This is a genomic window from Ferrovibrio sp., from assembly GCF_035304305.1.
In the GTDB taxonomy this organism is placed as follows: Bacteria; Pseudomonadota; Alphaproteobacteria; order Ferrovibrionales; family Ferrovibrionaceae; genus Ferrovibrio.
Genome location: NZ_DATGQG010000123.1, coordinates 1 through 41576, shown reverse-complemented (window position 1 = coordinate 41576; position 41576 = coordinate 1). Strand labels below are relative to the sequence as shown.

Annotated in this window: 33 protein-coding genes; 25 read left to right on the top strand and 8 right to left on the bottom strand. The window is 66.6% G+C overall.

What is annotated here, in order from left to right; all coding sequences use genetic code 11:
* The 13 genes from VKZ87_RS13850 to lpxC all read left to right on the top strand — a co-directional run.
* Positions 1–1498, top strand: a 1498-nt coding sequence (locus tag VKZ87_RS13850) for a UDP-N-acetylmuramoyl-L-alanyl-D-glutamate--2,6-diaminopimelate ligase (protein WP_324221848.1), incomplete at its 5' end; no start/stop codon positions are given.
* On the top strand, positions 1498–2925 hold the full coding sequence (locus tag VKZ87_RS13845; RefSeq protein WP_324221847.1) for a UDP-N-acetylmuramoylalanyl-D-glutamyl-2,6-diaminopimelate--D-alanyl-D-alanine ligase: 1428 nt from the start codon (positions 1498–1500) through the stop codon (positions 2923–2925). The genes VKZ87_RS13850 and VKZ87_RS13845, both read left to right, overlap by 1 nt.
* A gap of 16 nt (positions 2926–2941) precedes the next feature.
* A complete protein-coding gene (gene mraY / locus VKZ87_RS13840; protein WP_324221846.1) occupies positions 2942–4030 on the top strand; it encodes a phospho-N-acetylmuramoyl-pentapeptide-transferase in 1089 nt (362 codons plus the stop codon).
* A gap of 4 nt (positions 4031–4034) precedes the next feature.
* On the top strand, positions 4035–5432 hold the full coding sequence (gene murD, locus VKZ87_RS13835; protein ID WP_324221845.1) for a UDP-N-acetylmuramoyl-L-alanine--D-glutamate ligase: 1398 nt from the start codon (positions 4035–4037) through the stop codon (positions 5430–5432).
* Positions 5429–6553, top strand: a complete 1125-nt coding sequence (ftsW, locus tag VKZ87_RS13830) for a putative lipid II flippase FtsW (RefSeq protein WP_324221844.1) — start codon at positions 5429–5431, stop codon at positions 6551–6553. Before murD ends, ftsW begins: the two co-directional genes overlap by 4 nt.
* Positions 6550–7710, top strand: a complete 1161-nt coding sequence (gene murG / locus VKZ87_RS13825; protein WP_324221843.1) for an undecaprenyldiphospho-muramoylpentapeptide beta-N-acetylglucosaminyltransferase — start codon at positions 6550–6552, stop codon at positions 7708–7710. Before ftsW ends, murG begins: the two co-directional genes overlap by 4 nt.
* Entirely contained in the window at positions 7707–9140 is a 1434-nt protein-coding gene (murC, locus tag VKZ87_RS13820) for a UDP-N-acetylmuramate--L-alanine ligase (RefSeq protein WP_324221842.1), read from the top strand. Before murG ends, murC begins: the two co-directional genes overlap by 4 nt.
* Positions 9137–10078, top strand: coding sequence for a UDP-N-acetylmuramate dehydrogenase (gene murB, locus VKZ87_RS13815; protein WP_324221841.1), 942 nt, complete (start codon positions 9137–9139; stop codon positions 10076–10078). Before murC ends, murB begins: the two co-directional genes overlap by 4 nt.
* Positions 10071–10988 (top strand): D-alanine--D-alanine ligase, encoded by a 918-nt coding sequence (locus VKZ87_RS13810; RefSeq protein WP_324221840.1) that lies wholly within the window; start codon positions 10071–10073, stop codon positions 10986–10988. The genes murB and VKZ87_RS13810 overlap by 8 nt, the downstream gene beginning before the upstream one ends.
* Complete coding sequence (locus VKZ87_RS13805; protein ID WP_324221839.1) at positions 10976–11902, top strand: cell division protein FtsQ/DivIB; 927 nt, start codon at positions 10976–10978, stop codon at positions 11900–11902. Before VKZ87_RS13810 ends, VKZ87_RS13805 begins: the two co-directional genes overlap by 13 nt.
* 48 nt (positions 11903–11950) lie before the next feature.
* Positions 11951–13192 carry a cell division protein FtsA gene (gene ftsA / locus VKZ87_RS13800; protein WP_324221838.1) on the top strand — a complete coding sequence of 414 codons (1242 nt, stop codon included), beginning with the start codon at positions 11951–11953 and terminating at the stop codon, positions 13190–13192.
* 111 nt (positions 13193–13303) lie between these two features.
* Complete coding sequence (ftsZ, locus tag VKZ87_RS13795) at positions 13304–14965, top strand: cell division protein FtsZ (RefSeq protein WP_324221837.1); 1662 nt, start codon at positions 13304–13306, stop codon at positions 14963–14965.
* A 160-nt stretch (positions 14966–15125) separates the two neighbouring features.
* Entirely contained in the window at positions 15126–16073 is a 948-nt protein-coding gene (lpxC, locus tag VKZ87_RS13790) for a UDP-3-O-acyl-N-acetylglucosamine deacetylase (protein ID WP_324221836.1), read from the top strand.
* A gap of 115 nt (positions 16074–16188) precedes the next feature.
* On the opposite strand, the gene VKZ87_RS13785 is transcribed toward lpxC, so the two are convergent.
* A complete protein-coding gene (locus VKZ87_RS13785; protein WP_324221835.1) occupies positions 16189–17388 on the bottom strand; it encodes a hypothetical protein in 1200 nt (399 codons plus the stop codon).
* 207 nt (positions 17389–17595) lie between these two features.
* On the bottom strand, positions 17596–17994 hold the full coding sequence (locus VKZ87_RS13780) for a helix-turn-helix transcriptional regulator (RefSeq protein WP_324221834.1): 399 nt from the start codon (positions 17992–17994) through the stop codon (positions 17596–17598).
* A 334-nt stretch (positions 17995–18328) separates the two neighbouring features.
* Here VKZ87_RS13780 and VKZ87_RS13775 point away from each other — a divergent pair, with 334 nt between their 5' ends.
* From VKZ87_RS13775 to VKZ87_RS13760, 4 genes are read left to right on the top strand one after another with little or no spacing between them, the layout of a single operon-like run.
* Positions 18329–19180 (top strand): outer membrane protein assembly factor BamD, encoded by an 852-nt coding sequence (locus VKZ87_RS13775; RefSeq protein ID WP_414655655.1) that lies wholly within the window; start codon positions 18329–18331, stop codon positions 19178–19180.
* Positions 19181–19207: 27 nt separating this feature from the next.
* Positions 19208–20890, top strand: a complete 1683-nt coding sequence (gene recN / locus VKZ87_RS13770; protein ID WP_324221833.1) for a DNA repair protein RecN — start codon at positions 19208–19210, stop codon at positions 20888–20890.
* Positions 20887–23022, top strand: a complete 2136-nt coding sequence (gene ligA / locus VKZ87_RS13765; protein ID WP_324221832.1) for an NAD-dependent DNA ligase LigA — start codon at positions 20887–20889, stop codon at positions 23020–23022. Before recN ends, ligA begins: the two co-directional genes overlap by 4 nt.
* Positions 23023–23026: 4 nt before the next feature.
* Positions 23027–23713: a 3'-5' exonuclease gene (locus VKZ87_RS13760; RefSeq protein ID WP_324221831.1), complete on the top strand. Its 687-nt coding sequence runs from the start codon at positions 23027–23029 to the stop codon at positions 23711–23713.
* A gap of 1 nt (position 23714) precedes the next feature.
* Here VKZ87_RS13760 and VKZ87_RS13755 read toward each other — a convergent pair whose 3' ends face one another.
* Both VKZ87_RS13755 and VKZ87_RS13750 read right to left on the bottom strand, forming a co-directional pair.
* A complete protein-coding gene (locus VKZ87_RS13755) occupies positions 23715–24416 on the bottom strand; it encodes a ribonuclease activity regulator RraA (protein WP_324221830.1) in 702 nt (233 codons plus the stop codon).
* A gap of 11 nt (positions 24417–24427) precedes the next feature.
* Entirely contained in the window at positions 24428–26416 is a 1989-nt protein-coding gene (locus VKZ87_RS13750) for an aminopeptidase P family protein (protein WP_324221829.1), read from the bottom strand.
* Positions 26417–26604: 188 nt separating this feature from the next.
* On the opposite strand from VKZ87_RS13750, the gene VKZ87_RS13745 reads away from it, so the two are divergent.
* Together VKZ87_RS13745 and VKZ87_RS13740 are read left to right on the top strand one after the other, a co-directional pair.
* Complete coding sequence (locus VKZ87_RS13745; RefSeq protein WP_324221828.1) at positions 26605–26964, top strand: DUF1127 domain-containing protein; 360 nt, start codon at positions 26605–26607, stop codon at positions 26962–26964.
* 357 nt (positions 26965–27321) lie between these two features.
* On the top strand, positions 27322–27846 hold the full coding sequence (locus VKZ87_RS13740) for a hypothetical protein (protein WP_324221827.1): 525 nt from the start codon (positions 27322–27324) through the stop codon (positions 27844–27846).
* A gap of 16 nt (positions 27847–27862) precedes the next feature.
* On the opposite strand, the gene VKZ87_RS13735 is transcribed toward VKZ87_RS13740, so the two are convergent.
* From VKZ87_RS13735 to VKZ87_RS13725, 3 genes are all read right to left on the bottom strand, one after another.
* Positions 27863–28762 carry a 50S ribosomal protein L11 methyltransferase gene (locus tag VKZ87_RS13735; RefSeq protein WP_324221826.1) on the bottom strand — a complete coding sequence of 300 codons (900 nt, stop codon included), beginning with the start codon at positions 28760–28762 and terminating at the stop codon, positions 27863–27865.
* A gap of 11 nt (positions 28763–28773) precedes the next feature.
* On the bottom strand, positions 28774–31107 hold the full coding sequence (locus VKZ87_RS13730; protein ID WP_324221825.1) for an ATP-dependent helicase: 2334 nt from the start codon (positions 31105–31107) through the stop codon (positions 28774–28776).
* Positions 31108–31179: 72 nt separating this feature from the next.
* Positions 31180–31566 carry a hemerythrin domain-containing protein gene (locus VKZ87_RS13725; RefSeq protein WP_324221824.1) on the bottom strand — a complete coding sequence of 129 codons (387 nt, stop codon included), beginning with the start codon at positions 31564–31566 and terminating at the stop codon, positions 31180–31182.
* Between the two features lie 163 nt (positions 31567–31729).
* On the opposite strand from VKZ87_RS13725, the gene VKZ87_RS13720 reads away from it, so the two are divergent.
* From VKZ87_RS13720 to VKZ87_RS13700, 5 genes are all read left to right on the top strand, one after another.
* On the top strand, positions 31730–33133 hold the full coding sequence (locus VKZ87_RS13720) for an FAD-binding oxidoreductase (RefSeq protein ID WP_324221823.1): 1404 nt from the start codon (positions 31730–31732) through the stop codon (positions 33131–33133).
* A 212-nt stretch (positions 33134–33345) separates the two neighbouring features.
* Positions 33346–34734 (top strand): class II 3-deoxy-7-phosphoheptulonate synthase, encoded by a 1389-nt coding sequence (locus VKZ87_RS13715; RefSeq protein WP_324221822.1) that lies wholly within the window; start codon positions 33346–33348, stop codon positions 34732–34734.
* Positions 34718–35890, top strand: coding sequence for a nicotinate phosphoribosyltransferase (locus VKZ87_RS13710; protein WP_324221821.1), 1173 nt, complete (start codon positions 34718–34720; stop codon positions 35888–35890). Before VKZ87_RS13715 ends, VKZ87_RS13710 begins: the two co-directional genes overlap by 17 nt.
* Before the next feature lie 45 nt (positions 35891–35935).
* Complete coding sequence (locus tag VKZ87_RS13705; protein WP_324221820.1) at positions 35936–36922, top strand: TAXI family TRAP transporter solute-binding subunit; 987 nt, start codon at positions 35936–35938, stop codon at positions 36920–36922.
* A 20-nt stretch (positions 36923–36942) separates the two neighbouring features.
* A complete protein-coding gene (locus tag VKZ87_RS13700) occupies positions 36943–38739 on the top strand; it encodes a TRAP transporter fused permease subunit (protein WP_324221819.1) in 1797 nt (598 codons plus the stop codon).
* Here VKZ87_RS13700 and VKZ87_RS13695 read toward each other — a convergent pair.
* Positions 38736–39746, bottom strand: coding sequence for an NADP-dependent oxidoreductase (locus VKZ87_RS13695; protein WP_324221818.1), 1011 nt, complete (start codon positions 39744–39746; stop codon positions 38736–38738). The genes VKZ87_RS13700 and VKZ87_RS13695 overlap by 4 nt on opposite strands.
* 124 nt (positions 39747–39870) lie before the next feature.
* Between VKZ87_RS13695 and VKZ87_RS13690 the strand changes: the two genes are divergently transcribed.
* The gene (locus tag VKZ87_RS13690) at positions 39871–41529 is read left to right on the top strand and encodes an NAD+ synthase (RefSeq protein ID WP_324221817.1); all 1659 of its coding nucleotides are present in this window, start codon (positions 39871–39873) and stop codon (positions 41527–41529) included.
* Positions 41530–41576: the final 47 nt, after the last annotated feature.

Genomic DNA, 41576 nt, shown 5'->3' with positions numbered 1-41576 from the left:
AAGAAACTTGCGTCTCAGTGATCTCTGCCGCGACCTGAATCTCGATCCGCGCGCCGCCCAGCTCGACGTGGCGGGCATCACGGCCGACAGCCGCGCCGTGCGGCCCGGTTACCTCTTTGCGGCGCTGAAGGGCACGCAGGCCGACGGGCACCGCTTCATTGCCGATGCGCGCGAGAAGGGTGCCGTCGCCGTGCTCAGCGACCAGGTCGATCCGGCCTATGCCGGGCAGATCCCCTTCGTCACCGATGCCAATCCGCGCCGCCGCCTGGCGCTCATGGCCGCGGCCTTCTTCGACGCACAGCCGAAGCATATCGCAGCCGTGACCGGCACCAACGGCAAGACCTCGGTGGCCAATTTCACCGCACAGATCTGGGCGCAGCAGGGCATCAGCAGCGCCAGCCTCGGCACGCTCGGCCTGCATGGCACCGGCGTCAGCGAGGCGCTCGCGCATACCACGCCGGACCCCGTGCGGCTGCACGAGCTGCTGAGCATCGCCAGAGGTGCCGGCATCGAGCATCTCGCGCTGGAGGCTTCCAGCCATGGCCTCGACCAGTACCGCCTCGATGGCGTGAAGCCGGAAGCGGCCGCCTTCACCAACCTCACCCGGGACCATCTGGATTACCATCCGACGGTCGAGGCCTACTTCGCTGCCAAGATGCGCCTGTTCGACACGCTGCTGCCTCCGCATGGCACGGCGGTGATCAACATGGACTCCGCGCTGGGCGTGAAGGTGGAGGATCTCTGCCGCGGCCGGCAGCATCGCCTGCTGCGCTACGGCATGCTCGGCAGCGAGCTGAAGCTGCTCTCGGCCGTGCCGCATGTCGGCGGCCTGCAGATCGAGGCGGAAATTCTCGGCGTGCGCCGCGAAGCCGACCTGCCGCTGATCGGCGGCTTCCAGGCCGGCAATGTGCTGGCGGCTCTGGGGCTCGTGATCGGCTGCGGCGGCCATGCGGCTGCGGCCTGGGAAACGCTGGAGAAGCTGCAGGGCGTGCCAGGCCGCATGCAGAAGGCGGCCCAGCGCGGAAACGGCGCTTCCGTCTTCGTCGACTATGCCCATACGCCGGATGCGCTGGAGACGGTGCTGAAGGCGGCGCGTCCGCATACGACGCAGCGCCTGGTCGTGGTGTTCGGCTGTGGCGGCGACCGCGACCGCGGCAAGCGGCCGCTGATGGGCGCCGTGGCCGCGAAGCTGGCCGATCGTGTCTATGTGACGGATGACAATCCGCGCAGCGAGGAGCCCGCATCGATCCGCGCCGCGATCATGGCGGCCTGTCCCGGAGGCATCGAGATCGGCGACCGGCGCAAGGCGATTTTTGCCGCCGTTGAATCGCTGCAGCCCGGCGACCTGCTGCTGATCGCCGGCAAGGGCCATGAGCAGGGCCAGATCGTCGGCAGCGAAACCCGTCCGTTCGATGATGTCCTGGTCGCGCGCGAAGCCGTGTCCGCAATCGATTCCGGTTCTGGTTCGGGCAGCGCACCATACGGAGGTAAAGATTAATGGAAAGTTTCGCGCTCTGGACCTCCGCCGAAGCTGCCCGCGCCACCCAGGGCAGCAGTGATGGTTTCTGGACAGCCAGCGGCATCTCGATCGACAGCCGCAGCATTGCCTTCGGCGATCTCTTCATCGCGCTGCGCGGTCCGAATTTCGACGGTCACGTTTTCGTCGCCGATGCGCTGGCGAAGGGCGCCGCCGCGGCGATGGTGGACCGCGTGCCGGAAACCCTCCCGCCCGGCGCCAATCTGCTGCAGGTGAAGGATACCTTCGAGGGACTGAATGCGCTGGCGGCCGCGGCACGGCAGCGCTGCGGCGCGAAAGTCGTCGCGGTAACCGGCAGCGTCGGCAAGACCTCCACGAAGGAAATGCTGCGGCATGTCTTTGCCGAGCAGGCCGCGACCCATGCCACCACGGGCAATCTGAACAATCACTGGGGCGTGCCGCTGACGCTCGCGCGCATGCCGGTGGACAGCCGCTATGCCGTAATCGAGATGGGCATGAACCATGCCGGCGAAATCGCGCCGCTGTCCACGCTGGCGCGGCCGCATGTTGCCGTCATCACCGCGATCGAGGCGGTGCATCTGGAGAATTTCACCGGCATCGAAGGGATCGCGGATGCCAAGGCGGAGATCTTCGCCGGCCTCGAGCCCGGCGGGATCGCGGTGATCAATCGCGATACGCCGCATTTCGAGCGCGCGGCGGCGGCCGCGCGTGCTGCCGGCGCCTCGGAGGTGATCGGCTTCGGCGAAAGCCGCGAGGCACAGGCGCGGCTGGTCAAATATGCGCCGCATGCTGCCTGCTCCTGCGTCGCGGCAGACATCCTCGGCCATCCGATGACGTTCAAGATCGGCGCGCCGGGCCGGCACTGGGTGCTGAATGCGCTGGGCGTACTGGCAGCGGCGCAGGCGGCCGGCGCCGACCTCGCCGAGGCCGGCATGGCGCTGGCGGGCGTGACCGCGCCCAAGGGCCGCGGCGAACGGCACGTCCTGCACTGGCGTGACGGCGGCGAGATTGAGGTGATCGACGACAGCTACAATGCCAGCCCCACCAGCATGCGCGCCGCATTCGCCGTTCTGGCCATGGCCAAGCCGGGCTCCCGCGGCCGTCGCATCGCCGTGCTGGGCGACATGCTCGAACTGGGGCCCGATGCCGAGGCCGCCCATGCCGGGCTGGCCGCCGATCTGGAGCGGGACGGCATAGATCTGGTTTTTGCCGCGGGCCCGCTGATGCGCGCGCTTTACGAGGCGCTGCCGGTTTCGCGGCGCGGCCATCATGCGGCGAACTCCACGGAACTCCTGGCTCCGCTGCGGCGCGCGATCCGCAGCGGCGACGTCCTTCTGGTGAAGGGCTCGCACGGCAGCCGCATGGACAAGGTGATCGATGATCTTCTGACGCCCGCGCCGGCGCCGCGCGCGGCCAACGGATGGTGACAAGGTAAGACCGCGAATGCTCTATCATCTGCTCTATCCGCTGGCCAACGAATTCCAGGTGTTCAACCTGTTTCGTTACCTGACCTTCCGCACCGGCGGCGCGGTCCTCACGGCCATGGTGCTCGCCTTCTGGATCGGCGAGCCGCTGATCAACTGGCTGCGCGCAAAGCAGGGGCGGGGCCAGCCGATCCGCGATGACGGACCCGAAAGCCATCTGCTGACCAAGCGTGGCACGCCGACCATGGGCGGACTGCTCATCCTGCTCGGCCTTGCCGTCGGCACGCTGCTCTGGGCCGATCTTACCAACCGCTATGTCTGGGCGGTGCTGCTCGTCACCTTCGGTTTCGGCCTGATCGGCTTCTACGACGATTACCTGAAGGTGACGAAGCAGAATCCGAAAGGCGTGCCGGGCAAGCTCAAGCTCGGCCTGCAGCTCCTGTTTGCCGGCGCGGCGGCGGTGTGGATCAGCGACATTGCCGCCGCGCCGCTGAATACCAGCCTGGCGATCCCGTTTTTCAAGGATGTGCTGCTCAATCTCGGCTGGTTCATGATTCCGTTTGCCGTCTTCGTCATGATCGGCGCCTCGAACGCCGTGAATCTGACCGACGGTCTTGACGGCCTCGCCATCGTGCCGGTGATGATCGCCGCGGCCAGCTTCGGCCTGATCACCTATCTGGCCGGCAACCGTGTCTTCGCCGACTACCTGCAGATCCACTACGTGGCCGGCGCGGGCGAGCTGGCCGTGCTCTGCGGCGCCCTTGTCGGCGCCGGGATCGGCTTCCTGTGGTTCAACGCGCCACCGGCCACCGTCTTCATGGGCGATACCGGCTCGCTCAGCCTCGGCGGCGCGCTGGGGACGATCAGCGTCATCGTCAAGCATGAACTGGTGCTCGCCATCATCGGCGGCCTCTTCGTGCTCGAGACCATCTCGGTGATGGTGCAGGTCGCGTCCTTCAAGCTGACCGGCAAGCGCGTCTTCCGCATGGCGCCGCTGCATCACCATTTCGAAAAGAAGGGCTGGAAGGAGCCGACCATCGTGATCCGTTTCTGGATCATCTCGGTGATCCTGGCGCTGGCCGGCCTTGCCACTCTCAAGCTGCGGTGATGGGATGATCGCACTGCATCATACCGGTGGACAGACCTGGGCGGTGTTCGGGCTCGCGCGCAGCGGGCTGGCCACCGCGCGGGCGCTTGTTGCCGGCGGTGCGCAGGTGCGGCCCTGGGACGATACCGAAGCCGCGCGCAGCGCGGCGGAGACCGCGGGGCTTCGTCCCGTGCCCCTCAACGATGCCGCGCTGGCCGGCTGCAGCGGTCTGGTGCTGGCGCCGGGCGTTCCGCTTACCCATCCCGCGCCGCATGACGTGGTTGCCGCGGCCGCGCGCGCCGGCATCCCGGTGCTCGGCGATATCGAACTGCTGCTGCGCGAGTTGCAGCCGGCGAACGGCATCGGCATCTGCGGCATCACCGGCACCAACGGCAAGTCGACCACCTCGGCGCTGCTTGCCCATGTGCTGCAGCAGGGCGGGCGCAGGACGGCCCTGGGCGGCAATATCGGCACGCCGGCACTGGACCTGCCGCGCTTCGGCGCCGACGACAGCGGCATCTACGTGATCGAGATGTCGTCGTTCCAGATCGACCTCACGCCGGGTTGGAAGGCGGATATCGCCATCCTGCTCAACATCACGCCGGACCATCTCGACCGCCATGGCGATATCGAAACCTACGCCGCGATCAAGGCCCGCATCTTTGCCGGCCAGGGCGAGGGCGATACGGCGATCATCGGAGTCGATGACGAGTATTGCCGCCGCATCCACGACCGGCTGGCCGCCCAGCAGAGCGGCCGCCGCATCGTTCCGGTTTCCATCGAGCGCAGGCTCGACGACGGCATCAGCGCCATTGACGGCAAGCTGTGTGAAAACGGCCGCGAAGTCTTCGCGCTGGATTTCGCCGCCCTGCCGGGTGCCCATAACGGCCAGAATATCGCCTGCGTCTATGCGGCGGCCCGCGCCGCCGGGCTGGACGCGGAGACGATCCGCAGGGGCATCGCGAGTTTCCCCGGCCTGAAGCATCGCCTGCAGCGCGTCGGCGTGATCGACGGCATTCCGTGCATCAACGACTCCAAGGCGACCAACGCCGATTCCACGGCGAAGGCCCTGGCCTCCTTCGAGACGATCTACTGGATCGCTGGCGGCAAGCCGAAGGAGGGCGGCATCGACAGTCTGCGGCCGTTCTTCCCCCGCATTCGCCACGCCAGCCTGATCGGCGAGGCGGCGCCGGCCTTCGCGGCCACGCTGGGCAGCGCGGTGCCGCACCGGCTCTGCGGGACGCTGGAGGTGGCGCTGGATGACGCGCTGGCGGCCGCGCGGCGCGACGGGATCGAGGGCGCGGTGGTGCTGCTCTCGCCGGCCTGCGCTTCCTACGACCAGTACAAGAGCTTCGAACATCGCGGCGACGCCTTCATCGAGCTGGTGGCCCGGCGGGGCGCCGTGACGGGGGCTGCGGCATGATCACCTTCTCGCGCACCGATACCTCCATCCTCGGCCGCTGGTGGTGGACCGTCGATCGCTGGCTGCTGATCGCCATCGCCGTGCTGATTGCCGTCGGCACCGTGCTGACGCTCGCCGCCTCGCCGGCGGTCGCGCATCGCATCGGGCTGGCCAATTTCCATTTCGTGCAGCGCCAGATCATCTTCCTGGTTCCGGCCCTGCTGATCATGATCGCGACCTCGCTGCTCGATCCGGTTGGCGTGCGGCGCGTGGCTGCCATCGTCTTCGCCGGCGCGCTGGCGGGCATGATGCTCACCTTCGTGATCGGCTACGAAGTCAAGGGCGCCCATCGCTGGATCTCGCTGGGCGGCCTGTCGCTGCAGCCCTCCGAATTCGTCAAGCCGGCCTTCGCCGTGGTTGCCGCCTGGCTGTTCGCCGAATGGCGCAAGGGCACGGGCTTCCCCGGCTGGGCGATCTCGACCGGCCTCTGCGCGCTGGTCGTCGGCATCCTGCTGCTGCAGCCCGATCTGGGCATGGCCGTCGTTGTCTGCGCGGTATGGCTGGCACAGTTCTTCATCGCCGGCCTGCCGATCGTGCTGGTACTGGCGCTCGGCGCGCTGGGTCTCGCCGGCATCTTCGGCGCCTATCTGATGTTCCCCCATGTGGCGAGCCGCATCGACCGCTTCCTCGATCCCGCCAACAAGGAGAATTACCAGATCGAGCGCGCCATGGAGGCCTTCTCCGCCGGCGGCATCTGGGGGCGTGGCCCGGGCGAGGGTTCGGTGAAGAGCGTGCTGCCCGATGCCCATACCGACTTCATCTTCGCCGTTGCCGGCGAAGAATTCGGCCTCATGGTCTGCCTGCTGATCGTGGGCGTCTTCGCCTTCATCGTGCTGCGCTGCCTGTCGCGGCTGATGACCGAGACCAATCTGTTCGTGCTGCTGGCCGCCGCCGGCCTGACCACGCAGTTCGGCCTGCAGGCGCTGATCAATATCGGCGTGAACCTGCATCTGCTGCCGACCAAGGGCATGACCCTGCCGTTCATATCCTATGGCGGCTCGTCGCTGCTGGCGCTGGCCTTCGCTATGGGCATGCTGCTGGCGCTGACCCGCTGGCGTCCCGACCAGGGAGGCATGCGATGAGCGCTGTCGCGACTCCCATCCTGCTCGCCGCGGGCGGTACCGGCGGCCATGTCTTCCCGGCGGAGGCTCTGGCGGCCGAGCTGCTGCGCCGCGGCCATCGCGTCGGCCTCGTGACCGACACGCGCGGCAAGGGCTTCGGGCAGAATCTGCCGGAGCTGCCGCTCTATCGCATCCCCTCGGGCACGCCGAGCGGCCGCTCGCTGCCGGGCAAGATCGCGGCCCTGTTCGAGATCGCGCGCGGCGTGTTCGGCGCGCTGAACCTGATCGGCCTGACGCAGCCGGCGGCCGTGGTCGGCTTCGGCGGCTATCCTGCCCTGCCGCTGCTGCTGGCCGCGCGGATGAAGCGCGTGCCGGTGCTGATCCATGAACAGAATGCCGTGCTCGGCCGCGTCAACCGTCTGGTCGCCAGCCGCGCCGACCGCATCGCCACCTCCTTCCCGGTGACGCGGTTCCTGCCGGCGCGCATCCCTGCCACGGTGACCGGCAATCCGGTGCGGCCGGCTATTCTTGCCGCCGCCGACCGCCCTTACGAGGCGCCGGCCGACGGCATCTCGGTTCTCGTCATGGGCGGCAGCCAGGGCGCCCGCGTGCTGTCCGATATCGTGCCGGCCGCGCTGGCCGCCCTGTCGCAGGACATCAAGCGCCGCCTGAAGGTGCAGCAACAATGCCGTCCGGAAGATCTGGAGCGCGTGCGCAATGCCTATGCGCAGGCCGGCATCCAGGCTGAAACGGCGACCTTCTTCGGCGACGTGGCCGAGCGTCTCGCCGCCGCACATCTGGTGGTCAGCCGTTCGGGCGCAAGCAGCACGGCGGAAATCGCGGTGATCGGCCGTCCCAGCCTGCTGGTGCCCTATGCCCATGCGATGGACGATCACCAGACGGCGAATGCGCAGGCGCTGGCGCAGGCCGGCGGTGCCGTCGTGATCGCCCAGGACAAGTTCACCGTCGAGCGTGCCGCGACAATGTTCAACGACCTGCTCGGCGATCCGGCGGAACTCGCCCGCATGGCGTCCGCCGCGCGCAGCGTCGGCCGCCCGCTGGCGACGCAGGCGCTCGCCGACCTGGTCGAGCGCCTCGTTGCCGAACGCCGCAAGGCGGCCGGGGTGGGCAGCAAGGCAACATCGAAAGATCATTCTGTGAAAAGGATTGCGGCATGAGAGCGCTGCCGCTCGACATCGGTATCATCCATTTCGTCGGCATCGGCGGCATCGGCATGTCGGGCATCGCCGAGATCATGCACAATCTGGGTTACCAGGTGCAGGGTTCGGATCTGTCGGCCAATTACAACGTCAAACGCCTGCGCGATCTCGGCATCACGGTCTTCGAAGGCCATCGCGAGGAGAATGTCGCCGCCGCCGAGGTGCTGGTGATCTCTTCGGCCGTGAAGCCCGACAATCCGGAAGTGAAGGCTGCCCGCGCGCGGCTCATCCCCGTGGTGCGTCGCGCCGAGATGCTGGGCGAGCTGATGCGCCTGAAATGGGCCATCGCCATCGCCGGTACCCATGGCAAGACGACGACGACTTCGCTGGTCGCGGCCCTGCTGGAAGCGGCCGGTGTCGACCCCACCGTGATCAACGGCGGCATCATCAACGCCTATGGCACCAATGCCCGGCTCGGCGCCGGCGAGTGGATGGTTGTCGAGGCCGACGAGAGCGATGGCACCTTCCTGAAGCTGCCGGCGACGATTGCCGTGGTCACCAATATTGACCCCGAGCATCTCGACCATTACGGCAGCTTTGACAAGGTGCGCGACGGCTTCAAGCAGTTCGTCGAGAACATCCCCTTCTACGGCTTCGCCACGCTCTGCATCGACCATCCGGAAGTGCAGACGCTGATCGGCCGCATCACCGACCGGCGCATCGTCACCTACGGCTTCTCGCCGCAGGCCGACGTACGCGCCGTCAATGTCCGCTTCGACAATCGCGGCGCCCATTACGACATCCACATCACCGACCGGGTCCGCGACGAGTCCGAGACCATCACCGGCGTGCATCTGCCGATGTTCGGCCACCATAATGTCCAGAATTCCCTCGTGGTGGCGGCCATCGCCCGCGAGATGGGCTTCGATGCCGACGTGGTGCGCCGGGCACTCGGCGGCTTCAAGGGCGTCAAGCGCCGCTTCACCATCACCGGCGAGACCAACGGCATCACCGTGGTGGACGATTACGGCCATCACCCGGTCGAGATCTCCGCCGTTCTGGGCGCCGCGCGGCTGGCGGTGGGCGACAATCCCGAGGCCCGGGTGATCGCCGTGGTGCAGCCGCATCGCTACACGCGTCTGCGCGACCTGTTCGAGGATTTCTGCACCTGCTTCAACGACGCCGACAAGGTGATCGTCGCCGATGTCTATGCCGCGGGGGAGGCGCCGATCGAAGGCGTGGATCGCGACGCCCTGGTCCAGGGTCTGCGCGAGCGCGGCCATCGCCATGTCCTGCCGCTGACGGGACCGGAGCGTCTGGCGGCGATGATCAAGGCCGAAGCCGCGCCGGGCGACCTCGTGGTCTGCCTCGGCGCCGGCAGCATCACGACCTGGGCCAACGCGCTGCCCGGTGAATTGCAGGCGCTGTTCTCCAGGGGGGCGGCATGATGGCAGCCACGCAGCTTCCGCAGCAGCAGGGCCTGATCGCGCGGCTTCCCGCCGTGCGCGGCCGGCTGACTGCCGATGCCGGGCTGGCCGATATCACCTGGTTCCGCGTCGGCGGTCCGGCGGAAGTGATGTTCCGCCCGGCAGACCGCGAGGACCTGATTGCCTTTCTGCGCGGCAAGCCCGCGGATGTGCCGGTGACCGTTCTCGGTGTCGGTTCCAATACGCTGGTGCGCGATGGCGGCGTGCCGGGTGTGGTGATCCGCCTCGGCCGCGGCTTTGTCGAGATCGAGGCCGAGGGCGACGAGGTGGAAGCGGGCGCCGGTGCACTGGATGTCAACGTGGCGCAGACCGCGCAGATGCACGGCATTGCCGGGCTGGAATTCCTGCGCGGCATTCCTGGCACCATCGGCGGCGGCCTGCGCATGAATGCCGGTGCTTACGGCACCGAATTCAAGGATGTTCTGGTCTGGGCCGAGGCGCTGGACGAACAGGGCAATCTGCATCGCCTGTCGCCGGTCGAGATGAAGTTCGGCTATCGCCATTGCGGCGTGCCGGAAACCTGGATCTTCCTCCGGGCGCGGCTGAAGGGACAGGCCGGCGACCCGGCGGCGATCAAGGCGCGGATGGACGCGATCCAGGCAGCCCGCGAAGGCAGCCAGCCGATCCGCGCCCGCACCGGCGGCTCCACCTTCGCCAATCCGGACGGCCACAAGGCCTGGCAGCTGGTCGATGCGGCGGGCTGCCGCGGCCTCGTGGTGGGCGATGCGCAGGTATCCGAGCAGCACTGCAATTTCCTGATCAACCGCGGCAATGCAACCGCCGCCGATCTCGAGACGCTGGGCGAAACCGTGCGCGAGAAGGTGAAGGCACAGAGCGGCATCGAGCTGCGCTGGGAGATCCGGCGCATCGGCAGGCCGAAGGATGGCAGCCATGGCTAAGCCGCATGTCGCCGTCCTGATGGGTGGGTGGTCGTCGGAGCGCGAGGTTTCGCTCACCTCGGGCCGCGCGGTGGCCAAGGCCCTGCGCGAGGATGGCTTCAGGGTCAGCGAGATCGACGTTGCCCGCGATCTGGCCCAGAAGCTCGACGCCACCAAGCCTGATGTCGCCTTCAACGCGCTGCATGGTCCCTATGGCGAGGACGGCACGGTGCAGGGGCTGCTGGAGATTCTCGGCATTCCCTACACGCATTCCGGTGTGCTCGCCTCGGCACTGGCGATGAACAAGCCGATGGCGAAGGACGTCTGGCGCAACCACGGCCTGCCGATGGCGGAGGGCAGGGTGGTGCACCGTTCGGCCTTCTCCGGCGGACCGGTGATGCCGCATCCCTACGTGATCAAGCCGCTGAACGAGGGTTCCTCGGTGGGCGTGCATATCGTCTTCGAAGGCGACAACTACCAGCCGCAGGACGACGCCAGCTGGCATTTCGGCGAGCACGTGCTGGTCGAGCGCTACATTCCCGGGCGCGAGATCCAGGTGGCGGTGATGGGCGACCGCGTGCTCGGCGCCATCGAGATCCGGGCACACGGCAAGTTCTATGACTACGAGGCCAAATATACCGACGGCAAGGCGACCCATCTGATGCCGGCGCCGCTGGCGAAGCCGGTCTATGACGAGATCTGCGCGCTGGCGCTGAAGGCCCATCTCACGCTGGGCTGCCGCGGGGTGACGCGCTCCGACTGGCGCTATGACGACACCGCCGGCGAGCCGGGCCGTTTCTACCTGCTCGAGATCAACACCCAGCCGGGCATGACCCCGCTGTCTCTGGTGCCCGAGATCGCCGCCCATAGCGGCATCTCGTTTGCCGAGCTGGTGCGCTGGATGGTGGAGGATGCGTCATGCGGCCGTTAGTCGTGCTGCCGGAAGATCGCCCCTGCGCGCCCTGCGCCCCCGCGCTGCCGCCAGCGCGGCCGAAGGGTTATTGCCGGCCGCTGCCACCGGCGCGGCGCCGGCCGCCCTCCGTGCTGTGGCGGCGGATCCGGCTGGCCCTGCTGTTCATCGCCGTAGCGCTTGTCGGCAGCAGCGGCGCCTATGTCTGGTTCCGCACCGACTGGCCGGCGCAGGCGCAGATCGCGGCGCAGGAATTCCTCGGCGAGGCGGGCGCCAGCGTCGAGCTCCGGCTCGCGGAAGTGAATCTGCGCGGGCGCGTGCATACGCCGCTGGAGATGCTGGCCGAGGCGGTGGCCGTGGAACGCGGCGATCCGATCCTGTCGCTCGATCTGGATACCCTGCGCCGCCGGGTCGAGGCGATCGGCTGGGTGAAGCAGGCGACCGTCTGGCGCCAGCTGCCAGACACGCTGCATATCGAGATCGTCGAGCGCGAGCCCTTCGCCCGCTGGCAGATCGACGGCCACATTTACCTGATCGACGAGACCGGCCGGGTGCTCGAGGACGGTGACCGCCCGGATTTCGCCGACCGTCTGCTGCTGGTCGGCGCCGGCGCGTCCGACAAGGCGCAGGACCTGCTCGACATGCTGCAGATCGATCCGGTGCTGGCCGCACGCGTCGTGCATGCCACCCGCGTGCGCGGACGGCGCTGGGACATCGCTTTCGACAACGGCGTGATCGTCCGCCTGCCGGAGGAGAATCCCGAGCAGGCCTGGGTCCGGCTGATCGCGCTCGAGCAGAGTCACGGCCTGCTGCGCCGCGATCTGGAGATGGTGGATCTGCGTCAGGACGACCGATTGATCGTACGGCTCAGCCCGGAGGCGGAGCCGCCGCCGCCGGTGGTTACCCCGGCAAAGAAGACGGGGAAGCGGACATGACAAGAGACGGCCGGAAGATGGGTCAGAAAAGGCAGGGGAAGTAAGGCCATGGCGGTATCGCGCAATGGATTGATTGCCACTCTGGACGTGGGTTCCTCCAAGGTGTGCTGCTTTATCGCGCGGGCCGATGGCGGCACGCTGCGGGTCATCGGCATCGGGCATCAGCTGTCGCGTGGCCTGCGCAACGGCAATGTCGTCGACATGGATGCCGCGGAGCAGTCGATCCGCGCCGCCGTCGAGACGGCCGAGCGGATGTGCGGCGAAACCATCCGCGACGTCTTCATCAGCATCAATGCCGGTAATCCGCAGTCCCACACCGTGGGTGTCGAGGTTGCCATCGACGGCCATGAGGTCACCGACCACGATGTCGCCCTGGTCCTCGATCATGGCCGTCGCCACCAGACGCCCAGCGACCGCGAGATCATTCACTCCATCCCGGTCGGCTACACGATCGACGGCTCGCGCGGGATCAAGGACCCCCGGGGTATGGCCTGCGAGCGGCTAGGCGTGAACATGCACGTCATCACCGCCGGCTCGGGCCCGCTGCGCAACCTTGCCACCTGCGTCGCGCGCGGCCATCTGCGCATCGCCGGCCGGGTGGTGGCGCCGTTCGCCTCGGGCCTCGCCTGTCTGGTCGAGGACGAGATGGATCTCGGCGTTACGCTGATCGACATGGGGGGCGGCACCACCAGCATGGCCGTTTTCTACGACGGCCAGCTGGTGCATGCCGATGTGGTACCGCTCGGCGGTGGGCATGTCACCAACGATATCGCGCGCGGGTTGTCGACCCCGCTGGCCCATGCCGAGCGGCTGAAGACGCTCTATGGCACGGTGCTGCCGAGTCCGTCGGACGACAACGAGACGATCGACGTGCCCCAGGTGGGTGAGACCGACGATCATGCCCATAACCAGGTGCCGCGCTCGATTCTCACCGGCATCATCAAGCCCCGACTCGAGGAGACGCTGGAACAGGTGCGCGAGCGTCTCACGCAGTCGGGACTCGAGAAGCTGGCCGGACGCCGGGTCGTGCTCACCGGCGGTGCGAGTCAGCTGCAGGGGGTGCGCGAACTGGCGGCGCGCATTCTCGACAAGCAGGTCCGTCTGGGCCGCCCCATCCGTGTGGGTGGTCTGGCCGAGGCAACCGGCGGGCCGGCCTTCTCGGCCTGCGCCGGTCTTCTCTCCTATGCGCAACAGCAGGCGGCCGAGCGAATCATCCGTCTGCCCGAACCCGACCCTGCACCAAGCGGCGCCTTCTCACGAATCGGCCGCTGGCTGCGCACCAATTTCTGATCGCATGGCAAGGACGATGATCAAAACAAGCAGCATCCATGCGGTCTCACGAATGTCGCTTGCAACGCAGCGCGACTTTGTTCATTGCATCAGTTAACCCTGGAGGAGAACATGGGTATCAATCTCAGCATGCCGACCACGCGGGAACTGAAGCCCCGCATCGTCGTCTTCGGCGTCGGCGGCGCCGGCGGAAACGCGGTCAACAACATGATCAACGCCCAGCTCGAAGGCGTTGACTTCGTCGCCGCCAATACCGACGCGCAGGCCATCAACATGTCGCTGACCGAGCGGCGCATCCAGCTCGGCGTCACCCTGACCCAGGGGCTGGGCTGCGGCGCCAAGCCCGATGTGGGCCGGGCGGCGGCGGAAGAATCGCTCGACCAGATCGTCGAACACCTGCAGGGCTGCCATATGGCCTTCGTCGCTGCCGGCATGGGCGGCGGCACCGGCACCGGCGCCGCCCCGGTGATCGCCCGGGCGGCGAAGGAGATGGGCATCCTCACCGTCGGCGTGGTGACCAAACCGTTCTCCTTTGAAGGCACGCAGCGCATGCGCCTGGCCGAGAACGGCATCCGCGAGCTGCAGCAGTATGTCGACACGCTGATCATCATCCCGAACCAGAACCTGTTCCGGGTGGCGAACGAGAAGACCACCTTCGCCGACGCCTTCAAGATGGCCGACAACGTCCTGCAGTCGGGCGTGCGCGGCATCACCGACCTGATGGTCATGCCCGGCCTGATCAACCTCGACTTCGCCGACGTCCGTTCGGTGATGAGCGAGATGGGCAAGGCCATGATGGGCACCGGCGAGGCCGACGGCGACCATCGCGCCATCGAAGCCGCCGAGCGGGCGATCGCCAATCCGCTGCTCGACGATATCTCGATGAAGGGCGCCCGCGGCGTGCTGATCAACATCACCGGCGGTCCGGACCTCACCCTGTTCGAGGTCGACGAAGCCGCCAACCGCATCCGCGAGGAGGTCGATCCGGAAGCCAACATCATCGTCGGTTCGACGCTGGATCCGAACATGGAAGGCCGCATGCGGGTATCGGTGGTTGCCACCGGTATCGATGCCGCCGCTCAGTCCGAGCCGAAGCCGCAGGCCTCGCCGGGCCTCCGCCTGGTGACCCCGCCGCAGGCCAAGCCGATCAGCTTCGGCGCTGCCCGTCCTGCCCAGCAGCCGGCCGTCGCGATGCAGCCGGCCATCTCGGCCCAGGTCACGCAGCAGCCGATCAGCGCCGGTGCGAATGCGCTGGCGATGGAGCCGGTCGCGATGGAGATGCCGGCCGAGGCAGCCGTGGCCGAGCCGGCCCCGGCGGTTGCGGAAGCCGAAGCCGCGCCGGCCATGGCCGAGCCGCAGCCGCAGGTCCGTCCGTTTGCCGCTGCGGTCGCCGAAGCGTCCGCTCAGGCCGAGCATTTCATGCCGGCGCCGGCCCAGCTGCCGCCGCGGGTCGCCGCCGAGGCCGCCATGCGCCAGCCGGATCCCTTCGCTGAGGCCGACATGGTCAACAAGCCGGCCGAGCCGAAGAAGAAGGCGAGCCTGTTCGACCGCATCACCGGCGTGGCCCGGGGCCGCCTGGGTGACAGCGAGCCGTCGACGGCCTTCCGCCACGCCGAACCGCAGTTCTCGCGGCCGGCCGCCCCGGCCGAACCGCAGCCCGCACCCCGGCAGGCTGATCTGGGCCTGTCGCCGGCCACGGAGCGGCCGGTTCTGAGCCGCCCGCAGGACGATCTGCTGGACATTCCGGCCTTCCTGCGCCGGCAGGCGAACTGAGGAAAAGACGAGCGGATGTAACGGGTTAGGCGGAGCCTTTAGCGTTACATCTCGTAACACAGAGTGATTTGTTGTTGCCGGGGGTGGTTGTTACAACCATCCCCGGTTTCGTTTTTCCGCGGGTCCTCGATTCGCGACCCGCACAGGAGTTCTGACAGTCATGGCCGGCAAGATCGCTCAGAGGACGCTGAAGAACCGTATCAAGTGTTCCGGCATCGGCCTGCACAGCGGCGCCAAGGTCCAGATGGTTCTGAATCCCGCCGCGCCGGATACCGGCGTGGTGTTCCGTCGCGTCGACCTGCCGGGCAAGCCGCTGGTGCGCGCCCGCCATGACCAGGTGACCGATCTGCGCATGTGCACCACCGTCGCCGCCGGCGAAGGCGTTTCCATCGGCACCGTCGAGCATCTGCTGGCCGCGCTGGCCGGCATGGGCGTCGACAACGTGCTGGTCGATATCGACGGTCCGGAAGTGCCGGTGATGGACGGTTCCTCGGCCCCGTTCGTGTTCCTGATCGAATGCGCCGATGTGATCGAGCAGGTGGCGCCGCGCAAGTATCTCAAGGTGCTGAAGCCGGTCCATGTGCGCGACGGCGCCGCTGCCGCGTCGCTGCTGCCGGGCGAAGGCTTCGTCATCGATTTCGAGATCGAATTCGCCAATAAGATCATCGGCCGCCAGACCGCGGAATTCCAGCTCGAGCCGGGCCGCTTCAAGGCCGATATCGCCCGCGCCCGCACCTTCGGCTTCGTGCAGGAGGTCGAGCAGCTGCGCGCCATGGGTCTGGCCCGCGGCGGGTCGCTGGAGAATGCCGTCGTGCTCGGCCATGACCGCATCCTCAACGATGACGGGCTGCGCTACGAAGACGAATTCGTCCGGCACAAGATCCTCGATGCCCTGGGCGATCTGTATCTTGCCGGTGCGCCGATCATCGGCCGCTACCATGGCGTCCGCTCGGGCCATGCCCTGAACAACAGGCTGCTCAAGGCGCTGTTCGCCGACGAGACGGCCTATGCCTGGACCACCCATGCCAAGCGGGATCTGCAGCGTCCGCTGGCGGCGGCCGATCTCGGGCCGCGGCTGCATCCCGCGGTCGCCGAAGCGGCGCTGTAAGCCCTCACATTCTGCCGGAACGAAAAAGCCCCGCGGAAGCGGGGCTTTTTTTATGCTCGGCCCGCCGATGCCGCCGGGCGCGGGCCCGGCGGCACTGCGGTGAGGCGGAGAGGGCTCAGCCGCACTTCTCCTGCCATTCCTGCGCCTTCTTGACCAGGTCGCCATGCTTGCCCATCACGTCGGCCAGGCGATTGACCACCTTGTCCTTCAGCTGCTTCTTCTTCTCTTCCTTCATGTCGGAGACATCGGCCAGGTAGCCGAACGGCGCCGGCACGGTCACGGTCGGCAGGCTGACGCTCTTGCTGTCGCCCTTGTACTTGAACTTCGAGTAGGTCTTGATCGTGAGCGCATCCTTGTTGCTGTTCATCGACACATCCTTGATGCACAGGTTCACGCTCACGCTGCTGGTGGCCTTGAATACCGGCACGCAGACGTCGTTCTTGCCGGTGTCGCTGATCAGGTACTGATACAGGTTGAGCTTCTCCCAGTTGTTGTCGCTCCACTTGTACCAGGTGTTGTAGGACAGCCGGATGCCCTCGATCTTGCCCAGCAGGAACTGCTGGTCCTTCGGATCGCTGCCGTCATGGGCTTTCACGCCATCCGGGTAGATCGGGTACATGCGCAGATCGAGCTTGAACTGGATGGTGCGCGTGTACTGGCCGTCGAAGGTTTTCTTGTCCTTGGCATGCAGGAAGAACAGCGGATAGCCGTTGGTGCGGATCTCATCCAGCTTCTGCTTCTTGTCCTGCAGGTCGGCCGCCACATGCACGATCTTGCACGCGGTTTTCTTCGCCTTCTTGAACTTGTCGACCGTGGCGCTGTCCATCTGCCCCAGGGCGGCGCCGAGCGCGGCGTCCTCGGTGTTCTGGTTGCAGCGGAGCTGGGCGATGTCGAGCTTGGTCTTGCTCTCGTCCGCGGCCGCCTGCGCCAGCTGCTGCGCGTTGCTCATGGTCAGCGTGACCTTGGGCGGCAGCTTGGTCTGCTGCTTGCCTTCGGCGAGCGGCGAGGTGTAGCCGGCCAGATTGTAGGAGGTGTTGACCAGCGCGGTGGCGTCCTTGGCCGCCTGGTTCAGCTGGTTGAAGGTGTCGAAGAACTTCTTGGCGTAATCGCTGCTGGTCGCGGACTTGAAGTCGTTCTCGACGTTGTCCTCGGCCTTGTCCACGTCGGTGCTCAGGCTGCTGATGCGGGACTTGATGTCGTCCAGCTTGATCGGGCAGCTGTCATCGGCCGCGATACCCGCGCTCGGAGCAAGGCTCACCGTCAGTAAAGCTATCGGCAATGTCTTGCGAATCAGGTTGCGTTTCTTATCTCGCATCTGCCTCTCCAGTTTCATGCGATTACCCCTAGGGGTGGCGGGACTGGGAGGGACCCTATCAGGGCAGGATATGTCGCCAAACACCATGAATATGGTAGGAGGCGCGGAAAGCCGCGAGTCGCCGCGGCAATCCGCAGGCCGGCGCTGGAAAAAAGAAAAGCCCCGCCGGAGCGGGGCTTTCCGAATGCTTGCCGGTTCAGGCGGCGGTCAGTCGCCGGAGGTGACGACTTCGCCTTCCTTGTAGCGGCCGGCGATGCTCTTGATCAGGCCGGCCACCGCCGACCGGATGCTGGTGTCCTCGATATCGCTGAAGTTGCGCACCAGCTCAATGGTGGAGCGGTTCTTGCCGCCATGCTCCAGCGGCTTGCTCTCCAGCTTGGTCTCCAGACCCTCGAAGAAATAGGCCATGTCGACCTGGAGGCGCTGGGCGACCTCGAACAGCCGGCCGGCGCTGACGCGGTTGGCGCCGGTCTCGTATTTCTGCACCTGCTGGTAGGAAATCTTCAGCGAATTGGCGAGTTCCTCCTGGGTCAGGCCCAGCTCGGTCCGGCGGGCGCGGATACGCTCACCTACATATTCGTCAACGCGGGTAGCGATTTTCCCCATGGATGGCACCTCTTGGCGTAAACAGTCGATTTCATTGCCCGTTGATTACTTGGGGCAGGTCCGGCGGCCTGACAAGGCACCCGCTCGGCGGGATTAACCAAATGCCGGAACCGTCCAAACCCGGGTATCACTACCTCTAATAGGCGAATTCCTCCGGGGAGAAAATCGTTCAGAAGTATAGGTTCTCCGATCGGGGAAAAAGCCGAACAATTATACGGACATAACCGGAGCTGCGCGCCATCTCCGGGAAAAAGGCTCGCGGTTACCGGGAGTTATGGCAGGGGAATCGCCGGCCCAGCTTGATTTTGCCCAAGCCCCATGCGAGACACTTTCCATGCCGATGTTCTGTCTGGATTCGCCGCGCATCGACCGGAACGCCCGTCGGGCCATTGCCGGTCTGGGACTGATTCTCCTGCTGGCTGCCTGTAGCGGCACCAGCGAACCCCCGTATGTGGAGCGGCCGGTCGAGGACCTTTACAACAACGCCATGGATGCCGTGGCGGCCGGAGAGTGGGAAGCCGCGGCCTACGGCTTCGATGAGGTCGAACGCCAGCATCCCTATTCGGTCTGGGCCACCAAGGCCCAGCTGATGGCGGCCTACGCCTATTACCAGAACAACAAGTATGTCGAGGCGATCTCGGCCTGCGAACGCTTCCTGCAGCTGCATCCGGGCAACAAGGATGCAGCCTACGCCTATTATCTCATCGCGGTCAGCTATTACGAGCAGATCACCGATGTCGGTCGCGACCAGAAGATCACGCAGCAGGCGCTGAATGCGCTCGAGGAAGTGGTTCGGCGCTATCCGACCAGCGAATACGCGCGCGACGCGCGGCTCAAGATCGATCTCACCCGCAATCACCTTGCCGGGAAGGAAATGACGATCGGCCGCTACTATCTGCGGCAGGGCCAGTACATCGCCGCAATCAACCGCTTCAAGACGGTGATCGAGAAGTTCCAGACCACGATGCATGTACCGGAAGCGCTGCATCGCCTTGCGGAAGCCTATATGTCGCTCGGCGTGATCGACGAGGCGCAGAACGTCGCTGCCGTGCTCGGATACAACTATCCGGGCAGCGAGTGGTATGTGGACACCTATACGCTCGTCACCGGCCAGGAAGTGCCGACGGCATCGAAACCGGCAGAGAAAAAGTCCTGGCTTGGCCGGGCCTGGAATTCCATCTTCTGAGCGCATGCCGCGCCGGGCGGGCAGACCATGCTGACATCGCTGGGCGTTCGCGACATTGTCCTGATCGAACGCCTCGATCTTGACTGCGGCCCCGGTCTCGGCGTGCTGACCGGCGAAACCGGTGCCGGCAAATCCATCCTGCTCGATGCTCTGGGACTTGCGCTCGGCCGCCGCGCCGATGCCAGCCTCGTGCGCATGGGCGCCAGCCAGGGCTCGGTGACCGCGAGCTTCGATCTGCCGCAGAAGCATCCGGTCCATGCCATCCTGGAAGAGCAGGGGCTCGAGGCCGGCGACGAACTGGTGCTGCGCCGGGTGCTGAGCCAGGACGGCAAAAGCCGCGCCTTCATCAACGACCAGGCGGTCAGTGTTGCGCTGCTGCGCCGGGTCGGCGACATGCTGGTGGAGATCCACGGCCAGAACGACGAGCAGGGCCTGACCGATGCCACCGTGCATCGGGCGCTGCTGGATGAATATGCCGGGTTGGAGAAAGAAGTCGCCGGGCTGCGCGCCTCCTATCAGGCGATGCGCGATGCGGAGGCCGCCCTGGCACAGGCCGCGCAGACTGCCGAGCAGGCGAAGCGCGAGGAGGACTTCCTACGCCATGTCGTGGCCGAGCTGGAAGACCTGAAGCCGCGCGAGGGCGAGGAGCAGGAACTGGCCGCACAGCGCAGCATGCTGCAGGCCGGCGAGAAACTCGCAACGGCCATGCAGGAAGCGCAGAGTGCGCTGGAGCAGGGCGGCGGCGTCGATGCGCGGCTGCGGGCCTGCCTGCGTGCGCTGGAACGCGTCGCCGACAAGGCGGCCGGCAAGCTCGATCCGGTCGTGCAGCTGGCCGATCAGCTGCTGGTGCAGGCGGGCGAGCTGGCTTCCCTGCTGGAGAGCACGGCCCGCGATCTCGATCTCGATCCGCAGAAGCTGGAGAAGGTGGAAGAGCGCCTCTTCGCGCTGCGTGCCGCGTCCCGCAAGCACAACGTGCCGGTCGACGGGCTGGCGAGACTCGCCGAGGAATATGCCGAGCGCCTCGCGCTGATCGACAACCAGTCCGCCTCGCTCGGCCGGCTGCAGAAGCAGGCGACGGAGGCGAAGGCCGCCTATCAGGCGAAGGCCGAGGCCATCTCGGCCGCCCGCCGCAAGGCAGCCGCGAAACTCGACAAGGCCGTGATGGCCGAACTGGGCCCGCTGAAACTCGGCGCGGCGAAATTCACCACCTCGGTAGAGGCCTTGCCGCCGGAACAGTGGAGCGCCGAGGGCGCCGACCGCGTGCAGTTCCTTGCCGCGACCAACCCGGGTACTGCGCCCGGCTCGCTGGCGAAGATCGCCTCCGGCGGCGAACTGAGCCGCTTCATGCTGGCGTTGCGCGTCGTGCTGGCCGGCCGCGGCACGGCCGGTACCCTGATCTTCGACGAGGTTGATCGCGGTGTGGGCGGTGCGACGGCGGCTGCCGTGGGCGAACGTCTGGCGCGCCTTGCCGAGAAGGTCCAGGTCCTCGTCGTCACCCATTCGCCGCAGGTGGCGGCCAGAGGCGGCCAGCATTGGCGCATCGCCAAGCGCGAAGCAGGTTCGGCGAAGAGCCGCACGACGCTGACCGAGGTTGCGCCCCTCGCCGAGAAGGAACGCCGCGAGGAGATCGCCCGCATGCTGGCCGGCGCGACCGTCACCGACGCGGCGCGTGCCGCCGCCGACAGCCTGCTGGCCGGTCAGGAAGCATGAGCCGGCAGCGCGCCAAGCCGGTCTCGGAACTCAGCCCCCGGCAGGCCAAGCTGGAGCATGCGCGGCTGGAAGAAGAAATCGCGGCGCATGACAAGCGCTACCACCAGGAGGATGCGCCCAGCATCTCGGATGCCGAATACGATGCGCTGAAGCGACGGCTGCTGGAGATCGAGGCGCGGTTTCCGGATCTCGCCAGCCTGGCCGGCGCATCCAGCCGCGTCGGTGCCGCTCCCGCGCCGGGCTTCGCCAAGGTGCGGCATTCCAAGCCGATGCTTTCGCTCGACAACGCCTTCACCGAAGGCGATGTCGCCGATTTCCTCGATCGCATCCGCCGCTTCCTGAATCTGAAAGCATCCGACGAGCTGGTGCTGATCGCCGAGCCGAAGATCGACGGCCTCTCGGCGGCCCTGCGCTATGAGAAGGGCATTCTGGTCCGCGCCGCCACCCGTGGCGATGGTCAGGAAGGCGAGGACGTTACCGCCAATATCAGAACCCTGCGCGAAGGCGTGCCGCACCAGCTGAAAGGCAGGGGCTGGCCCGACGTGCTGGAGGTGCGCGGCGAGGTCTACATGACCCGCGCGGACTTTCTCGATTTCCGGGACCAGCAGGAGAAGCTGGCGAAGGAGCGTGAGGCGAAGGGCCTGTCTGCGGCTGCGATCCGCGTGCCGGTCAACCCGCGCAACGCCGCGGCAGGCTCGCTGCGGCAGCTCGATCCGGCGGTGACCGCGAAACGTCCGCTGCGCTTCTTCGGTTACAGCTGGGGCGAAACCTCGGAGCCTCTCGGCGCAACGCTTTCGGAGGTGCGCGAGAAGCTCGCAAGCTGGGGCTTCACGCTCAATCCGCATGTAAAGGCCTGCCGCAGCCTCGACGAGCTGCTCGCCTATTACAGCGATATTTCGTCCAGGCGCGCCACCCTGGCCTTCGACATCGACGGCGTCGTCTACAAGGTAGACCGCCTCGACTGGCAGGATCGCCTCGGCTTCGTCAGCCGCTCGCCGCGCTGGGCGATTGCGCACAAATTTCCCGCCGAGCAGGCGCAGACATTGCTGGAGAATATCGACATCCAGGTCGGCCGCACCGGCACGCTCACCCCCGTGGCCAAGCTCCGGCCCGTGAATGTCGGCGGCGTGCTGGTTTCGAACGCCACCCTGCATAACGAGGACGAGATCGCGCGCAAGGATGTCCGCATCGGCGACACGGTGGTGATCCAGCGCGCCGGCGACGTGATTCCGCAGGTTGTCTCGGTGGTGCTGGAAAAGCGGCCGAAGGATGCGAAGCCCTACGAGTTTCCGACCAGATGCCCCGTCTGCGGCGCGCCGGCCGAACGCGAGACCGAAGGCGGCGCAGCGGAGGCGCGGCGGCGCTGCACCGGCAGCGTCAGCTGTCCGGCCCAGGCGATGGAGAGCCTGCGCCATTTCGTGTCGCGCAGCGCCTTCGACATTGAGGGCATCGGCGAGAAGCAGATTGCCGCCTTCTACGAATGGGGCTGGCTGAAGGAGCCGGCCGACATCTTCCGCCTGCCGCGCCATGCCGACGAATTGCGCAGGAAGGAAGGCTATGGCGAGACTTCGGTGAACAACCTGCTGCGGGCGATCGAGCAGCGGCGCGTGATCGGCTTCGACCGTTTCCTCCATGCGCTGGGCATCCGCCATGTCGGGCAGGAGCGCGCGCGTCTGGTCGCCCTGCATTACGAAACGCCGCGCAAATGGCTCGATGCCATGGATGCGGCGAAGGACCGGACCGGCGAGGCCTGGGAGGATCTCAACAGCATCGACAAGATGGGCGACGTGGTGGCGGATGCCATCGTCACCTTCGCCACCGGTAGCCACAGCCGCGAGGTGATCGAGAATCTGCTGCGCGAGCTGAAGGAGGTCGTGCCGCCGGAGAAACCGTCTGCCGACTCACCCGTGGCCGGCAAGACCGTGGTCTTCACCGGCAGCCTGGAGAAGTTCACCCGCGACGAGGCTAAGGCGCGCGCGCTGAGCCTCGGCGCCAAGGTCTCAGGCTCGGTGTCGAAGAAGACCGATTACGTCGTGGCCGGCCCGGGCGCCGGCTCCAAGCTGGCCGAGGCGCAGAAGCATGGCGTGACGGTGCTCAGCGAAGACGAGTGGCTGAAGCTGATCGGCGGTTGATGACATGCTGGTCGAACGTGCAATCCCACCGCTTGATGCCGTGGCCGGAGCCACCGCCATTGCCCTGGATTTCGAGACCGCCAGCGGCTCACCAGGCAGCATCTGCGCCATCGGCCTGGCCTGGATCGGCGAGGGACGGGTGCTGCAGACCGCGCATCGCCTGGTCCGGCCGCATGACATGCGGTTTCATCCCGGCTTCATCGCCATCCATGGCATCCAGCCCCATGATGTCGAATACGAGCCGGAGTTTCCTGCCGTCTGGGATGAACTCCTGCCGCACCTGGAAGCCGTGCCGCTGCTGCTGGCGCATAACGCGCCCTTCGATATCGGCGTGCTGCGCGCGGCGCTGACGCATTACGGCCAGCCCTGGCCGACGCTGTCCTTCTTCTGCACCGTGAAGCTCGCGCGTGCCGTCTGGCCGGATCTGGAGAACCACAGGCTTTCCACCGTCGCGCAGCATATCGGCTTCGCCCTGCGGCACCATCTGGCCGACAGCGACGCCGCGGCCGCCGCGCATATCCTGCTGCAGGCCATGGCAGAGGCGGGGCTCTCGGATGTCGATGCGCTGCTGGCAAGGCACGGCATCCGCCCGGGCCGGCTGGCGCCGGGATACCACGAGGCCTGCTCGACGATGGCCGATCGCGCCGGACAGCGCCGGCGCAACCGGCTGCCGGCCTGGCTGCGGAACTGATCTACGACTTCTTCTTTTCCGCCTCGTAGCGCGCCTTGGTCTCGGCATTGGGCGGATAGAGGCCGGGCAGCGGCACGCCCTTGTCCACCTCGCCCATGATCCAGCTTTCCAGCGTCTCCTGCTCGGTCGCCAGCGCGGTGACCTCCGCGACCAGCGCCTGCGGAATCAGCACGGCGCCATCGCCGTCCAGCACGATCACGTCGCCCGGAAACACCGCGACGCCGCCACAGCCGATCGGCTCCTGCCAGTTCACGAAGGTCAGGCCGGCCACGCTGGGCGGGGCGGCGATGCCGCTGCACCAGACCGGCAGACCGGTGGCGATCACGCCGGCGCCGTCGCGTACGACGCCATCGGTGACGAGGGCGGCGACACCGCGTTTCCGCATGCGGGCGCAGAGGATGTCGCCGAAGATGCCGGCATCCTTCACGCCGACGGCATCGACCACGGCGATGCAGCCCTCCGGCATGGCTTCGATGGCGCCGCGGGTCGATTTCGGCGACGCCCAGCTTTCCGGAGTGGCGAGATCCTCGCGTGCCGGTACGAAGCGCAGGGTGAAGGCTTCGCCGACGATGCGTTTTGCCTGCGGCGTCAGCGGCCTGGCGCCGCGCAGCCAGACATTGCGCAGACCTTTTTTCAGCAGCACCGTGGTGAGCGTGGCCGTGGTGATCCGTTCCAGCGCCGAGCGGGTGGCATTGTCGAGCATGGGTGTTTCCCTTACGCGCCGAGCGGCGCTGTTGCCTGTTTCAGCCAGTCCCGGGTGTCGTCGTCCACCAGCGGCGCGATATCGTGCCAGACCAGCGCGTGATAGGCGTCCAGCCAGGCGACTTCCCGGGCGGTGAGGAGATTGAGGTCGATCAGGCGGCGGTCGATCGGCGCGCGCGTCAGCGTCTCGAAGCCGAGCCAGCGCTTGCCGTTTTCGGCTTTTTCCATCTCGACCCGCACGGCGACGAGATTCTCGATGCGGATGCCGTAGGCGCCGGTCTTGTAGTAGCCCGGCTCGTTGGAAACGATCATGCCGGGTTTGAGCGGCACCGGGCTGCCCAGCTTGGCGATGCGCTGCGGGCCCTCATGCACCGACAGATAGCTGCCGACGCCGTGGCCGGTGCCGTGGTCGTAATCCAGACCGATATCCCACAGGTAATGCCGCGCCAGCGCGTCCAGCTGCTGGCCGGAAGTGCCTTCGGGAAAGCGGGCCATGGCGAGCGCGATATGGCCCTTCAGCACACGCGTGAAGCGGTCGCGCATCTCCTCGCTCGGCTGGCCGATGGCAACCGTGCGGGTGATGTCGGTCGTGCCGTCGGGATACTGGCCGCCGGAATCGACCAGATAGAGACTGCCGGGCTCAAGCCGGCGGTTCGTCTCGGGCGTGACGCGGTAATGCACGATGGCCCCGTTGGGGCCGGCGCCGGAAATGGTGGTGAAGGAGAGGTCGCGCAGTTCGTTGGCCAGCTGTCGGAAGCTCTGCAGCTTCACGGCGGCGGCGATCTCATCGACCTGGCCGGAGGGCGCGTTCGCGTCCAGCCAGGCGAGGAAGCGGGTGACCGCTGCGCCGTCGCGGCGATGTGCCGCCCGCGTGCCTTCCAGTTCGGCCTCCGTCTTGCAGGCCTTGGGCAGCAGGCAGGGATCGTCGGCACGCAGCAGGGTGGCGCCGGCTTTTTCCAGCCGCTGCAGCACATAGACGCCCGTCGTGGCGGGATCGACCTGCACGGTCTTCTGCGCCCGCCCCAGCGCATCCAGCGCCGCGGGGAAATCGGCCGGTTCGTGCAGGCGTATGTCGCCGAGGTGTTTCCGCACCTCGGAACCGAGCTTGCGGCCGTCGATATAGAGATCGACCGAGGCATCCGCGCCCACCACCGCCATGGAGAGCGGCAGCGGCGTATGCGGCACGTCGCTGCCGCGGATGTTGAGCAGCCAGGCGATCGATTCCGGCAAGGTGAGCACCACGGCATCGGCGCCACGGGCTTTCACCGCGGCGGCGATCTCGCGGCGCTTGTCTTCCGACGGGCGACCGGCCAGCGCGGTGTCCTGCACGTGCACGGGGCCGAGCGGCGGCGGCGGCTGGTCGTCCCAGGCGGCATCCACCGGATTCTGCTCTGCCGGCACCAGCTCCGCATTGGCGGCTTTGCAGGCGGCCGTCAGGCGCCGCACGCCGTCTTCGGTATGCAGCCAGGGGTCATAGGCGAGGCGGTCGCCGGCCTTCAGCGCGGTCTTCAGCCATTCGGTCGGCGGATCGTCGCTGATATGGCGGCGCTCGAACAATGCGCCATCGACCTGGGCGTCCAGTTGCAGGGTATAGCGGCCATCGCTCCAGATCGCCGCGCGGTCGCGCAGCACGATCGCCATCCCCGCCGAGCCGGTGAAGCCGGTCAACCAACTCAGCCGCTGCGCGCGCAGCGGCACGTATTCGCTCTGGTATTCGTCGGTCAGAGGTACGATCACGCCAGCCAGGCCGCGCACCTCCAGCACGGCGCGCAGCCTGGCGAGGCGCTCGGGAATCGCGTCACGATTCTCGATCGCCGCGGCGAAGCGTTCCGCCAGCGTGGCGACGAGGGTCTCCACCTCGGCGCGGGGCTTCCGCAGGTCATCGGGCAGCAGATCCAGCCCTGGAAAACGGCCAAAGACCTGTGGCGCCGCGGCAACACCGAGCAGGTGATTGGCGAGGCCGGCGGGCAGGGCGGCGAGGTCGGTCGGAGGCAGGGTCATGAATAACTCGTTGCTGGATCATCATAATATGCGAAGTAGTCCGGCTGTCGTCGAGCACAAGCTATGCACTTTTTGCAATACAGCGTACGCAAACAAGAATACATAAGTTGTTGAAATCTCATGTGTGCAGTGCAATATCACCGACGTGGACGCGATGCGAGAAGCCCGGACCACGGATGGAGATGAAAATGAACACCCTGCGCAACCAGACCGCTTTCGGCTACCCGGCCAACCTGGCGCCCCTCAGCGCTGTTGAGATCGAGGCCTACGCGCGTCGTATCCGCGCCGAAGCCATTGCCAACATGATCTACAACGCCTGGACCGCCCTCAAGGGCCTCGTCGCCCGCTATCAGGCCTACCTCGCCGACCGGCGTGCGATGGCCGAACTGGAGAGCCTCGACGACCAGATGCTGCGTGACATCGGCCTCAGCCGCTCGCAGATTCCGGCCGCCGTTGCCGGCCTGATCGATCGCGCGCCGGTTCCGGCCGCGGTGAACGAGAATGCCGCCAGCAAGGTCACCCGCCTGGTGCCCCGCGAGGCAGCCTGAGGCAGACCCTTTCGGTGGCCGGGTTAGCCGGCCCGCTTTCCTCCTCCCCGAGCTGGGCAGGGCGGACCTGGCCATCGAAGTGAAAACGCAGCCTCCGGGCTGCGTTTTTGTTTTTACAGCCATTCATATTTTGCATGCCGGCCTTATTTCAAGGGTAGTCGACCTGATTGCTGAAAATTGGGCAGGCTGGTCATTTTTTCTACATAGTTGATTTTCAATAATAAATTTACAAATAGCTCTTGCATTCATCTTTGTGCGGTGCAATAAATAGGTCAGTCATGCTGACATGGTTCGCGAGAAACCGGAGCATGACGGAGGAATACCCCGGGGCGGCCGATCCAGAGGAAGGAGAGAGCCATGCAGTCCCCGCACCTTGACCGTTATTTCGGCAGCCATCCCGACCACTATCTCGGCCTGACCGATTTCGTGGAACTGGAGCACGCCGCCCGCCGCATGCGGGCGCGGGCCGTCGCCGACATCATCAACCGTATCGCCGGCCACATCGCCGCCCGGCTGCGTGCGGTGTCCCGCGCCCTGTTCGGCCCGTCGGCCGAGGTCGATCCCGCGATGGGCTTCACCGCCGACGACCTGCGGCGCCTGGGCTTCCGCCCGAATCACATCCGTCCGGCGCTGATCGGGCAGGCCATCGGCAACCTGATCGCTTCGGTGACGGAACGGATTGCCGCGGCGATCCGCCAGAGCGTGGCCGAGGCGGAGCTCTACGCCCTGGATGACCGGACGCTGCAGGATATGGGGCTCAATCGCTCGAGCATTCCCGCAGCGGTCGCCGGCCAGGTCTACCGGCCGGGCCATGCGTCGAACGAGAATGCCGGCGAGGCCAAGGTGCAGGTTCTGCGCAAGCAGGCTGACGCCGCCGCGTGACCGGCAGCGGTGCGGCTCAGCCGCGCCGCCGGAAGACCAGGGTGTGCCAGCCCTCGCGCGCGATGCGGCGTTGCAGCTGCAGCCCCGTCGCGCGATAGCGGGCAACCACCATGCGCTCCTCGCGGTCGAGCAGGCCGGAGAGCACGAGGTGGCCGTGAACGGCCACCAGGGCAGCCAGCCGTTGCGCCATGCGACAGAGCGGCTCGGCCAGGATATTCGCCACCACCAAATCATAAGGCGCGGCGGCGGTGAGCCGCGGATCGTCCGGGCGGCTCGCCGTCAGTGCTTCGATCCGTTGCCGCAATCCGTTGCGCGCCAGATTCTCCCGCGTTACCGCCACCGCGACCGGATCGATATCGGCCGCCAGCACATAGCCCGCGCCGGCCTTCGCCGCCGCCATCGCCAGCACCCCTGAGCCGGTTCCCATATCCAGCATGCGCCGCGGCGGCCGCACGCGGCAGAGATCGTCGATCGCCTGCAGGCAGCCATAGGTCGATGGCGCGCGTCCGGTGCCGAAGGCGAGGCCGGCATCCAGCAGCAGCGGCAGGCTGCCCGGCGGCGCCGAGCCCGCATCATGCTCGCCATGCAGGAAAAAGCGCCCGGCGCGGATCGGCGCGTTCAGTCTGTTGGTATGCCGGACCCAGTCCTGCGCCGGCAGATGGCCGAAGCGGATCACCGGCGCCTCGATCCCGAGGCCCTCGGCGACGGCAGCGAGCCGCGTCCGCCATTCCGCCTCATCCGGCGGCGCATCGAACAGCACCTGCAGGCGCCAGTCGGGACTGATTGCCATGCCCGGCCGCGGCACCTCGTAGGAGCTGACGGCTACGCCCTCGTCGCCCACCATCTCCTCGGCGGCAGCGACCAGATCGGAGGGCACGTCGAGTTCCGCCATCCAGAATTCGGGAGAGAGGGGCATCGTCGGGCTGCTCAGGCTTTCTGCACGAAGGAGGCCATGACGCGCTTCTCGCCGGCCTTATCGAAACCGATCAGCAGCTTGTTGCCTTCCACCTCGCGGATGCGGCCATAGCCGAATTTCTGGTGGAAGACGCGGTCGCCGATCGAGAGTTCCATCTCGTCGGGGCTGTGCTGGACGAAATCGTCATCGGCCACGCGCCGGGCGCGACCCTCGATCAGGCCACCGCGGCCCGAGCCGCGGGGGTATTGCGGCGCGAAGCTGTAGCTGTGGCCCTGATAGCCGCCGGCACCCTCGCTGAGGCCGCCGCTGCCGTAGCCGGTGCGCTGGCTGAGACTGTACAGGCCGGCGGACTTGCGCTCCTCGATATGCTCCGGCGGCAGTTCGTCGATGAAGCGGGAGGGAATGGCCGAGGTCCACTGGTTGTAGATGCGCCGGTTGGCGGCAAACGTGATCTGGGCGCGTTTGCGGGCGCGGGTCAGGCCGACATAGGCCAGGCGGCGCTCTTCCTCCAGCCCGGCCACGCCGTTGTTTTCCAGCGAGCGCCGGCTGGGGAACAGCTCTTCTTCCCAGCCCGGCAGAAACACGTAGTCGAATTCCAGTCCCTTTGCGGCGTGCAGGGTCATCAGACTGACCATCTCGGCATTGTCATCGTTCTCGGTATCCATGACGAGGCTGACATGGTCGAGGAAGCCGGCGAAATTCTCGAATTCGCCCAGGGCGCCGATCAGTTCCTTAAGGTTCTCCAGCCGTCCCGGCGCCTCCGGCGACTTGTCCTCCTGCCACATGCGGGTATAGCCGGACTCCTCCAGCACGATCTGGGCCACCTCGGTATGCGGCAGCTGGGTGGCCTGAACGCGCCAGCGGTCGAAATCGGCCAGCAGGTTCTTCAGCGTGTTGCGCTGCTTGGGCTTGATCTCGTCGGTCTGCAGCAGATCTTGCAGGGCGGCCGTCAGCGACTTCCCGGCAGCCCGTGCCGATTTGTGGATGATCTGCATCGTGCTGTCGCCCAGGCCGCGTTTGGGCAGGTTGACGATGCGCTCGAAGGCAAGATCGTCGTCCGGCTGCATCAGCACGCGGAAATAGGCGATGGCATCGCGGATCTCGCGGCGTTCGTAGAAGCGCAGGCCCCCGATCACGCGGTATTTCAGGCCCACCGTCATGAAGCGCTCTTCGAAGGCGCGGGTCTGGTGGCCGGCGCGCACCAGGATGGCGATTTCGTTCAGCGAGACCCTGTCGCGTTCCAGCGTCTCGATCTCTTCGGCCACGACACGGGCCTCCTCGTCGCCGTCCCAGACGCCCTGGACGATGACCTTTTCGCCCTCGTTGATGTCGGTCCACAGCGTCTTGCCCAGCCGGCTCTCGTTTTTCGCGATCAGGCCGGAAGCGGCGCCGAGGATATGCGGCGTCGAACGGTAGTTGCGTTCCAGCCGCACGATCTTCGCGCCTGGGAAATCCGTCTCGAAACGCAGGATGTTGCCGACCTCGGCGCCGCGCCAGCCGTAGATCGACTGGTCGTCGTCGCCGACGCAGCAGATGTTTCTGTGCTTCTGCGCCAGCAGGCGGAGCCAGAGATACTGCGCCACGTTGGTGTCCTGGTACTCGTCGACCAGGATGTAGCGGAACTGGTGCTGGTATTTCTGCAGCACCTCGACGTGGTCGCGGAACAGCGTCAGGTTATGCAGCAGCAGGTCGCCGAAATCGCAGGCATTGAGCTGCAGCAGCCGCTCGCAGTACAGGCGATAGAGCCTGGTACCACGACCCTCGGCGAAGCCGCTCTCGCTGTCCGGCACCTTCGCCGGCGTGTAGCCGCGATCCTTCCAGCGGTCGAACTGGCCCTTCAGGTTGCGCGGCGGCAGCTGCTTCTCGTCGATGCCCTCGGCCTCGATGATCTGCTTGAGCAGGCGCAGCTGGTCCTCGTCATCGAGGATGGTGAAATTCGGCTTCAGCCCCACCAGTTCGGCGTGGCGGCGCAGGATGCGGTTGGCGATGCCGTGGAAGGTGCCGAGCCACAGGCCTTCCACCTGGGCGCCGACCAGTGCCTCCACCCGCTCGCGCATCTCGCGCGCCGCCTTGTTGGTGAAGGTGACGGCCAGGATCTGGCTCGGCCAGGCGAGCCGCCGGTAGAGGATGTTGGCGAGCCGCGAGACCAGCACACGGGTCTTGCCGGTGCCGGCGCCGGCGAGCACCAGCAGGGGGCCGTCCAGATGGCTGGCCGCCGCGCTCTGTGCCTCGTTCAGCCGCGCCAGCCAGTCGGGCGCGGGCAGGGCTGCCGCCGCGGCCGGGTCATTGGGCGCAGGAAGATTTTCCGGCTCGAATCCGGATAGATCGAAGGGGTCGGCGGACATGGCGCCTACATAGCGCAGGCAGGACTGCACTGCCACCCGCGTACCGCAAGGGATGGATGACGCGCGACGGTTTTATGTGGATTCCATGCGGATTCCGTGATCCGCCAGCCAGTTGATGACCTGAATATCCTGCAGCAGGACGGTCCGCAGCAATTCATCGAAGCAGGTTGTCGCGGTGCCGCCGGGCCGGGCGGTGTGGGCATCAAAATCCGTGATGATCTCCCGCAGCCTTGCCAGGACGGCGGCATGATGCTGGGCATGCGCCGCCGTGTCGGGAAAGCTAACGGTGGCAAAATAGGCCTCTTCGCGCCGGAAATGCGACCGGAGTTCCTGGTGGAAATGCTCCAGCGCCGCCAGCGCGTCCGCGGCGCGGCGGTGGCGTTCCGCCTCGGCGATCCGGTTGATGATGGAGACGAGGTCGCTGTGCTCGGCGTCGATTTCCGGAATGCCCGTCGTCATGGACGCCATCAGCGCAAACATGTCAGTTCCGGTCCTGCTTTGCCTGATCTGGTCCGCCCCTCGGAAGGGAGTTTCTCATCGGTTCGCACGGGTCGCAACCGCTTGCCGGTTGCCCCGTCTCCGACAAAGGAATACCTGTAGGGAAAATCCGGAGGATCCCGCCATGGCCGCTGTCGCACAGCCCCGCCTTTCGCCCGCCGCCACCGAAGCCGCCCTTGCTGCGCTGAAGCAGCTGCTGGGCGACCGGTTTACCACGGCCAGCGCCGTGCGCGAGCAGCATGGCCGGGATGAGTCCTGGGCCGTGCCGTCGCCGCCAGATGCCGTGGTCTTTCCCCGCAGCACCGAGGAAGTGGTCGAGATCGTGAAGATCTGCGCCGCCCACGGCCTGCCGATCGTTCCCTATGGCGCCGGCACCTCGCTGGAAGGCCATGTAACGGCGCTGCAGGGCGGCGTCAGCGTCGACCTGATGCAGATGAACCAGATACTCAAGGTCAACGCGGAGGACCTCGACGTCGTCGTGCAGCCGGGCGTGCGCCGCAAGCAGCTCAACGAATATCTGCGCGATACCGGCCTGTTCTTCCCGATCGATCCCGGGGCCGATGCCTCGATCGGCGGCATGGTCGCGACGCGCGCCAGCGGCACCAATGCCGTGCGCTACGGCACGATGCGCGAAAACGTGCTGGCGCTGACGGTGGTGATGGCGGATGGCCGCGTGATCCGCACCTCCAAGCGGGCCAAGAAATCCGCCGCCGGATACGACCTGACCCGGCTGTTCGTCGGCTCGGAAGGCACGCTCGGCATCATCACCGAGATCACGCTGCGACTCTACGGCATTCCGGAGGCGATGTCCTCGGCGATCTGCAGCTTCGAGACGCTCGAAGGCGCCGTGAACACCGTGATCCAGACGATCCAGGCGGGCATCCCGGTAGCGCGCATCGAACTGCTCGACGACGTGCAGGTCGACGCGATCAACAAGTATTCGAAGCTGGACATGCCGGTGCAGAACCTGCTGCTGCTGGAATTCCACGGCAGCGAGGCCGGCGTGGCCGAACAGGCCGAGATGGTCCAGGCGATCGCCGCCGACCATGGCGGCAACAATTTCCAGTGGACGACCAAGCCGGAGGAACGGGCGAAGCTGTGGCAGGCCCGCCATGACGCCGCCTATGCCTCGAAGGCCCTGCGCAAGGGCTGCGAGATCATGGCCACCGACGTCTGCGTGCCGATCTCGCGGCTGGCGGAATGCATCCTCGAGACCAAGGAAGACGTGGTGAAGACCGGCCTGATGGCGCCGCTGGTCGGCCATGTCGGCGACGGCAACTTCCATCTTGCCGTGGTGGTCGACCGCAACAATCCGCAGGAGATCGAGGCCATCGAGGCCTTCAACGAGCGGCTGGTGCACCGGGCGCTCCGCATGGACGGCACCTGCACCGGCGAACACGGCATCGGGCGGGGCAAGATGAAGTATCTCACCGCCGAGCACGGCGAGGCGGTGGCGGTGATGCGGGCGATCAAGAAGGCGCTGGACCCCGACAACCTGATGAACCCCGGCAAGATCTTCAGCATCTGAGCCCGGGAGCGCGCCCGCCCGAACCTCCAGAGGGTCCGCCCTCCGGGTCCGGACCTGCGACCTGCGGCCGCAGCCATCTGCCTGTTTTTCCGGGCTTTTGCCGGAAACGCCATTCAGGACCGCATCCCGACTGGAAAAGGAACAGCTGGGGTTCTATTCTGAAATCCCCGATATTGCAGGCCTGTAAGGCACAGTAGGATTGTGAGGACGTGATGAGTGCGCGCAACTGGTCTCCCGACAGCTGGAGGTCGAAGCCGGCCCGGCAGATGCCGGACTATCCCGATGCCGCGGCCCTGGCCGCTGCCGAGAGCAAGCTTGCGCAGTTTCCCCCGCTGGTCTTCGCCGGCGAAGCCCGCAATCTGACCGCCGGTCTGGCCAAGGTGGCGGAGGGCAAGGCCTTCCTGCTCCAGGGCGGCGACTGCGCCGAAAGCTTTGCCGAGTTCAGCGCCAACAACATCCGCGACACGTTCCGCGTGCTGCTGCAGATGGCCGTCGTGCTGACCTTCGGAGCGGCCCTTCCGGTGGTGAAGGTGGGCCGCCTTGCCGGGCAGTTCGCCAAGCCGCGCTCGTCGGATGTCGAGAAGCGCGGCGATGCCGAACTGCCGAGCTATCGCGGCGACATCGTCAACGGCGTCGACTTCGATCCCGCCGCCCGCGTGCCCGATCCGGCACGCCAGCTGCAGGCCTACAGCCAGGCCGCGGCGACCCTCAACCTGCTGCGTGCCTTCGCCAGCGGCGGCTACGCCGACCTGCATCGCGTGCATGGCTGGAATCTCGGCTTCGTCGCCAAGAGCCCCGAGGCCGAGCGCTGGCAGGATCTCGCCACCCGCATCACCGAGACGCTGGACTTCATGGAAGCCTGCGGCATCACCCCGGAGAAGACTCCGGAACTGCGCAGCGTCGACTTCTACACCAGCCATGAGGCACTGCTGCTCGGCTACGAGCAGGCGCTGACCCGCGTGGACTCCACCTCGGGCGAATGGGTCGATACCTCGGCGCACATGCTGTGGATCGGCGACCGCACCCGGCAGCCCGACGGCGCCCATGTCGAGTTCCTGCGCGGCGTGATGAATCCGATCGGCCTGAAATGCGGTCCGACGATGGATCCGGACGAGCTGATCCGTCTGATCGACATCCTCAATCCGCAGAACAAGCCGGGCCGGCTGACCCTGATCGCCCGCATGGGCCACGAGAAGGTGCAGAAGCATCTGCCGCCCCTGGTGCGCAAGGTGGCCCAGGAAGGCCGCAAGGTCGTGTGGTCCTGCGATCCAATGCACGGCAACACGCTGACCTCGACCTCGGGTTTCAAGACCCGTCCCTTCGATCGCATCCTCTCCGAGGTGCGGCAGTTCTTCGAGGTGCATTTCGCCGAAGGCACCCATGCCGGCGGCGTGCATCTCGAGCTCACTGGCCAGGATGTCACCGAATGCATGGGCGGCGCCCAGGCTATCGGGGATGACGATCTTTCCAGCCGCTACCACACTCATTGCGATCCGCGGCTGAACGCGTCGCAGTCGCTCGAGCTCGCCTTCCTGATGGCCGAGATGCTGAAGCTGGAGCGCCACAACCGCGGCGTCGTCCGTCATGCAGCCCAGGCCTGAGGTCACGCAGCTGATCCCTCCGGGGCAGGCGGCCGAACTGGAGCGGCAGATCGCCGACCATACCGACGCCTATTTCAAGAAGACCAAGGAGATCGTCCAGCGCTACGGCGACAAGACGGTCACCTATGCCGTGTTCATGCGGCGCCCGGTCATCTTCTGCCCGCGGCTGATGGTCGAGTGGCTGGAAAAGGTCGCCGCGGTGCGCGGCGCGCGGTTCCAGATCGATCTGCTGCACGATGAAGGCACGTGGGTTGGTGCCGGCGAGCCGCTGGTCTACATCACCGGTTCGATGGCGCAGCTGGTCGATCTCGAGACGATCTACCTGCAGAAGCTGGGGGCCGCCTGCGTGGCCGCCTACAACGCCTATTCCATGTGCTGCGACCTGCCCAATGTGCGCTTCCTCGCCATGGATGCGCGCCATTGCGCAGGCCCCGAGATGGCCGAGATGATGGCCTATGCGGCCAGCGTCGGCGGCAGGGCAGCCCGGCGTGATGTCGGCGCTGCCGGATTCATCGGCAATGCCACGGATGCGACGGCGCATTACTTCGGCAACGACAAGGGCTTCGGCACCATGCCGCATGCCCTGATCGGCTATGCCGGATCGACGCTTCGCGCGGCGGAACTCTACGCCGAGACATTTCCCGGCGAGCAGATGACGGTGCTGGTCGACTACTACGGCCAGGAAATCACCGATGCACTGGCGGTCTGCAACCGCTTCCCCGATGCCGCCAACGAGGGGCGCATCGCGGTGCGCCTCGATACCCATGGCGGCCGCTATGTCGAAGGCCTTGATCCGCAGGCGTCCTATGCGGTGCTGGAACGTCATGTACCAAATGCCATCCGGCAATACCGTACAGAGGCCGAGCTGCGTTGGCTGGTCGGCACCGGCGTGTCGGCGGCCGCGATCTATCACATGCGTTCCACCCTGGACCGCGCCGGCTTTTTCAACGTGAAGATTGTCGCATCGTCCGGCTTCAATGCCGCGAAGTGCAAGGTGATGGCCAGCGTCGCGGCGCCGATCGACATTGTCGGGACTGGTTCCTACCTCCCGGATGCATGGACCGAAACCTACGCTACCGCGGATATCGTCGCCTATGACGGCCAGCCCAGCGTGAAGGTCGGCCGCGAATTCCTGTTGCGCAAGACGGGCGCATAGTCCAAGACTGTCCCCCTGCATTCGACTGCCCCGGGGAGGGAAACCATGCGCCGTATCGTCGCGCGTCTCGCGCTTGCCGCTTCTGTTGTCGCCTTGGCCGCCGGGCTGGCGCCGGTTTTGCCCGCGCAGGCGCAGACCCGTGTCACGCTCAAGTCCGCCACTGCCTCGTCGTCCTACTATGTGATGATGGTGCAGCTCGGCGAGGTGCTGCGCGCCGAGACCAAGGGACAGATCCAGGCCACCATCGAGGAGAGCCAGGGCTCGGTGCAGAACGTGAAGGAAGCCGCCAAGCGCCCGGGCAATTTCGTCTTCACCACGCCGCCCAGCCTGCTCAGCGCCGCCCGCGAGGGCAGGAAGCCTTTCGAGGGCGAGACGGGCTATGACACCGTTCGCACGCTCTTCGTGATGCCCTATGTCACCGTGCATTTCGTCGTGCGCGAGGACAGCGGCGTGACCAGGATCGAGGATCTTGCCGGCAAGGATTTCATCTCGGGCGGCCGCGGCACCTTCTGCGATGGCCGCACCCGCACCATCTTCGGCCTGCTCGGCCTGGAGGGGAAGGTGAACTTCGTCGATGTCGAGCTGGCCTCGGCCGACAATGCGCTGAAGAACCGCAAGGTGGTCGGCTATGCCACCTGCTCATCGCATCCCACACCGCAGCTGCAGGAACTGGCCACCACGATGCCGATCCGCATCCTGCCGATCAGTGCCGCCCAGGCCGAGACGCTGGCGAAGAACGACCCGTCCTCCAGCCCGATCACCATCGCGGCCGGCACCTACAAGGGCGTGCCGGCAACGCCTACGGTGGGCGTGCCGGTCGGCGCCTATGCCACGACGAAGATGGACGACGACACTGCTTACGCCATCGTCAAGGCCTTCTGGGCCAAGAAGGACGAGATGGCTAAGACCAATCCGTGGTGGGCGGCGGTGACGCCCGACCTGATCGGCGCGCTGGGCAACACCAAGCTGCATCCCGGCGCGCTGAAGTATTACAAGGAAGCCGGCGTCAACGTGCCGGCGTCGATGCAGTAAGGCGGGTTCAAGAGTAACGCATGCAGTCACAGGATGCCGGCGCGCGGCCGGGCTGGATTTTGCTCGTCTGTGCCGCGATCACCGTCGGCATCCATGTCTGGCTGATCTTCACCACTCTCGTACCCAATCTGGTCAGCCGGCCGCTGCATTTCGCGGCTGCGCTGCCCTGGGTCTTTCTCTTCGCGCAGGGCCGGAACGCCGTCGAACGCTGGATCGGCATCGCCGCCACCGCCTTCGGCCTGTTCGGCGCGGCCTTGCTGATCGTCGACCGCAGGGCGATCCTCGACCAGTACGGATCGCTGGACGGCAGCCTCTGGCAGTTCGTGCTGGCCTTCGGCCTGATTGCCGTGGCACTGGAAATGGCGCGCCGCGCGGTGCAGCCGGTGCTGCCCGGCGTGGCGGTGCTCTGCCTGCTTTACGCCTTCTACGGCGAGCATCTGCCCGGCCTGCTCGGGCATCCCGGCCTGCCGCTCGATTACTTCCTTGGCAGCATGGTGCTGGCCGAGGGCGGCCTCTGGGGCCAGCTCACCGGCATTTCAATCGACCTGATCGTGCCGTTCATGATCCTCGGCGCCGTGGTCTCGGCCGGCGAGGCGGGCCGTGGTTTCATGTCGCTTGCGACGCAACTGGCCGGCGGCTACCGCGCCGGCGCCGCCAAGGTCTCGGTGCTCGCCTCGGCGCTGTACGGCACCATTTCGGGCTCGGCCTCGGCCAATGTCGCCTCCGTCGGCGCGATCACGATCCCTGGCATGATCCGCATGGGCTATCCGCGCCCGCTGGCGGCGGCGGTCGAGGCGGTCGCCTCCTCGGGAGGCCAGATCATGCCGCCGGTGATGGGTTCCGCCGCCTTCATCATGGCCGAACTGATCCGCCAGCCCTATGCCGACATCGCCATCGCCTCGGCGCTGCCAGCCATCCTGTTCTTCCTCGCCGCCTGGGTCGGCGTGCACTACTTCGCGCACCGCTTCAACCTGAAAGGGCTGCCCACCAGCGAATTGCCGGGCTGGGGCGTGGCTGCGGCCAGTGCGCCGTTCTTCGCCGTGCCGCTCGTCGTGCTGATCACCATGCTGATGGTGCTGGCCTATTCGCCGGCCTATTCGGCGATGGTCGCCACTGCCGTCACGGTCGCCATGCTGGTCTGGGACGGCGAGCGGAAGCGGTTCTCCGCGCCGCTGTTCCTCAATCGCATGCTGGTCGCCGTGGTGGATGCCGCGCGCCAGATCGCGCTGATCGCCGCCATCATCATCTGCGCCGGCCTGATCGTCGGCGTCTTCCATGCCACCGGACTGGGCGTGAAGATCACCGGCCTGATCCTCGACCTTTCCGGCGGCCGGCTCTGGCTGGCGCTGCTGCTCACCGCGATTGCCTGCACCATCCTGGGCATGGAGCTGCCGACCACGGCGGCCTACCTGATCTGCGTCGCCGTCGCGGGGCCGGCGCTGGTAAAACTGGGCCTGCCCGAGCTGCACGCCCATATGTTCGTCTTCTGGTATGCGCTGCTCTGCACAATCACGCCGCCGGTCTGCGGTACCGTATTCGTCGCCGCCAGCATTGCCGGCACGCCCTGGCTGCCGGTTGCCGGCATGGCCATGCGCATCGGGCTTGGGCTGTTCCTGATCCCACTCGGCTTCATTGCCAATCCGGCTCTGCTGCAGATCCTGGTGACACCCGGACTGGCGCTGCTTGCGGCCGCGAAGATCGGCGTTGCTCTGGCGCTGATCTCCTATGCGCTGATCGGCAACACGCAGGCATGGCTGCGCAGGGCGGCGGCTTTCGCCGCCGGCATTGCGCTGCTCTTCATGTTCGGCGTGGGTTAAAGCTTCTCCGGCCCGATCCGCACCAGCTGCTTGCCGAAATTCCTGCCCGACAGCAGCCCGATGAAAGCCTGTGGCGCGTTGCGCAGACCGTCGGCGATGTCCTCGCGGTATTTCAGCTTGCCCTCCTTGATCCAGCCGCCCATTTCGGTGATCGCGCCGGGCCAGTAGGACATGTGCTCGGAAATGATGAAGCCCTGCACCTTGGCCCGGTTGACCAGCACATGGCGCATCCCGGTGAAGGGGTAGGGCTGCCCGTTATACTGGGCGATCAGGCCGCAGATGGCGACGCGGGCAAAGCTGTTCAGCCGGCCGAACACCATCTCCATGATCTCGCCGCCGACATTTTCGAAATAGACATCGACCCGCTCCGGCGTCGCCGCCTTGAAGGCGGCGTGCATATCGCCGGCCTTGTAGTCGATGCAGGCGTCGAAGCCGAGCTCGGTGACGACATAGTCGCATTTCGCCTTGCCGCCGGCGATGCCGACGACGCGGCAGCCCTTGATCTTGGCGATCTGCCCGACGACGGAGCCGACCGCACCGCTGGCGGCCGAGACCACGACGGTTTCGCCCGGCTTCGGCTGGCCGATTTCCATCAGGCCGTAATGGGCGGTGCAGCCCGGCATGCCGAGGACGCCCAAAGCCGTCGAGATCGGCGCCACCTTGGGGTCGAGGACGCGCAGTTCGTTTGCTTTGGCGACGCCATATTCCTGCCAGCCCAGCATGCCGTTGACATAGGTGCCTTTGGGCAGGGAGGGGACATTGCTCTCGATCACCTCGCCGACCGTGCCGCCGATCATCAGGTCGCCGGGGTGAAGATGAGCGGCATAGGAGCGTACCGGGTCCATGCGGCCGCGCATATAGGGGTCGAGCGACAGGTAGATGTTGCGAACCAGCACCTGGTCAGGGCCGGGCTTGGGAATCTCGCGCTCGACGATCTCGAAATCCTGCTCGGTGACCCCGCCCTTGGGGTGCTGTTTCATCAGGACCTGAGTGTTTTTCGCGGCCATTTCGCCCTCCCGGTTGTTGTCCCAAGGCTATCTAACTTTCCGCCCGGCAGAGTAAACTGGCCGCCGTGTTGAGATAAGCCTGCCGTAAGGGTAATCATTCCGCCCCCGAAACACCGCAACCCCCATGTCCGCTGCTCCCGACCGCCTGACCATCGCCCTGGCCCAGATCAACTCCGTGATGGGCGACATCCCCGGCAACCGCCGCCGGGTGGAGGAGGCGCGCGCCCGGGCGGCTGCGGCCGGCGCGGACCTGGTGGTCTACCCGGAACTGGTGATCGTCGGCTATCCGCCCGAGGATCTGGTGCTGCGGCTGTCGCTGCAGGAGGCCTGCGAGGCTGCCGTCCGCGAACTGGCCGCCCAGACCGCCGACGGCGGTCCGGCCATGCTGGTGACCTCGCCCTGGCGCGACGGCGGCAAGCTGTACAATTCCGCCCTGCTGCTGGAGGGCGGGCAGATTGCCGCCGTGCGGCACAAGCACGAGCTGCCGAACTACGGGGTGTTCGACGAGAAGCGCACCTTCGCGCCCGGGCCGTTGCCCGGCCCGGTGCCGTTCCGCGGCGTGCGGCTCGGCGTGATGATCTGCGAGGACATGTGGGCGCCCGACGTGGCCGAATGCCTGTCGGAGACCGGGGCGGAAATCCTCGTCGTTCCGAACGGCTCGCCGTTCGAGACCGACAAATGGGATACGCGACTGAATCTCGCCGTCGCCCGCGTCGTGGAGAGCGGCCTGCCGCTGATCTACGTGAACCGTGTCGGCGGCCAGGATGAACTGGTCTTCGACGGCGGCGGCTTCGTGCTCAATGCCGACCGCAGCATGGTCGTGCGCCAGCCGGAGTTCCGCGAGGACCTGACGATCACCACCTGGCATCGCCAGGGCGAGGTCTGGAGCTGCGACAAGGGCCCGATGGCCGAGGCCTATGACGACCTCACCGCAATCTACCAGGCGATGATGGTGGGGCTGCGCGACTACGTGCAGCGCAACCGCTTTCCCGGCGTGGTGCTGGGGCTTTCCGGCGGCATCGACTCCGCGCTCTCGGCGGCGGTCGCTGTGGACGCGCTCGGCGCGGACAAGGTGCGCTGCATCATGCTGCCGTCGAAATACACCTCGTCGCTCAGCCTGACCGATGCCGAGGCCTGCGCGAAGGCATTGGGCGTATCCTACGAGACGATCCCGATCTCGCCGGCCGTAGAGGCGTTCGACGCGATGCTTCGGCCGGCCTTCCAGGGCCGCGAGCCGGATATCACAGAAGAGAATCTGCAGGCCCGCGTGCGTGGCGTTGTCCTGATGGCGATCTCCAACAAGTTCGGCCATATGGTGCTGACCACCGGCAACAAATCGGAAATGTCGGTCGGCTATGCCACGCTTTACGGCGATATGTGCGGCGGCTATTCCGTGCTGAAGGACGTCTACAAGATGACGGTCTTTGCATTGTCGCGCTGGCGCAATGCGAATGTGCCGGAGGGTGGGCTCGGGCCGAAAGGCATCGTCATTCCCGAGAGCATCATCGTCCGGCCGCCCTCGGCCGAACTGCGCGAGAACCAGACCGACCAGGACAGCCTGCCGCCGTACGAGCAGCTTGACGCCATCCTGCAGATGCTGGTGGAGAAGGAGATGCCGGTGCGCGACATCGTCGCATCGGGCCAGCCGGAAGATGTCGTGCGGCGCATCCAGCATCTGCTCTATCTCGCGGAATACAAGCGCCGCCAGGCGCCGCCGGGCGTGCGCGTCAGCAATCGCGCGTTCGGGCGCGACTGGCGCTATCCGATCACGTCAGCCTACTGACGCGGCCGGCGGCCCGGAGCGCGCGGCGCTTGCAAAGCCGCCTATCC

Bases quoted from the DNA above. Each gene is read 5' to 3' on its own strand.
- ligA (WP_324221832.1), top strand. From the start codon at position 20,887: ATGAGCCGGCAGCGCGCCAAGCCGGTCTCGGAACTCAGCCCCCGGCAG.
- VKZ87_RS13805 (WP_324221839.1), top strand. From the start codon at position 10,976: ATGCGGCCGTTAGTCGTGCTGCCGGAAGATCGCCCCTGCGCGCCCTGC.
- murC (WP_324221842.1), top strand. From the start codon at position 7,707: ATGAGAGCGCTGCCGCTCGACATCGGTATCATCCATTTCGTCGGCATC.
- VKZ87_RS13760 (WP_324221831.1), top strand. From the start codon at position 23,027: ATGCTGGTCGAACGTGCAATCCCACCGCTTGATGCCGTGGCCGGAGCC.
- VKZ87_RS13810 (WP_324221840.1), top strand. From the start codon at position 10,071: ATGGCTAAGCCGCATGTCGCCGTCCTGATGGGTGGGTGGTCGTCGGAG.
- VKZ87_RS13745 (WP_324221828.1), top strand. From the start codon at position 26,605: ATGAACACCCTGCGCAACCAGACCGCTTTCGGCTACCCGGCCAACCTG.
- VKZ87_RS13700 (WP_324221819.1), top strand. From the start codon at position 36,943: ATGCAGTCACAGGATGCCGGCGCGCGGCCGGGCTGGATTTTGCTCGTC.
- ftsW (WP_324221844.1), top strand. From the start codon at position 5,429: ATGATCACCTTCTCGCGCACCGATACCTCCATCCTCGGCCGCTGGTGG.
- VKZ87_RS13735 (WP_324221826.1), bottom strand. From the start codon at position 28,762: ATGCCCCTCTCTCCCGAATTCTGGATGGCGGAACTCGACGTGCCCTCC.
- VKZ87_RS13750 (WP_324221829.1), bottom strand. From the start codon at position 26,416: ATGACCCTGCCTCCGACCGACCTCGCCGCCCTGCCCGCCGGCCTCGCC.
- VKZ87_RS13710 (WP_324221821.1), top strand. From the start codon at position 34,718: ATGCAGCCCAGGCCTGAGGTCACGCAGCTGATCCCTCCGGGGCAGGCG.
- mraY (WP_324221846.1), top strand. From the start codon at position 2,942: ATGCTCTATCATCTGCTCTATCCGCTGGCCAACGAATTCCAGGTGTTC.
- murD (WP_324221845.1), top strand. From the start codon at position 4,035: ATGATCGCACTGCATCATACCGGTGGACAGACCTGGGCGGTGTTCGGG.
- VKZ87_RS13705 (WP_324221820.1), top strand. From the start codon at position 35,936: ATGCGCCGTATCGTCGCGCGTCTCGCGCTTGCCGCTTCTGTTGTCGCC.
- VKZ87_RS13845 (WP_324221847.1), top strand. From the start codon at position 1,498: ATGGAAAGTTTCGCGCTCTGGACCTCCGCCGAAGCTGCCCGCGCCACC.
- ftsA (WP_324221838.1), top strand. From the start codon at position 11,951: ATGGCGGTATCGCGCAATGGATTGATTGCCACTCTGGACGTGGGTTCC.
- murB (WP_324221841.1), top strand. From the start codon at position 9,137: ATGATGGCAGCCACGCAGCTTCCGCAGCAGCAGGGCCTGATCGCGCGG.
- VKZ87_RS13785 (WP_324221835.1), bottom strand. From the start codon at position 17,388: ATGCGAGATAAGAAACGCAACCTGATTCGCAAGACATTGCCGATAGCT.
- lpxC (WP_324221836.1), top strand. From the start codon at position 15,126: ATGGCCGGCAAGATCGCTCAGAGGACGCTGAAGAACCGTATCAAGTGT.
- murG (WP_324221843.1), top strand. From the start codon at position 6,550: ATGAGCGCTGTCGCGACTCCCATCCTGCTCGCCGCGGGCGGTACCGGC.
- VKZ87_RS13695 (WP_324221818.1), bottom strand. From the start codon at position 39,746: ATGGCCGCGAAAAACACTCAGGTCCTGATGAAACAGCACCCCAAGGGC.
- VKZ87_RS13755 (WP_324221830.1), bottom strand. From the start codon at position 24,416: ATGCTCGACAATGCCACCCGCTCGGCGCTGGAACGGATCACCACGGCC.
- VKZ87_RS13740 (WP_324221827.1), top strand. From the start codon at position 27,322: ATGCAGTCCCCGCACCTTGACCGTTATTTCGGCAGCCATCCCGACCAC.
- VKZ87_RS13690 (WP_324221817.1), top strand. From the start codon at position 39,871: ATGTCCGCTGCTCCCGACCGCCTGACCATCGCCCTGGCCCAGATCAAC.
- recN (WP_324221833.1), top strand. From the start codon at position 19,208: ATGCTGACATCGCTGGGCGTTCGCGACATTGTCCTGATCGAACGCCTC.
- VKZ87_RS13720 (WP_324221823.1), top strand. From the start codon at position 31,730: ATGGCCGCTGTCGCACAGCCCCGCCTTTCGCCCGCCGCCACCGAAGCC.
- VKZ87_RS13775 (WP_414655655.1), top strand. From the start codon at position 18,329: ATGCCGATGTTCTGTCTGGATTCGCCGCGCATCGACCGGAACGCCCGT.
- VKZ87_RS13725 (WP_324221824.1), bottom strand. From the start codon at position 31,566: ATGACGACGGGCATTCCGGAAATCGACGCCGAGCACAGCGACCTCGTC.
- VKZ87_RS13715 (WP_324221822.1), top strand. From the start codon at position 33,346: ATGAGTGCGCGCAACTGGTCTCCCGACAGCTGGAGGTCGAAGCCGGCC.
- VKZ87_RS13780 (WP_324221834.1), bottom strand. From the start codon at position 17,994: ATGGGGAAAATCGCTACCCGCGTTGACGAATATGTAGGTGAGCGTATC.
- ftsZ (WP_324221837.1), top strand. From the start codon at position 13,304: ATGGGTATCAATCTCAGCATGCCGACCACGCGGGAACTGAAGCCCCGC.
- VKZ87_RS13730 (WP_324221825.1), bottom strand. From the start codon at position 31,107: ATGTCCGCCGACCCCTTCGATCTATCCGGATTCGAGCCGGAAAATCTT.